This is a genomic window from Streptomyces sp. NPDC046308, assembly GCF_055588065.1.
The window spans coordinates 303,250-360,920 of record NZ_JBVJFB010000008.1; the positions used below are offsets into that span (position 1 = coordinate 303,250).

The window sequence follows — 57,671 nt, forward strand, 5'->3', positions numbered from 1 at the left end:
CGCGCCAGGCGTCGGAGTCCACGCCGTGGCGGTGGCCGGCCCCGTCGAGCTCGCTGTAGTACGTGTACACGAGTGAGCGGTCACCGGCCGCGAGGCGGTCGGCCGCCAGGTCCATCCGCTCCTCGCCGGTCATCCGGCCGAGGAAGGTGCCGCCGCTCAGCGCGACCTTCGTGAGCGGGGTGGTCTGGAAGGTGGGCGAGGACACCTGGGCGGTCGCCACACCGGCCTTGTCGGCCAGCTGGAAGACCGTCGGGTACGGCTGCCACGGCTTGGGCGAGGTCCACGGGTGCCAGCGGAGCTGGTTCATCAGCTCGCCGGTGGCGGGGTTGCGCACGGCGTAGCCGGGCAGACCGTGCCGGGCGGGCGGCAGGCCGGTGCCGACGGAGGCCAGCGAGGTGGCGGTGGTCGCCGGGAAGCCCGCGGTGATCGGGCGGCCGGTGCCGCCGCGCGAGCTGCCGAGGAGGGAGGTGAGGTACGGGGCCTCGTCCGGGTGGGCCTTGATCTGCTCCCAGCCCATCCCGTCGACCAGGAACACGCAGTTCCGGTCGGCCGGGGTGAGCTCGGCGATGGCGGCGGTGAAACCGGGGACGCCCTGCCCGGCCGCGAGCGTGGGCAGCAGGTCGGCGAGGGATCCGGTGCCGTACTCCGGGACGGGGGCACCGGCCAGGTCCAGCAGCTCCGGCTCCGGCCACTCCTGCGCCGCGGAGTACGCCATCAGCGGGCGGGGGTGGAGGACGTGGCCGCTGTGGCCTCGCTGAGCGCCTGTGCGAAGACCAGGGTCTGGCGCACCGCCTCGGGGCCGTCGCCGGCCTCGCTGACCCGCAGGCTGAGGTCGTCGGCGGTGGAGTTGCCGGTGTAGCCGTGGTCGGAGTCGCAGTTCGGGTCGCCGCAGGCGGCCGGCTCCAGGTCGATCCGCGAGACCGCGCCCCAGCCGATGGTCAGGACGACCTCGCGGGGCAGGGTGCCCGGGGTGTAGGACTCCGGGTTGGCGACGACACGGCTCAGCACCACGGAGGAGATGCTGGACAGCTTGACCGACTCGGTGGAGGTGGTCGCGTACGGGGACGGGGACCCCGCGTCGGCGGCCTGCTCGTCGGTGTGGCTCACGATGAAGCGGTTGCCGGTGAGGACCAGCACGGTGACGTGGCGGCGCACCTCGTTGGAGTCGAAGGTCGTCTCCTGGTGGACCAGGTACGACGAGATCGGCTCGCCGCCCACCGCGGCCTCCACGGCCTCGGCCACGAGGGCCGGGTAGTAGCCGCTGCGCTCGATCGCCGTGCGCAGCCCCTGGGTCGTCGTACCGGATTTCGCCATGAGGTCCATCCTAAGGCCCGTACGGGGCCCCCAGGCCGCGCCGTACGCGCTCAGTAACTGGGGAGGGTGCGCGGGCCGAGGTCGCCGCGGGCGGGCGGGTGCGCGACGCGGACGGTGGCGCTGAGCACCGAGAGGCCCTCGGCCGCGACCACGACGGGCTCCAGGGAGACCCCGATCACCTCGGGGTGGTCGTCCACCAGGCGCGACAGCCGCAGGAGCAGTTCCTCCAGGGCGGGGGTGTCCACGGGGTCGCTGCCGCGCCAGCCGAAGAGGAGGGGTGCGGCCCGGATGGAACGGATGAGTCCGGCGGCGTCCCGGTCGGTGACCGGAACCAGTCGGTGCGCGGTGTCGCCGAGCAGCTCGGAGGCGACGCCGGCGAGCCCGAAGGAGAGGACGGCGCCCGCGGCCGGGTCGATGACGGAGCGGACGACGGTGTCGACCCCGCGCGGCACCATGGCCTGGACCACCGGCTGGAGCTCGGCCGGCTTGCCGAGCAGGTCGGTGAGCTCCTCGTACGAGCGACGCAGACCGGCCTCGTTCGTGAGGTCGAGGCGTACGCCGCCCAGGTCGGCGCGGTGGCGCAGGTGCGGGGCGGTGGTCTTGAGGGCCACCGGGTAGCCCAGGATCCCGGCGGCCCGGACCGCCGCGTCGGCGCTGGGGGCGGGCAGGGCGGAGCGGACGGTGATCCCGTACCGGGCGAGCAGCTCGCGGGCGTCCCATTCCGCCAGGGTCAGCACCGCTGCGTCCTCGACGCCGGCCAGCAGCCCGGCCAGCTGGGCGGCCGCCCCGGCCTCGTCCACGTCCTCGAACTCGGGGACGTGCCCGCCCTCGGCGAGGCCTCGGCGCCACTGCCCGTACCGGACGGCTTCGGCGAGGGCCCGTACGGCCCGCTCGGCGGCGGGATAGCTGGGGATCCGGTCCTCGGACGCCGGGCCGGCGGCGATCGGCCCCGCCGGCTTGTGCGGCGCGGCGTCCGCGACGGGGGCGGGGTCGGGCAGGCCCCGCGCGGCGGACAGGGCTTCGACGAGCGCGCCGAGCTCCACGTGCACCACCGCCACGGGCTTGCCCGGCACCTCGGCCACGGCCTCCCGCAGTGCGTCGGCCAGGTCGTCGGCCAGTGCGTGCTCGCTCACCCAGGGAATGGCCGTGACCACGACCGCGTCGCAGTCGTCGGAGGCGAGGGCGGCGGCCAGCGCGGCCCGGAAGTCGGCCGGCGCGGCCGCCGTGGTCAGGTCCAGCGGCGGCAGCGGCCGCAGGCCTTGGGCGAGGCAGGCGTCGTAGGTGAGGACCCCGAGGGACTCGGAGTTTCCGAGGATGGCGACCCGCGGCCCGGCGGGCAGCGGCTGTGCGGCCAGCAGGAGGCCGACGTCGACCAGTTCCGTGACCGTGTCGACCCGGATGACGCCGGCCTGCCTCAGCAGGGCGGAGACGGTCGCCTCGGGCAGCCTGGTGTCGGGGACGACGTGTCCGGCCGGGGTGTGGCGGCCGCCCTTGGCGACGACGACCGGCTTGACCGCGGCCGTCCGGCGGGCGAGGCGGGTGAACTTCCGCGGGTTGCCCAGGGTTTCGAGGTACAGCAGGGCGACGTCGGTGGCCTCGTCGTCGTACCAGTACTGGAGGATGTCGTTGCCGGAGACGTCGGCGCGGTTGCCCGCGGAGACGAAGGAGGACAGTCCCTCGCCGCGCCGCAGCAGCGCGGAGAGCAGGGCGATGCCGATCGCCCCGGACTGCGTGAACAGGCCGATCCGGCCCCGCATCGGCATGGGCGCGGGCGTCAGCGAGGCGTTGAGCTCCACCTCCGGCGCCGTGTTGATCACCCCGTAGGCGTTCGGTCCGATCAGCCGCATCCCGTACGAGCGCACCTGCCGCACCAGTTCGCGCTGGCGGGCGAGTCCTTCCGAGCCGCTCTCCCCGTACCCGGCGGACAGGACGACGAGGCCCTGCACCCCGTGCTCGCCGCAGGCGGCCACGACGTCGGGAACCCGCTCGGCGGGTACGGCGATCACGGCGAGGTCGACGGGGGCGCCGATGGCCCCGATGCCGCGGTAGGCCCGTACGCCGTCGAGCAGATCGCGCGTCACGGCCTCGTTGACGGCGTAGAGGTGGCCGCGGAAACCGCTGTCGCGCAGGTTGCGGAGCGCGGCCGCACCCACGCCGGCGCCGGAGCGGCTGACCCCGATGACGGCGACCGAGCCGGGGGCCAGCAGCCGCTGCACCGAGCGGGCCTCGGCGCGCTGCTCGCGGGCGCGCTGCACGGCGAGGGACTCGGCGGTCGGTTCGAGGTCGAGGGTGAGGTGGACCGAGCCGTCCTCGAAGCTGCGCTTCTGCTGGTAGCCGACGTCCGTGAACACCTTGATCATCTTGGTGTTGGCGGGCAGCACCTCGGCGGCGAACCGGCGGATGCCGCGCTCCCTGGCCACCGCTCCGATGTGTTCGAGGAGGGCGGAGGCGACCCCGCGGCCCTGGTGGGCGTCCTGGACGAGGAAGGCGACCTCGGCCTCGTCGGCGGGCGCGGAGGCGGGCCGGCCGTCGGGGCCGATGCGGTCGTAGCGGACGGTGCCGATGAACTCCCCGCCGATGGTCGCGGCGAGGCCGACCCGGTCCACGTAGTCGTGGTGCGTGAAGCGGCGCACGTCACGGTCGGAGAGCCGGGGGTAGGGCGCGAAGAAGCGGTAGTACTTCGACTCGTCGGAGACCTGCTCGTAGAAGCTGACGAGCCGGCCCGCGTCCTCGGTGGTGATGGGCCTGATCCGGGCGGTGCCGCCGTCACGGAGGACGACGTCGGCTTCCCAGTGGGCCGGGTACGAGGGGTCCGACTCGATGGTCATGGGGCCACCTTAAGGCCGGGAGGGGCGGTGCAGCCCCCGCGCGGCGCATGCGGCAACCCGGGACGAATGAGTGCAAGCTGGGGAAGGTCGAACGGCGGCAGATCCGGGCCGAAGGCCGGTCGGAGCATTCGGGGCGTCGTGAGAGACTGGTCTAGACAACCGTAAGAACCTGAAGGGCATCACCATGGCAGAGCGCCGCGTCAACGTCGGCTGGGCCGAGGGCCTGCACGCTCGTCCCGCCTCGATCTTCGTCCGTGCGACGACCGCTTCCGGCGTCCCGGTGACCATCGCGAAGGCCGGCGGCGACCCCGTCAACGCCGCCTCCATGCTGGCGGTTCTGGGTCTGGGCGCCCAGGGCGGCGAGGAGATCGTCCTCGCCTCCGACGCCGAGGGCGCGGACGCCGCGCTGGACCGCCTCGCGAAGCTGGTCGCCGAGGGTCTCGAGGAGCTCCCCGAGACCGTCTGACCTTTCGGGTTCGATCCCGCACGCACCGCGCGCACGACGAAGCCGCGGCCCCCGCAGGACCGGGGGCCGCGGCTTCGTCGTGCGCGCGGGAATCCGAGCCCCGCGGGCGGGAAAACAGCCCGGCCCGCATCCCGGCGCCCCGGAATTCAGCTCCACCGAATTCACCGGGCAGCGGCAGGGTGAATTCACGCCACAATTCACCCCACCCCTGCAGGGCGAATTAGCGCGACGCCACCTTTGTATACGGCTCCTGTTAATGCCGGCCGCTCGACATGTTTACGGCAGGTTGCGAAGTGCTCACCGCCGGACGGAGCCGCAGCCGGTGCGCCCCGGCCGCCCGGTCGGCGTGGACCACGGTCAGCGCCCGCGCCCGCTCCGCGTCGCCGCGCGCCACCGCGTCCACGATCGCCCCGTGCTCCGCCCAGGACTCCACCGGCCGCGCCGGCGCCTCCACCACGTACATCCACGCCACCTTGTGCCGCATCTGCGTGAGCAGCGCGATCAGCCCGGGGCTGCCGGAGGCCTGGGCGAGCGTCTCGTGGAACCAGCCGCCCAGGGACCGCAGATCCTCCCCCTGACCCCGCCTGGCCCGTTCCTGGCCCAGCCTGACCAGTCCGCGCAGCACCTTGAGGTGGGCCTCGGTGCGCCGCCGGGCGGCCCGGGCGGCCGCCAGGGGCTCCAGGAGCATCCGCACCTCCAGGAGGTCCGCGGCCTCCTGCTCGGTCGGCTCGGCCACGCAGGCCCCCGCGTGGCGCCGGGTGGTCACGAAGCCCTCGGACTCCAGGGTCCGCAGCGCCTCGCGGACCGGGACGCGCGAGACTCCGTACCGGCGGGCCAGCACCTCCTCGGTCAGCCGGCTGCCCGGCTCGAACACCCCGGAGACGATGTCGTCGCGGATTGCCGTGCATACCGCGTGCGCAGGAATACGCAAGACCGAACCTCCGCCTATTTCCGACTGCCAGCCCCATCGCACGCACATGCGCGTGCTGCGACTCTATTGCAACACACGATAATTTCCGAGAGCGGCCGAAAATGCGAAACATTTGCACAGAGACGCAACACGAAGGCCCCGGCTCGGGGAGCCGGGGCCTTCGGAAAAGGTGCGGGACGGGGTCAGAGGCTGACGCCGTGCGAACGCAGGTACGCGATCGGGTCGATGTCCGAGCCGTACTGCGAGCCCGTGCGGGCCTCGAAGTGCAGGTGCGGGCCGCTGGAGTTGCCGGTGGAGCCCGACAGGCCGATCTGCTGACCCGGGGTGACCTGCTCGCCGACGGAGACGTTCAGCGAGGTCATGTGCCCGTACTGGGTGTAGGTGCCGTCGTTGTGCTTGATGACGACGTTATTGCCGTACGCGCCGCCCCAGCCGGCCTCGACGACGGTGCCGAAGCCCACCGCGTGGACCGAGGTGCCGGAGGCCGCGTGGAAGTCGATGCCGGTGTGGCTGCCGGAGGACCACATGCCGCCGCCCGCGTGGTACTGGGTGCTGACGTACGAGCCGTCGACCGGGGCGACGAAGGTGTTGAGGCGCTTGCGCTCCTCCTCGCGGGCCGCCCGCTCGGCGGCGTCGCGCTCGGCCTTCGCCTTGGCCTCGGCGAGGCGCTTGGCCTCGGCGGCCTTCTGCTTGGCCTCCGCCTCCGCCTGCGCCTTGGCGGCGGCGTGCTCGGCGGCGCGCTGCTGGGAATCGGCCTGGTCGGCGATGTCACCCGTGAGGTCCTCGGCGACGACCACGGCACCCAGCCCGTTCTCCGGGGCGGAGCTGCTGTGATTGTCCGCGGCGAAGGCCGGGGCGGCGAGGGAGCCGACGACACCCGTGGTGGCGATCGCGGCGATACCGGCGTAACCGGCGGTCTTCTTGCTCAGACGGCTGGAGCCACGGTGCTTACCGGTACCAGCGGGACGACTGCCAAACGCCATGAAGGGTTTGATCCTTTCCTTCCTTCTCGCCTACCGGGTTAGCTGACGGGTTCGGAGCAGGAAGGTCTCCTACGGGCCTCCTCTTGCGAGGGGGTCCGATTCACCCCAGGGACTCATGTGGGTCCCCGGCTCCCCAGGCTCGCGCCTGACGGGGACTCGGCGATCGCTGTCCGGTGCCGCGGGTGCGGCGGGCACAACTGACGGACAGCACGGCCGACGCTAGGCGGATCATCAGTCAATCGCCAAACAGACGCGCCTTTTTGTTGCGTACGCCACACCCCATACGAGCAACCTAGCCACCAAACGGACAAAAGGGGCTCCGACGGATATGCCCGCCAGAGCCCCTGCGCGTTCCGTCGGTCGACCGTCAGCCGGCCGTCACCGACAGGTCAGTTGGTGACGACGGAGACGTCCCCGATCCCGAGGGCGCGCACCGGCTCCTCGATCACTGCCGCGTCGCCCACCAGGATCGTGACCAGGCGGTCCGCCGGGAAGGCCTTCACGGCGGCCGAAGTCGCCTCCACGGTGCCCGTCTCGGCCAGCCGGGCGTACAACTGCGCCTGGTAGTCGTCCGGCAGCTCCTGCTCGACCTGGTCGGCAAGGGTGCCGGCGACCGAGGCCGCCGTCTCGAACTTCAGCGGGGCCACGCCCACCAAGTTCTGTACCGCCACGTCGCGTTCGGCGTCGGTCAGACCGTCCTCCGCGAGGGTGCGCAGCACCTTCCAGAGGTCCTCCAGCGCCGGACCGGTGTTCGGGGTGTCCACCGAGCCGCTGATGGCCAGCATCGAGGCGCCCTTGCCGTCCGCGGTGGAGCGCAGCACCTGGCCGAAGGCGCGCACGCCGTAGGTGTACCCCTTCTCCTCGCGCAGCACCTTGTCCAGGCGGGAGGTGAGGGTCCCGCCCAGGCAGTACGTGCCCAGCACCTGGGCCGCCCAGACCTGGTCGTGGCGGTCCGGCCCGATCCGGCCGATCAGCAGCTGCGTCTGGACCGCGCCGGGCCGGTCCACGATGACCACGCGGCCGGTGTCGTCGGCGGTCACCGGCGGCACCGGCAGGGCCGCGGCGGTGTTGCCCGTCCACGCCCCCAGGGTGTCCGCCAGCACGGCGTCCAGGTCGATGCCGGTCAGGTCGCCGACGACCACCGCGGTGGCGGTGGCGGGGCGTACGTGGGCCTCGTAGAAGGCGCGTACGGCGGCGGAGTCGATCCGGGCGACGGTCTCCTCGGTGCCCTGGCGCGGCCGGGACATCCGCAGGGACGCCGGGAACAGCTCCTTGGAGAGCTCCTTGGCGGCCCGGCGCTGGGGGTTGGCCAGCTCGTGCGGGATCTCGTCGAGCCGGTTGCGCACCAGGCGGTCCACCTCGGCGTCGGCGAAGGCGGGGGCGCGCAGCGCCTCGGCGAGCAGGCCCAGCGCCTTGGCCAGCCGGGAGGCCGGGACCTCCAGGGAGACCCGGATGCCCGGGTGGTCGGCGTGCGCGTCGAGGGTCGCGCCGCAGCGCTCCAGCTCGGCCGCGAACTCCTCGGCGGAGTGCTTGTCGGTGCCCTCGGAGAGCGCCCGCGCCATGATGGTCGCCACGCCGTCCAGGCCCTCGGGCTCGGCGTCCAGCGGGGCGGCGAGATTGACCTCGACGGCGATCACCTGCTGGCCCGGCCGGTGGCAGCGCAGCAGGGTCAGCCCGTTGGACAGCTGTCCGCGGTCGGGGGCCGGGAAGGCCCACGGCTGCGGCTCGCCGGCCTGCGGGCGCGGGTGGAAGGTCATCGTGACGGCTGCGGTGTCGCTCACTGCTCCGCCCCCTCGTTCTCGTCGGACTCGTCGTTCTCGTCGTCGTCTGCCGCGATCGGCTCGTAGACGAGCACCGCGCGGTTGTCCGGGCGCAGTCGGGCCGCGGCCACGGCCTGCACCTCCTCGGCGGTGACGTCGAGGACGCGCTGGACGGCGGTCAGCGCCAGCTGCGGGTCGCCGAAGAGCACCGCGAAGCGGCACAGCTCGTCGGCGCGGCCGGCCACCGTGCTCAGCCGGTCCAGCCACTCGCGCTCCAGCTGCGCCTGGGCCCGCTCCATTTCCTCGGCCGTCGGGCCCTCGGCGGCGAACCGCGCGAGCTCCTCGTCCACGGCCGCCTCGATGGCGGGGATCTCCACGCCGCTGGAGGTCTTGACGTCCAGCCAGCCCAGCGAGGGCGCGCCGGCCAGGCGCAGCATGCCGAAACCGGCCGCGACGGCGCTCTGGTCACGGCGTACCAGCCGGTTGTGCAGCAGCGAGGACTCCCCGCCGCCCAGGATCGTCAGCGCCACGTCGGCGGCGTCGCACTCGCGGGTGCCGTCGTGCGGCAGCCGGTAGGCGGCCATCAGCGCTCGCGCCGGAACCTCCTCGACGATCTCCTCGCGCAGCTGCTCCCCGATGATGTCGGGCAGCGAGCCGTCGCGGGGCGGCTGCTTGCCGTCGTGCGCCGGGATCGTGCCGAAGTACTTCTCGACCCAGGCGAGCGTCTGCTCGGGGTCGATGTCACCGACGACCGAGAGCACCGCGTTGTTGGGCGCGTAGTACGTACGGAAGAAGGTGCGCGCGTCCTCCAGGGAGGCGGCGTCCAGGTCGGCCATGGAGCCGATGGGGGTGTGGTGGTACGGGTGGCCCTCGGGGTACGCCAGCGCCGTCAGCTTCTCGAAGGCCGTGCCGTACGGGACGTTGTCGTACCGCTGGCGGCGCTCGTTCTTGACGACGTCGCGCTGGTTCTCCATGGACTCCTCGTCCAGGGCGGCCAGCAGGGACCCCATCCGGTCCGCCTCCAGCCACAGCGCGAGCTCCAGCTGGTGGGTCGGCATCGTCTCGAAGTAGTTGGTGCGCTCGAAGCTGGTCGTGCCGTTGAGGGAGCCGCCGGCTCCCTGGACCAGCTCGAAGTGGCCGTTGCCGGGGACGCTCGCCGAACCCTGGAACATCAGGTGCTCGAAGAGGTGAGCAAGGCCGGTACGCCCCTTGACTTCATGGCGCGAACCGACGTCGTACCAGAGGCAGACCGCGGCGACCGGGGTCAGGTGGTCCTCCGACAGCACCACGCGCAGGCCGTTGGCCAGCCGGTGCTCGGTCGCTGTCAGGCCGCCGGAGCCGGCCTGGGCTGTGGCCGTGTGACCCATGGGCATGTGGTCCCTTCGATCGCGATGCAGAGATTTCTGTCAGACCTGCCACTGTATGCAAGCGCGTCGGCCGCCGGATAAGTTCCCGGGTCACTCCCCCGGGGTCGGAGTCGGCGTTGTCGGTGCCTCGGGCCACAATGGTCCGCGTCGTACCCCGTCCGGACACCCGCCCACCCGGCAAGACCGGCCAAACCGAGCCAGACCCCAGCAGTCCCGCCAGACACCCAGCACACCCCATTCTTGGTTAAGGAGCCGCGCAGCGATGGCCCGCCGCAGCACGAAGACCCCGCCGCCGGAGGATTTCGAGGAGAAGATCCTCGACATCGACGTCGTCGACGAAATGCAGGGCTCCTTCCTCGAGTACGCGTACTCGGTGATCTACTCCCGCGCCCTGCCCGACGCCCGGGACGGCATGAAGCCGGTGCACCGCCGCATCGTCTACCAGATGAACGAGATGGGGCTGCGGCCCGACCGCGGCTACGTGAAGTGCGCCCGGGTCGTCGGCGAGGTCATGGGCAAGCTCCACCCCCACGGTGACGCCTCGATCTACGACGCGCTCGTCCGCATGGCCCAGCCCTTCTCCATGCGGCTGCCGCTGGTCGACGGCCACGGCAACTTCGGCTCGCTCGGCAACGACGACCCGCCGGCCGCGATGCGTTACACCGAGTGCAAGATGGCCGACGCCACGTCGCTGATGACGGAGTCGATCGACGAGGACACCGTCGACTTCGCCGCCAACTACGACGGCCAGGAGCGGGAGCCCGTCGCACTTCCCGCCGCGTACCCGAACCTGCTGGTCAACGGCGCGTCCGGGATCGCGGTCGGCATGGCCACCAACATGCCCCCGCACAACCTCGGCGAGGTCATCGCGGCCGCCCGGCACCTGATCCGCCACCCGCAGGCGGACCTGGAGGCGCTGATGCGCTTCGTGCCGGGTCCCGACCTGCCCACCGGCGGCCGGATCGTCGGCCTGTCCGGGATCAAGGACGCCTACGAGAACGGCCGCGGCACCTTCAAGATCCGCGCGACGGTGGCCGTGGAGAACGTGACGGCGCGCCGCAAGGGCCTGGTCGTCACGGAACTGCCGTTCACGGTCGGCCCCGAGAAGGTCATCGCGAAGATCAAGGACCTGGTCGGCTCGAAGAAGCTCCAGGGCATCGCCGACGTCAAGGACCTCACCGACCGCGCGCACGGTCTGCGCCTGGTCATCGAGATCAAGAACGGCTTCCACCCGGAGGCCGTGCTGGAGCAGCTCTACAAGCTGACGCCGATGGAGGAGTCCTTCGGCATCAACAACGTCGCGCTGGTCGACGGACAGCCGCTGACGCTGGGCCTCAAGGAGCTGCTGGAGGTCTACCTCGACCACCGCTTCGAGGTCGTCCGGCGGCGCAGCGAGTTCCGCCGCGGCAAGCGGCGCGACCGGCTGCACCTGGTCGAGGGCCTGCTGGTGGCCCTGGTCGACATCGACGAGGTCATCCGGATCATCCGGGACAGCGACAACTCGGCGCAGGCGAAGGAGCGGCTCATCGAGCGCTTCTCGCTGAGCGAGATCCAGACGCAGTACATCCTGGACACCCCGCTGCGCCGCCTGACCCGCTTCGACCGGATCGAGCTGGAGTCCGAGCGCGACCGGCTGACCGGCGAGATCGACGAGCTCACCGGGATCCTCGACTCCGACACGGAGCTGCGCAAGCTCGTCTCCACGGAACTGGCGTCGGTCGCGAAGAAGTTCGGCACCGAGCGCCGTACGGTGCTGCTGGAGTCGGCGGGCACCGCCGTGGCGGCCGTCCCGCTGGAGGTCGCCGACGACCCGTGCCGCGTGCTGCTGTCCTCGACGGGCCTGCTGGCGCGCACGGCGAACGGTGAGCCGCTGCCCGAGGAGGAGGGCGGCCCCCGCGCCAAGCACGACCTGATCGTCTCGCAGGTGGCGGCCACCGCCCGGGCCGACGTCGGCGCGGTCACCTCGTACGGACGCCTGCTGCGGCTGTCGGTGATCGACCTGCCGCAGCTGCCGGACACGCACGCCGCGCCGAACCTGGCGGGCGGCGCCCCCGTCTCGGAGTTCCTTTCCGGGCTGGAGGCGGACGAGAAGGTGATCTGCCTGACCTCGCTCGACGAGTCCTCGCAGGGCCTGGCGCTGGGCACCGAGCAGGGCGTGGTCAAGCGCGTCGTGCCGGACTACCCGGCCAACAAGGACGAGCTGGAGGTCATCACCCTCAAGGACGGTGACCGGATCGTCGGCGCGGTGGAACTGCGCACGGGCGAGGAGGACCTGGTCTTCATCACCGACGACGCCCAGCTGCTGCGCTACCCGGCGGGCCAGGTCCGCCCGCAGGGCCGCCCGGCGGGCGGCATGGCGGGCATCAAGCTCGCCGAGAACGCCAAGGTGATCCACTTCTCGGCCGTCGACCCCGGCAGGGACGCCGTGGTCTTCACGGTGGCGGGCTCGCACGGCACGCTGGACGACTCGGTGACGTCCGGGAAGCTGACCCCCTTCGACCAGTACCCGCGCAAGGGCCGTGCCACCGGTGGTGTGCGCTGCCAGCGGTTCCTGAAGGGCGAGGACGTGCTCGTGCTGGCCTGGGCGGGCGGCACCCCCGTCCGCGCGGCGACGGCGAACGGCACTCCGGCGGAGCTGCCGGCCGTGGACCCGCGCCGGGACGGCTCGGGAGCGGCGCTGCCCGCGGCGGTCGCGGCGCTGGCGGGTGCCGCGCTGTAGGAGGTACGCGGTCATTCGGGTGGTACGTCCGGGGGACGTACCACCCGAATGGCGACTAGTGTTTTCCCTCTTGGCACTGTCGGGTGGGGCGGGAGAACACAGAGCTGATGAGTCGTCGGTCGGGCGGAGTGATCGGGGACTGGGCCGAGGCCCAGCGCCGCATGCAGCAGACGCAGCAGATCCAGCAGCGCGAGGCGGAACGCCGGAGGCAGAGCCAGCGCACCGCCGACAGGCAGTACCGCGACGCCGAGGCCCGGCGGCGTACGGAGCGCATCGAGGCGGAAGTCGCCGCACTGCAGGGCCTGCTGGCCGCTGGGTGCGGGGCACCGGCGTTCCGTATGGCCGGGCTGGTCAGGCCCGAGCAGATCGAACCTTTCAACCCGGGCACGCTGGCTCACCCCGTGCCGATGCCGCAGCTGCACCAGTTTCAGCAGAGCACGGGCTGGACGCTCGGCTCGAACCGGCGGGCGCAGGCCGAGCGCGAGGCACACGCACGGTACACGCAGGCCTGGCAGGCGGCGCACGCCGCGGAGGCGCAGCGTCAGCAGCAGCTGGCCGCTTACCGACAGCAGTACGACCGGTGGGCGGCGGAACAGCTCGCCGGGATCCGGGCGCACAACAGCGGTCTGACCGAGCTGGCGGGGGCGCTGCGTGCGGGCGACGCCGCGGCCGTGGTGGAGTACTTCTCCGCCGCCCTCTACGCCTCGACCGCGTGGCCCGAGTCGCTGCCGAGGCAGCTCGCGGCCGCGTACGACCCAGGTGCGCGCCAGCTGGTGCTGGACTGGGAACTGCCGGGGTACGCAGTGATACCCGCGGCCAAGTCCGTGCGTTACGTGCAAAGTACGGACCAGGACAAGGAGACGGCCCGCCCGGTCACACAGCGGCGGGCGCTGTACCGGGACCTCCTGGCCCAGTGCGTGTTGCTGGTGGTGCGTGATCTGTACGCCGCGGACGAGTTCGGCGTACTGGAGTCGGTCGTGGTCAACGGCTTCGTGGACGACCACGATCCGGTGACGGGACAGGAGGCGCGGATCGTACTCGCCGCGGTGTCGGCGGCCCGGTCCGCCTTCGCCGGGCTGCGGCTGGAGCAGGTCAGCGCCGTGGACTGCCTGGTGGAGGGCCTGCGCGGGCAGCTTTCGGCCCGCCCGGACCAGTTGGCCGCCGTACGGCCCGGGCGTCGTCCCGGCGAGGTGGGCGGCGTCGTCAGTCACGGCGGGCACTCGGGCGGCGACGAGGACGAGCCGGACCTCTTCGAGATGGACCCGATCGCCTTCGAGAACCTCGTGGCGGAGCTCTTCCGGGCCATGGGCATGGAGGCGGTGACGACCCAGCGGTCCGGCGACGGCGGCGTCGATGTCGAGGCGAGGGACCCGGCACCGATCCGGGGCGGGCAGATCGTGGTGCAGGTCAAGCGCTACCGGAACACCGTGCCGCCCACGGCTGTGCGGGACCTCTACGGCACGGTCCAGGATGCAGGGGCGAACAAGGGGGTGCTCGTCACCACTTCGTCCTTCGGGCCGACGTCCTACACCTTTGCCAACGGCAAGCCGCTGGAGTTGGTTCCCGGGGCCGAACTCGTGGAGCTGCTGCACCAGTACGGGCTGCGCGGCCGCCTCGGGGGTGGTCGGGCCTCGCAGCGCACGGCCGAGCCCGCTCCCCCGGCGGATCACAACGTGCTCGGCATGTCCTGGTCGGGCCGGGTCGCGCTGGACGTGTGCGCGCTCGTCTGCACCGGCAACCGGGTGCTGAGCGAGGACCACTTCGTGTTCTTCAACAACCCGCGGACGCCGGACGGTTCGGTACGGGCCCGCGCGCACGCAGAGCCCGACAAGGCCGCCCTGGAGGTCTCCTTCGACTCCCTGCCGCCCGAGGCCGACCGGCTGGTCCTGGTGGCCGCCGTGGACCCGGAGGTCGACCCGCACGCCGACCTCGCCGGCTTCACCGACGCCCGGATCCGGCTCCTCGAGCCGTCCGGCGCGGAGGCCGGGCGGCTGGAGGTCTCCGACGGACGGGCCGGCGAGACCGCGCTGGTGCTCGGCTCGTTCCGGCGTCGGGCGAACGGCGACTGGGACTTCGTGATCGGCGGCAAGGGCTACCGGGGCGGCCTGGGGGACCTGCTGCGGGAGTACGGCGTCGAGGTCGCCTGAAGGGTGTTCAACACCCCTTAGGGTCGAGCGCATGACTCTTGCCCATGACGCAGCCGGAGATGGCCCTGCGGTGGTGCTGCTGCACTCCGCCGTTTGTGACCGAAGGATGTGGGACCCGCAGTGGCCGGCCCTGGTCGATGCCGGATACCGGGTGGTGCGGTGCGACTTCCGGGGCTTCGGCCAGAGCCTCTTGCCGGACCGGCGTCACAACGACGCGGAGGACGTACTGGACCTGCTGGACTCCCTCGGCGTGGAACAGGCGGCGCTGATCGCCTCCTCGTACGGCGGACGCGTTGCCTTGGAGATCGCCGCACGCCGTCCGGACCGGGTGTCCGCCATGGCCCTGTTGTGCTCCGGGCTGCCCGGGCACGAACCGAGCGATGAGCTCCGCGCGTTCGGCGAGCGGGAGGACGCGCTGATCGAGGCGGGTGACATCGCGGGCGCAGTGGAACTGAACGTGGACACCTTCCTGGGCCCGGAAGCCGAGGAAGCGGTCCGGGACGAGGTGCGTGCGATGCAGCGGCGTGCCTTCGAGGTGCAACTGGCCGCCCCCGAGGGGGCCGGGCGGAAGAACGTGGACATCGACCTCTCGGCGGTCAAGGCCCCCGGTCTGGCGCTTTCGGGCGGCCTCGACCTTGCGGACTTCCGGGAGATCGCGGCTGGGCTGCCGGGCCTGCTCGACGACACACGGCACGTCGAACTGCCCTGGGCCGGCCATCTCCCCAGCCTGGAGCGGCCCGCCGCGGTGACGGACCTCCTGATCGGCTTCCTGGGCGAGACGGTTCCCGCGGGCTGAACGGGACCTCCGGTGTACCCGGTCAGGTCACCAGGCGGCCCGGGCCTCGACGCCGAGTCCGGACTCCGGCTCCGCTTCGCTCTCGGCTTCGGCGTCGGCATCGGCGCCGGCTTCCGGGCCGGCCGCGGGCCGGGGCTCGGCGACGTACCGCAGCACGCCCCACATGCTCTCGGGTGACGCGTGCTGCGGTGCCTCCTCGCGACACGCCTCCAACTCCCGTACCAGTCCCGGGCCGTCGGTGCCGGCGCCGATCAGGACCAGCTGCGTCCGCCGGGCTTCGCCCCGCTCCCAGGGCTGCGGGGCGAAGCGGAGGAACCGGCCGACCGCGTGGACCTCGTACTTCTCCTCGTGGCCGGGGATCCCGAACCACACGAAGCCCTTGATCCGGTAGAGCCCGGCCGGCCGCCGGTCAAGGAAGTCGATGAACCGACGCGGGGAGAGTGCCTGGTCGGAGCGGAACTCCGTGCTCTCGTAGGCGGCGTGCGCGTGGGCGCAGTGGTCGTGGCCCTGGGCCTGCGCGAGGAGGTCCTCGAAGGAGAGCTGCCCCCGCGTCTCGGTCCAGGGGCGCTTGTCGAAGAGCAGTTCCGGGTCGATCCGGCCGTGGTCGGCGCCCACGACCGGGGTGCCGGGTGCGCAGAGCGCGTCGAGTTCCCTCTCGATCCGGGCCCGTTCGCCGATGTCGACGCGGTCGGTCTTGTTGAGCACCACCAGGTCCGCGACGGCGAGGTGGCGGTCGGTCTCCGGATGCCTGTCCCGCGTCGCGTCGAATTCGGCCGCGTCCACGACCTGCACCAGCCCGCCGTACCGGATGGCGGGGTTCTCGCTGGCCATGAGCATCCGGATCATCTCCTGGGGCTCGGCCAGCCCGCTCGCCTCGATGACGATCACGTCGATGCGGTGGGCGGGGGCGGAGAGCTTCTCCAGGTACGCGTCCAGCTCGCTGCCGTCGACGGCGCAGCACAGGCAGCCGCCGCCGAGCGAGACCATCGAGTCCCCGACCTGTCCGGCCACCGACATCGCGTCGATCTCGATCGATCCGAAGTCGTTGACGACGACCCCGATGCGGGTGCCCCCGCGGCCGGCGAGGAGGTGGTTCAGCACGGTGGTCTTGCCGGATCCGAGGAATCCGGCGAGGACGATGACGGGGATGGGCTGCCTGCTGTTCACCCTGTCGATCGTAGCCAGGCTCGGCCCGTCATCGGTCGGTCGGCCGGCCGATCAGTCGATCAGCGGCACCGGCTGCGGCGGGGTGGGGCCGCTGTACCGGGCGGCAGGGCGGATGATCTTCGAGTCCGCGGCTTGTTCGAGGATGTTCGCGCTCCAGCCGACCACGCGGGCCGCGCAGAAGGTCGGGGTGAACATCTCGCGCGGCAGCCCGCACAGCTCCATGACCACACCCGCGTAGAACTCCACGTTGGTGTGCAGCTCCCGGCCCGGCTTGAGCTCGGCGAGGATCTCCTCGACCTGCCGCTCGACCTCGACGGCGAAGTCCACGAGGGGCCCGCCGAACTGGAGAGCGATCTCGCGCAGCATGCGCGAGCGGGGGTCCTCGGTGCGGTAGACGGGGTGCCCGAAGCCCATGATCCGGTCACCCGCCAGGACCCGTTCGCGGATCCACGGCCCGATCCGGTCCACGGTGCCGATGGCGTCGAGCGTGTCGAGGGCGCGGCTGGGTGCGCCGCCGTGCAGCGGGCCGGAGAGGGCGCCGATCGCCCCGGTGAGGCAGGCGGCGACGTCGGCACCGGTGGAGGCGATGACGCGGGCGGTGAAGGTCGAGGCGTTGAAGCCGTGGTCGACGGTGGATATCAGGTACCGCTCGATGGCGCGGGTCTCGACCGGGCCGGGCTCCCGGCCGGTCAGCATGTAGAGGTAGTTGGCGGCGTAGGGGAGGTCCTCGCGCGGCTCGACGGGCTCCAGCCCCTGACCGAGCCGGTGCAGGGCGGTCAGCAGGGTCGGTACGGCGGCGCAGGCGGCCAGCGCGTCGGCGGCGCGGCGGGCGGGGTCGAGGTCGTACACCGGGCGGAAGCCGGCCGAGGCGCCGAGCAGCGAGAGGGCGGTGCGCAGTCCGGCGAGCGGGCCGGAGAGCCGGGTGGCCCGGGCCAGGCCGGGCAGGGCGTCCCGCACCTCCTCGGGCAGTCGGCGCAGTGCGGCGGTCTCGGCGGCGAAGGCGGCCCGCTCGGCGGTGTCGGCGGGCAGGGTGCCGCGGAACATCAGGTGCCAGACGTCCTCGAAGCCGCGGTGGGCGGCGAGCTCGACGGCGGAGTACTGGCGGTAGTGGTAGAAGCCCTCGCGACCTCGGACGTCGCCGAGCTCGGTTTCGGTGACCACGACCCCCGCGAGGCCGCGCGGTCCTTCGATGGTGCTGTCGGTGGTGTTCATGGATCGACCATCCATGATGGATTGAATCCTTGTCAATGTTGATTCAATCAATACTTTCGTCCATCTGTAGGGTGTCGGTCATGAGCGACGAGAGGGACGGCGGGCGCAGGCTCAGCACACAAGAGGCGGCGCGGGTGCTCGGCGTGAAACCGGCGACGGTGTACGCGTACGTCAGCCGGGGCCAGCTCAGCAGCCGCCGCGACCCGGCCGGGCGGGGCAGCAGCTTCGACGCGGCCGAAGTGGAGGCGCTGGCCCGGCGGAGCCGGCGCGAGGCGGCGGCTCCCGCCGGGGAGCTCTCCATCCGTACGGCACTCACCCTCATCGAGCCGGACCGGTACTACTTCCGGGGCGTGGACGCCGTGGCGCTGGCCTCGGAGTACCGCTACGAGGAGGTCGCCGAGTGGCTCTGGACCGGCGCCGTCGCGCGGGGGGCACGCTTCACGGCTCCCCCGGAGGCCCTGGCGGCGGCCCGGCGGGCCGTGGCCGCGCTGCCGGCCCACGGCGGCCCCATCGACCGGCTTCGGGTGGCGGTGGCCGCCGCCGCGGTGGCGGACCCGCTGCGCTTCGACCTGTCCGAGGAGGCGGTACTCGGCTCCGCGCGCTGCCTGATTCCCACGCTGGTCGGCGCGCTCCCCGCGGTGGGCGCGGCCCAGTGGGCCGGCGACGGCCGGATCGCCCGGCAGTTGTGGTCCCGGCTGACGGCCGAGGATCCGGACCCGGACGCCCTGGCCGTGCTCGACCTGGCGCTGGCCCTGCTGGTCGACCACGACCTGGCGGCCTCGACCCTGGCCGTACGGGTGGCCGCCTCGGCGCGGGCCCATCCGTACGCGGCGGTGTCCGCCGGCCTCGGCGCGCTCGAAGGGCCCCTGCACGGCGCGGCCGGGCGGCTCGCGCACCGGATGCTGGTGGAGGTGCTGGAACAGGGCGGGGCGGCGCCCGTGGTGGCGGAGTACCTGCGGGCCGGGCGCCGGGTCCCCGGGCTCGGACACCGCCTCTACCGGGGTGAGGACCCCCGCGCGCGGGCGCTGTTCGCCCGGCTGGAGGGGCTGGAGCAGGCCGCGCCCGCACTGGGCGCGGCGCGCGAGGTGGCCACGGTGATGGCCCGGCAGGGCGGGCTGCACGCCAATGTGGACCTGGCGCTGGCGGTGCTGACCGTGTCGTGCGGGATGCCCGCGGAGGCCGGGGAGACGGTCTTCGCCGTGGCCCGTACGGCGGGCTGGATGGCACACGCCCTGGAGGAGTACCAGGAGCGGCCGCTGCGGATGCGGCCGAGCGGGCAGTACCACGGGCCCCGCCCGCCCCAGCCGATGCCGTGACGCCACTTCACCCGCAGTGAGCCGCGCGCCACGGCCCGAACATGACAGAAGTGGCGAACCCGACAAGCTCGGCGCAGGCGTTCCCCTCCTGCCGGGCCGGACCTACCGTTGCTGCCCATGCGGTTCCCCCTCGTGAGCGCTTGGCGCCTCGGGCTGCCCAGACGGGCCGCCTCCCAGATCCTGCTGACCCAGCTGGCCATCGCCGCCGGGGTCGCCGTCCTGGCGACCGGACTCTTCCTGGCGCCGCTCAGCGCTCAGCTCGACGACCAGGCCATGCGGCGCGCCCTGGCGATCGCGCAGAGCGCCGCGGCCGACCCCTCGCTGGCCGCCGGCCTCCTGGACTCCGGGGCCTCGCCGGACAGCCCCGTCCAGTCCTCGGCCGAGCGGATCCGCCGGGCCACCGGGGCCGAGTACGTGGTCGTCCTCGACCTGGACGGCATCCGCCGCTCGCACCCGAGCGCCGACCGGATCGGGCTGCCCGTCTCCACCGACCCGAGCGACGCGCTGGCGGGCCGCGAGGTCATGGAGATCGACGACGGCACCCTGGGGCGCTCCGCGCGCGGCAAGGTCCCGTTGATCGCCGCCGACGGCGAGATCATCGGCGCCGTCTCGGTGGGCATCGCCTACGACAGCGTCCGGGACCGGCTGCTCGGCGCCATCCCGGGCCTGCTCGCCTACGCGGGCGGCGCCCTGGCCGCGGGCGCCCTGGCCGCCTTTCTGCTCTCCCGCCGGATCCAGCGCCAGACCCGGGACCTGGCCTTCTCCGACATCTCCGGCCTGCTCGCCGAACGCGAGGCGATGCTGCACTCCATCCGTGAGGGCGTCATCGCCCTCGACCGCGAGGGCCGCGTCCGGCTCGTGAACGACGAGGCCGCCCGGCTGCTGGGCCTCGCCCCGGACTCCGCCGGCACTGTGGCGGGTCGCCCACTGGACGACGTACTCGGCGGCGGCCGCACCGCCGACGTGCTCTCGGGCCGCGTCACCGGCCGGGACCTGCTCACCGTCCAGGGTCCCCGGGTGCTGGTCGCCAACCGCATGCCCACCGAGGACGGCGGGGCCGTCGCCACCCTGCGCGACCGCACCGAGCTGGAACGCCTGGGCCGCGAACTGGACTCCACCCGGGGCCTCATCGACGCCCTGCGCGCCCAGGACCACGAGCACGCCAACCGCCTCCACACCCTCCTCGGCCTGCTGGAACTGGGCCTGCACGAGGAGGCGGTGGAGTTCGTCACCGAGGTCGCCGACGTGCACCGCACGACCGCCGAACAGGTCACCGAGAAGGTCCACGACCCGCTGCTGGCCGCCCTCCTCGTGGGCAAGGCGACCGTCGCGGCCGAACGCGGCGTGCCCCTGCGGCTGGCCGAGACCACCCTCCTCCCCGACCGCCTGGTGGACCCGGGCGGCCTCGTCACGATCGTGGGCAACCTCGTGGACAACGCCCTGGACGCCGCCGTCGGTACGACGACGCCCCTGGTCGAGGTGGAACTGCGGGCGGAGGGCCGTACCGCCGTGCTCCGCGTGCGCGACAGCGGCCCCGGAGTACCCGCCGCGCACCGCGAGGAGATCTTCACCGAGGGCTGGTCGACCAAGCAGCCCAGCGCCCACCGCGAGCGGGGCCTGGGCCTCGCCCTCGTACGCCGCCTCGCGGAGCGGCAGGGCGGCAGCGCCCGGGCCGGTGGAGCGGACGGAGGGGCGGAATTCTCCGTCGTACTCCCGGAGGCCCTGCGATGAACGAGGCGGTGCACGAGATGGTGAACGAAGCGGGGAGCGGGTCCCCGATCCACGTATTGGTCGTCGACGACGACATGCGTGTTGCCCGTATCAACGCGGCGTACGTGGCGAAGGTTCCCGGTTTCCGGGTGACGGCGCAGGCCCATTCGGCGGCCGAGGCCCTGGAGTTCCTCACCTCGCGGGTGGTGGACCTGGTCCTCCTGGACCACTACCTCCCCGACGAGAACGGCCTGGACCTGGTCCGGCGCCTGCGCCAGCTCGGCCACCACACCGACGTGATCATGGTCACGGCCGCCCGCGACCTCGCCACCGTGCAGGCCGCGATGCGCCTCGGCGCGCTCCAGTACCTGGTCAAACCCTTCACCTTCGCCGGGCTGCGCACCCGGCTGGAGGCCTACGCGGCCCTGCACCGCACCCTGGAGACGGGCGGCGAGGCCGAACAGGCCGAGGTGGACCGGATCTTCGCCGCCCTCGCGGCCGCGGGGCCCGCGAACGAGCTCCCCAAGGGCCATTCCCCGACCACCGCGGAACTGGTCCGCCAGGTCCTGCGCTCCGCGGAGGGCCCGCTGTCCACCCAGCAGATCGCCGACCGCGCGGGCATCAGCCGCCAGACCGCCCAGCGCTACGTGAAACTGCTCGAACGCACCGCCCGGGTCACCCTGGCCCTGCGCTACGGCGAGACCGGCCGCCCGGAGCACCGCTACACCTGGCTCCCCTCGGAGGGGCCGGCCTGAGGGCCCTCAGACCGCTCCGGCGCCGGTCAGCGAGCGGACCTCCGTCTGCGCGTGCTTGGCCTCGTCCGGCTCCTCGCCCGAGGTGACCGTGCCCAGCCAGCCCGCCAGGAACCCGAGCGGGATCGAGACGATCCCCGGGTTCTGCAGCGGGAAGTACTGGAAGTCCACACCCGGGAAGAGGGATTCCGGGCTGCCCGAGACCACCGGCGAGACCAGGACCAGCAGCACCGCCGGGACCAGGCCCCCGTACACCGACCAGACGGCTCCCCGCGTGGTGAAGCCGCGCCAGAAGAGCGAGTACAGGAGCACCGGCAGGTTCGCCGAGGCCGCCACCGCGAAGGCCAGCCCGACCAGGAACGCCACGTTGAGGTCCTGGGCGAGCAGTCCGAGGGCGATCGCCACCGCCCCGATGCCGACGGCCGCGACCCGGGCCACCGAGACCTCACTGCGCTGCCTGGCACGGCGCCGCTTGAGGGAGGCGTACAGGTCGTGGGCGACGGAGGCCGACGAGGCCAGGGTGATGCCGGCCACCACGGCCAGGATGGTGGCGAAGGCGATGGCCGCCACCAACGCGAACAGCACCGCGCCGCCGGTGGATCCGGCGCCCCCGCCGAGGAAGGCCGCGAGCAGCGGAACGGCCGTGTTGCCGGAGGCGTTGGAGGCCCGCACTTCGTCCGGGCCCACCAGCGCCGCCGCCCCGAAACCGAGCACGATGGTCATCAGGTAGAAGCCGCCGATGAGCGCGATCGCCCACACGACCGAGCGGCGCGCCGCCCGCGCGGTGGGCACCGTGTAGAAGCGCGACAGGATGTGCGGCAGCCCGGCGGTCCCGAGGACCAGCGCGAGGCCGAGGCTCATGAAGTCGACGCGGGCGGTCCAGTCCCCGCCGTACTTGAGGCCGGGCCCGAGGAACCTGGACCCGTGCCCGCTGCGGTCGGCGGCGCTGGTGAGCAGCTGGTCGAAGTCCCCGTGGAAGCGCAGCAGGACGAGCACGGTCAGCGTGATCGCCCCGCCCATCAGGAGGACGGCCTTCACGATCTGGATCCAGGTGGTGGCCCGCATCCCGCCGAAGGACACGTAGACCACCATCAGCGCCCCCACCCCGATCACGGTCAGGGTCCGGGCCGTCGCGCTCGAACTGCCGAGCAGCAGGCCGACCAGGCTGCCCGCGCCGACCATCTGTGCGACCAGGTACAGCACGGAGACGACGACCGAGGAGGTGCCGGCCGCGATCCGCACCGGACGCTCGCTCATCCGGGCGGCGACCACGTCGGCGAGGGTGAACCGCCCGCAGTTGCGGACCAGTTCGGCGACCAGGAACAGCACCACCAGCCAGGCGACGAGGAATCCCACCGAGTAGAGCATGCCGTCGTAGCCGAACAGGGCGATCAGACCGGAGATGCCGAGGAAGGAGGCGGCGGACATGTAGTCGCCGGCGATGGCGAAACCGTTCTCCATCGGTGAGAACAACCGGCCGCCCGCGTAGAACTCCTCGGCCGACCCGTGCCGGTTCCGGCTGACCCAGGTGGTGATGCCCAGGGTCACCGCGATGAAGACGCTGAACAGGATCAGCGCGAGGGTCTGGTGTTCGGTGGTCACCGGCCGGCTCCCCTCGCCCGGGTCCGCTCCTGGTCGCGTTCCTGCTCGAAGACGGTCCAGCGCAGGTCGAGCGCGGCCCGGTCCCGGCGCAGTCGCGCGTGCCGGGCGTAGGCCCAGGTGAGCAGGAAGGTGGTGAGGAACTGGCCGAGGCCCGCCAGCATGGCCACGTTGACCGCGCCCACCACGGGCCGGGCCATCACCCCGGGCGCGGCGGTGGCGGCGACCACGTAGGCGACGTACCAGAGGAAGAAGCCGGCGGTCGCGGGGACGACGAACCCGCGGTAACGGCTGCGGACCTCCTGGAAGGCGGCGCTGCGCTGCACTTCGAGGTAGATGTCGGATGCCCCGTGCGCGGGGCTGTTGCCGGGGGCCGGGCGCGGCGGGAGCGTTTCCTCGCCTTCGCCCCAGCCGACGGCCAGCGCGTCGTACCAGGGGTCGTCCAGCCGGATCGTTCCGGCATCACGACCTTCGTGCTTGTCCACCGAACTCTCCTTGTCCGCTGCCGCATTGGCCGCGTGCCCACAAGGATGTGCTCAATAGTCGCTTTCCGGACTGGTGTACCGGCGCTCTTCACTCCAACAGGTGATGGAGGGAGGAGCGCCGGTGTGCCGTGGACATCTCGGAGCCGTTGGCGGCGGGCTCCGCCGGCCGTCGGCTCCGGCCGGGTCAGGCGTCGATGCGCGAGCGGTCGAGGGTCGCCGCCGAGCTCGTGATGAACTCCTTGCGCGGTGCCACCTCGTTGCCCATGAGCAGGTCGAAGACCTGCTCGGCCGAGTCCAGGTCGCCGATGTTGATCCGGCGCAGGGTGCGGTGGCGGGGGTCCATGGTGGTCTCCGCCAGCTGGTCCGCGTCCATCTCGCCCAGACCCTTGTAGCGCTGGATCGAGTCCTTGTACCGGATGTTCTTGCGCTGGTACTCCAGCAGGGTCTGGCGCAGCTCGTTGTCCGAGTACGTGTAGACGTACTTGTCCTGGCCCTTCTTCGGCTGGACCAGCTCGATCCGGTGCAGCGGCGGCACGGCCGCGAAGACCCGGCCCGCCTCGACCATCGGCCGCATGTACCGCTGGAAGAGCGTGAGCAGCAGGCAGCGGATGTGCGCGCCGTCCACGTCGGCGTCGACGAGCAGCACGATCTTGCCGTAACGGGCCGCGTCGATGTCGAAGGTCCGGCCCGAGCCGGCTCCTATGACCTGGATGATCGCCCCGCACTCGGCGTTCTTGAGCATGTCCGAGATCGAGGACTTCTGAACGTTGAGGATCTTGCCGCGGATGGGCAGGAGCGCCTGGAACTCCGAATTCCGGGCGAGCTTCGCCGTACCGAGGGCCGAGTCGCCCTCGACGATGAAGAGCTCGCTGCGCTCCACGTCGTCGCTGCGGCAGTCGGCCAGCTTGGCGGGGAGCGAGGAGGTCTCCAGCGCGGTCTTGCGGCGCTGCGCCTCCTTGTGCTGCCGGGCGGCGATCCGGGTCCGGGCGGCCGCGACGATCTTCTCCATCACCGCGCGGGCCTGCTGCTTCTCGTCGCGCTTGGTGGAGGTCAGGAAGGCCTTGAGCTCCTTGGCGACCACGGCGGCGACGATCCGGGTGGCCGCGGAGGTGCCGAGCACCTCCTTGGTCTGGCCCTCGAACTGCGGCTCGGCGAGGCGGACGGTGACGACGGCGGTCATGCCCTCCATCGCGTCGTCCTTGACCACGTCGTCCTCGGCGACGCGCAGCAGCTTCGCCGAGCGCAGCACCTCGTTCACGGTCTTGGCGACGGAGCGCTCGAAGCCGGTGATGTGGGTGCCGCCCTTGGGGGTGGCGATGATGTTCACGAAGGACTTGACGTTGGTCTCGTAGCCCGTGCCCCAGCGCAGGGCGATGTCCACCCCGAGCTCGCGCGTGACCTCGGTGGGCGTCATGTGGCCGCGGTCGTCGAGGACCGGGACGGTCTCCTTGAAGGTGCCCGTGCCGCTCAGGCGCAGCACGTCGCAGACGGCCTTGTCCTGGGCGAGGTACTCGCAGAACTCGCTGATGCCGCCGTCGAAGCGGAACGTCTCCTCGGTCTTGCCGGCGCCGTCGATGCCGCGCTCGTCACGCACGACGATGGTCAGGCCGGGGACGAGGAAGGCGGTCTGGCGGGCGCGCTGGTAAAGCGTCTCCAGGGTGAGCCGGGCGTCCTTGAGGAAGATCTGCCGGTCGGCCCAGTAGCGGATCCGGGTGCCGGTCTTGCCCTTGGCGATCCGCTTGATCTTGCGCAGGCCGTTGGCGGGGTCGAACGGGCTGTCGGGGCCCTGCTCGGTGAAGATGCCGGGGACGCCTCGCCGGAAGCTGACCCCGTGGGTGGAGCTGCCCCGGTCCACCTCGACGTCGAGCCGGGCCGAGAGGGCGTTGACCACGGAGGCGCCGACGCCGTGCAGGCCGCCGGAGGCCGCGTACGAGCCGCCGCCGAACTTGCCGCCGGCGTGCAGCTTGGTCATGACGACCTCGACGCCGGACAGGCCGGTCTTGGGCTCGACGTCGACGGGGATGCCGCGGCCGTTGTCCCGGACCTCGACGGATGCGTCCTCGTGGAGGATGACCTCGATGTGGTCGCAGTAGCCGCCCAGGGCCTCGTCGACGGAATTGTCGATGATCTCCCACAGGCAGTGCATCAGGCCACGACTGTCGGTCGAGCCGATGTACATGCCGGGGCGCTTGCGGACGGCCTCCAGCCCTTCGAGGACGAGCAGGTGCCGCGCGGTGTAGTTGGAACCGTCCCGGTCTGCTCCGGACAGCAGCGCGCTGGAAGGCACGGACGTGTCGGCGGTCACGCAGTTCGCTCCTCGCTGAATTTCTTTTCTGGCCCTGTCGGGCGCAGGGGTGGCTCGGCTGCCGCTCGAAGGGTACCGAGGCCAGGTAGAGCCGATGCAACGCCACCCTCGCGTGGTGCTCACCCTAGTCCAGATCCGCACGAACGTTCGATCCCCCGGGCGGGTGAAGGAAACATCACGTTCCCTTCCGCGCATGAACCATTTAGGGTTCGGGCACGTCCTCATGAACAACCTGGCACTCACGCCGGGGGAGGATGGAACTGCAACAAGCGCACGACTGACAACGCGAAACCGTAAAGCAACGCAATACGGCTCCTTCGCCGCCAACCGGCAACAGCCGGCCAGCTTCGGAAGGAAGTTTCGAGGAAAAGCCGCGAGCGGGAACGTTTTCGGCCTGGTTGGATGTTGACCCTGGTACGACAGCTCGTCGAGCTAGAGAAGAGGCGACGTGACTACTGTTCTGACACCCGCGACCCCGCTGACGGCCGCTGACCGATGCGACCGTTGCGGCGCCCAGGCATATCTGCGCGTCGTCCTGCTGAGCGGCGGTGAACTGCTCTTCTGCGCCCACCACGGTCGCAAGTTCGAGCCGGAACTCAAGAAGATCGCCGCGGAAATACAGGATGAGACCGAGCGGCTTACGTCCGCTCCGGCTGCCAATGCCGAACCCGAGGACCGCTGACACAAGGCCTACACCTCGCATCCGACGAGCCAGGACCGGCGATGCCGGTCGACGGGCGGCACCCCTGAGACCCAGGGGCGCCGCCCGTCCTCACATCCACGGCCGCCCGCGCTCGGGGCGGGCGGCCGTACGTATGGTCGCTAGCCCGTGCGGTGCCCCCGTACGGGCCCTGCACCCGGTACGGAGCGCCTGCGGGCCTCCCATGCGGTGTCCTGGACCCCGCCGGGCTGCGCGCCCGTCTCCGGGGCCGTCACGAAGCCGGCGAGGGGAGCGATGCGCGTGTACACCCCCGGGCTGTCCGCTCGCCCGCAGCCGCGGCCCCACGAGACCAGCCCGATGAGCCGCCCCTGCGCGACGAGCGGTCCGCCGCTGTCGCCCTGGCAGGCGTCCCGGCCGCCGCCGCTGTCCCCCGCGCACACCATGGACTCGGCGCGGTACTGCCCGTCCGCGTCCCCGGGGTAGGCCCGCCCGCACACCTCGTCCGCCAGCACCGTCACCCGGGCGGCCCGGAGCGCATACGCGTAGTCACCGAAGCCGCTGGTGTCGCCCCAGCCGTAGACGGCCGCCTCGGTCCCGGCCTCGTACGCGGAATGCCCCGCCTCCGCCATGGGAAGCACGTGGAGGGCCGGCACGGCCTCGCCCAGTTCCAGGACGGCGAGGTCCCCCGCGTTGCTCTGCGGATCGTAGGCCGGGTTCACCCGGGCCCCGCGCACGGCGATCTCCCGGCCGCCGGCCGCCGTCAGCTCCGTACGCCCGACGATCACCCGGAAGTCGGGCACGGATTCGACCGGGCCGCCCAGCACCTGGCGGCCCAGGCAGTGGGCCGCGGTCACCACCCGGGTCGGAGCCACGACGACTCCCCCGCAGAACTGCCCGCCCCGCGTACCCCCGAACCGGTCACGGCTGGCCAGCGCCACGACCCAGGGGCTGTCGGCCACGCTGACCGGCTTCCCGCCGATCACCACACTGTCCGCGGCCGCCTGCGGCATCTGGGCCAGCGGCGCCGCGGCCGCTCCCGCCGCCAGGGTCAGCGCTCCCGCCAGAGCACGGGCAAAGGGACGACGCATGAGGCCTCCTGACTCCGAGTGTGCATGACTCCACCCAGAGTGGGATGCCCGGTGGCCGAGCGCACCCTCGCGGCCACCCGCCGTCGTCCCCGTACCGGTCAGTCCAGGTAGTCGCGCAGCACCTGGGAACGGGACGGGTGCCGCAGCTTCGACATCGTCTTCGACTCGATCTGGCGGATCCGCTCACGGGTGACCCCGTAGACCTTGCCGATCTCGTCGAGGGTCTTGGGCTGACCGTCGGTGAGGCCGAAGCGCATCGAGACCACGCCGGCCTCGCGCTCGCTCAGCGTGTCGAGCACCGAGTGCAGCTGCTCCTGCAGGAGCGTGAAGCTCACGGCGTCGGCCGGGACGACCGCCTCGGAGTCCTCGATGAGGTCACCGAACTCGCTGTCGCCGTCCTCGCCGAGCGGGGTGTGCAGGGAGATCGGCTCGCGGCCGTACTTCTGGACCTCGATGACCTTCTCGGGGGTCATGTCGAGTTCCTTGGCCAGCTCCTCCGGGGTGGGCTCGCGGCCCAGGTCCTGGAGCATCTGGCGCTGCACGCGGGCGAGCTTGTTGATGACCTCGACCATGTGGACCGGGATGCGGATGGTGCGGGCCTGGTCGGCCATGGCGCGCGTGATCGCCTGCCGGATCCACCAGGTCGCGTACGTGGAGAACTTGTAACCCTTGGTGTAGTCGAACTTCTCGACCGCGCGGATGAGGCCCAGGTTGCCCTCCTGGATCAGGTCCAGGAAGAGCATGCCGCGGCCCGTGTAGCGCTTGGCGAGGGAGACCACGAGGCGGAGGTTGGCCTCCAGCAGGTGGTTCTTCGCCCGCCGGCCGTCCTCGGCGATGATCTCCAGCTCGCGCTTGAGCTTGGGCGCCAGCTTGTCGGAGTTCGCCAGCTTGTCCTCGGCGAACAGGCCGGCCTCGATGCGCTTGGCGAGCTCCACCTCCTGCTCGGCGTTGAGGAGGGGGACCTTGCCGATCTGCTTGAGGTAGTCCTTGACCGGGTCGGCGGTGGCGCCGGCGACCACGACCTGCTGGGCGGGGGCGTCGTCCTCGTCGTCGGAGATGACGAAGCCCTTGTTCTCGCCGCCCTCCTCCTCTTCCTCGGCCTCGGCCTTGGCGGCGTCGGGACCCTCGTCGGGGGCCTCGTCCTCGCCCTCGTCGGCGTCCTTCTTGGCCGCGGTCTTCTTCGCCGCCGTCTTCTTGGCCGCGGTCTTTTTGGCGGGCGCGGCCTTCTTCGCGGCTGTCTTCTTCGCCGCCGTCTTCTTGGCCGCGGGCTCGGTTCCCGGGTCCTCCGCGAGGACGTCCGCGATCTCCGGGTCCGCCGTCCCGGCTGCCGGGGCCGCGGCGGGCGCGGTCGCCGCGGGCTGCGCTGCCGTCGTCCTGGCCGCGGTCTTCCTGACGGGCTCGGTGGCCGTCCGCTTGGCCGGGCTCTTCGCTGCGACGCTCTTGCGGGGGGTGCGCTTGGGCGACTCCGCGGCACTGACCATCAGCGTCACACCCTCTTCCTCGAGGATCTGGTTGAGGCTGCGCAGAACATTCTTCCACTGGGTCGCAGGAATCTGGTCAGCCTCGAAGGCCCGACGCACGTCATCGCCGGCGATCTGCCCCTCGGCCTTGCCCCGCTCGATGAGCGCCATCACAGACTCGGAATCGGCGATCTCCGGCGGGAGCGTACGGGATGTGCTGGCCGACACGAACAACCTCTCGGAACGATGGGAACGGCTTCCGACGCCGGGCCTGGAGGTGCTGGACCGGAGCCGACGACCACTGACCGGGATGGGCCGGCGGCGCGGGCAGGGGCCGGGGAGCTGCACAGCACCCCCAAGGGCTGCTGTCTTCCCTCCGTCGGCCATCACCTCTTAGGTCATCGCGTGACCTCGCAGAGTGTTACGCCCAATCTTCGTGGCCCGAGTCACACCTCGTACGGACGGACGCCGATCAGGGGGTCGTCACGCGGTCCGGACGGGGTCGGACCGCCGTCGCGGAGCGCCCCACACGGGTGTCGCCGGACCCGACCGGGCCCGGCGACACGTCCTGCACACCCCCACGCCCCCGCGCGTCCGGCCGTCAGTGCTCGCGCGGGGCGGGGACCACGCGCTCTACCTCCGGATGCACCGTCAGGAGCTGGCGCATGGCGTTCTCGGCGCCGAGCGCGTCACCCGCTGCGAGGGCCTCGACCATCCGCGCGTGGTGGGCGACACAGGCCTCGCTGGGCCGGTCGCAGGCGGTGATCGGGCTGCCGGAGACCTGGAGGGCTGCGGAGACGATGCCGGAGAGGTGCTCCAGCATGCGGTTGCCAGCGACCTGGATGAGGAGCGCGTGGAACTCGTTGTCGGCGCGCGCGAAGGTGATCGAGTCGCCCTGGCCGAGCGCGTGGCCCATGATCTCGACCATGTCGGCGAGGCGCTGCTGGATGTCAGGCCGGCCGTGGCCGGCGGCGAGGCGGGCGGCGAGCGGTTCGATGGTCCAGCGCAGCTCGCCCAGCTCGCGACGCTGGTCGTCGCGCTGGGGCCCGAAGGCGCGCCACTCGATGATGTCGGGGTCGAGCAGGTTCCAGTCCGCGACGGGGCGGACCCGGGTGCCGACGTTGGGGCGGGCACTGACGAGGCCCTTGGCCTCCAGGACCCGCAGCGATTCGCGGACGACCGTACGGGAGACCTCGAAGCGCTGGCCGATCTCCTCGGGGACCAGGGGCCGGTCCGCTCCGAGGTCACCGGAGACGATCATCTGGCCGAGCTGCTGGACGAGTTGGCCGTGCAGTCCGCGGCCGCGGCTGCCTGCCGCGCGGCGGCCGACCCGGCTCAACTCGACGTCGGCGCCGTCCCAGTGGGGCGCTCCGACGCGGTCGGACCCGGGGGCCTCCGCGTAGGGGTAGCGGTCGAGTTCGCCCGGGCCGGCGAGGCCGGAGTCGGCGTGGCGGGCGGCGGTCATCATGGTGTGCGCAAGGGTACTCACGAATCCTTTGTCGGCCTTGCCTCCATGACCCTTGAGGTCTTTGGTGAAAAGCACACGAAAGGGTGATCGGTGCCACCTACGCAATTGACGACTTATCGTAAAGAACCGGGCCTTTTGCGGGGAGTTGCGGTCCGCTTGACGCGACACGGACGGCATCGGTCCCGTCCGTGACTTCTCCGGCATCGGAACGATCACCAACGGACCCTGTTGCGCAGTCCGGTGAACCCATAGGCGCACAACAGGACCATCAGCGACAACACCAGCGCGGTCCCGACGGGTTGGGCCATCACCCGCAGGGCCCCCACGAGCAGCCGGTCCGCCTCCGGCGGCCACTGCACCCAGGTCAGGCCCCGCAGCCGGGGCCCGAGCCCGGTGACCGGGTAGGCGGACGAACCCTCCAGGGCCTTGCGCACCAGCGGCACCACCATCACCGGTACGGCGAGCACCGCGGCCAGCCCGGCGGTCGCGGACCGGAAGACACCGGAGGCCAGTACGCCGGCCCAGGCGCAGCCGATGAGCAGCCCGGCCCAACTCACGGCCGGGGACAGCCACTCCACCGGGGTGCGCAGCGGGCCGCTGTCGAAGACGAGCGCGAGGGCGGCGACGTCGGCCGCCACGGCCAGGGCGCCGAGCAGAAGGGCGAGGACCCCGCAGACGCCGAGCTTGGCGGTGAGCAGCCCCAGCCTGCGGGGCACGGTGCCGCGGTCGGCGGCGAGCGCGGGGTAGCGGTACTCCTCGCCGAAGGCCAGCGCGCCGAGCAGCCCCGCGCCGATTGCGGCCGGAGGCAGCGGCAGCAGCTCGGGCCAGGCGGCGAGCAGCCTGTTCTGCGGGGGGGTCTGCCCGGCCCGGGCCAGCACCAGGCAGGTGAGCACGGAGACGGCGACGACGAGGGCGGCGGTCAGGACGGGCGTGGCGGTGCCGAAAACCCGCAGGAGCTCGTAGCGCAGCGGCCGCAGCGGCCCGCCCACGCGACGCACGGCCGAGGCGGGCCGCCGGGGACGGTCCTGCCGGGGGCGCCGGCCGGAGTCCCCGTCTCCGGCCTCTGCGAGCTCCGGCGAGCTCGAAGAGGCGGAGGCGGCAGCGGAGGCGGAGGCGGCTGCACGGGCGTGCGGGACCGGAGCCGTCGACGAGCCGGCGTCACCCGTCTCGTCGGCGAGCTGGTGGACCAGCACACCGTGCCGGAACGCTGCCTCGCCGACCTCGGCGCAATTGCTGCCGTACACCGAGAGCCGGCTGCCGCTCTCCTCGACGATCTCCACCGAGCGCTGGGCCGCCCGGGCCTCCCGGCCCAGCACGTCGGCCAACCGGGCGGCGTGCGGGGTGCGCACGGCGACCCGCGGCCGCAGTCTGGTCCGGGCGAACTCGGCGGCGTCCTGGTCCGCGACGAGCCGGCCCGCCTCGATGCTGACGACCCGGTCGGCGCTGCGGGCGGCCTCCTTCGCGTCGTCGGTGGTGAAGAGCACGGCTCCGCCTTGGGAGGCGTGGCCGCGCAGCAGCCCGTGCAGCCAGCCGCGCTCGCGGGGGGAGAGTCCGGCGCCGGGCTCGTCCAGGAGCAGAGTGCACGGATCGGCGAGCAGCGCCGAGGCCAGCGCGACCCGGCGCTCCATGCCGAGCGAGAGCGAACCGAGCCGCTGGTCCCGGAGGCCTGCGATGCCGACGACCTCCAGCATGGTGTCGGCCCGGGAGGCGGGCACCCCGGCGGCGGCGCAGAGCATCCGCAGCTGGTTGCGGACGGTCCGTGAGGGGTTGCCGGGCACGTCGCCCAGCAGCACGCCGACCTCACGGCCGGGGTACGGGAGCCGGTGCAGCGGGCGGCCGCGGAAGTAGGTGACGCCGCGGCCCGGTTCGAGTTCGAGCATGAGCCGCAGCGCGGTGGTCTTGCCCGATCCCGGCTCTCCGAGCAGGGCGGTCACGTGCCCCGGGCGGGCCTCGAAGGTGAGGTCGTCCACGAGGGGCGGGGCGTCGGGGCGGTGTTTGCTGGTGAGTCCGATGGCCTGGAGCATCGCTTCTCTCGCGGGGGGTGAGACCGCTCTGCGGCAGGGTGAGTACCGCAAGCAAGATAACGCGATATGTCCGATTTTCTATGCAACCGGTCCGATGGTGTGCCGATATTGCCGTCAGACTCGGTACGGCTGCCGGACCCGGTCCCCGCGCCGCCCGCCCCGCCCCTGCGGGCGCATGGGGTGCGGTGTCAGACTTCGGGGCGCAGCATCGGCGGGTTGAGCAGCGTGGCCCCGCCGGCACGGAACAGCTGGGCCGGACGCCCGCCCTGACGGGTCGTCGTCCCTCCGGCCGGTACCAGGAACCCGGGGGTGCCGGTGACCTTGCGGTGGAAGTTGCGCGGGTCCAGGGCCACGCCCCAGACGGCCTCGTAGACCCGGCGCAGCTCGCCGACGGTGAACTCGGGCGGGCAGAAGGCGGTGGCCAGCGAGGAATACTCGATCTTCGAGCGGGCCCGCTCCACGCCGTCGGCGAGGATCCGGGCGTGGTCGAACGCGAGCGCCGTGGCCGCCTCGTCGTGGGCGGCCAGCAGCTCGTCCACGGGGGCCCAGCGGGCGCTGTTGGCGTCGCCTCCGGCGCGCGGCGCCGGAAGGTCCGGAGCCAGTACCAGGTGCGCCACGCTGACGACACGCATCCGCGGATCCCGCTTCGGATCGCCGTACGTGGCCAGCTGTTCGAGGTGCGCCCCGTTGCCCGCGCCGGGCAGGGCGGGATCGTGGGCGCACAGGCCGGTCTCCTCGGAGAGCTCCCGCGCGGCGGCACCGGCCAGGTCCTCGTCCCCGCGGACGAATCCGCCGGGCAGCGCCCAGCGCCCCTGGAACGGCTGCTCACCCCGGCGGACGACCAGCGCGCAGAGCGCGTGGCGCCGTACGGTGAGCACGACCAGGTCGACGGTGACGGCGAAGGGCGGGAAGGCCGACGGGTCGTAGGGCGACATGCCGCGATCATAGTCGTCTGCCTGACGATAAACAGCTCTTTGGTGACCTTGAAGAGACGGTTCCGGAGGTGGGAGGGCGGCGGCCCGTCCTGCTGCCCGCCGCGACCGGCCAGGGCACTAGCCGCCCAGCTGGAGCGCATCGGCCGCCTCCTCCACCATGCCGAGGCCGAGCCGGCTGATCCGGACGGCGAAGGGCTCGCCCGACACCCGCAGGCCCGAGAGCCGCAGCGCGCCGAGGGGGGCGCCGGGCAGCGGAGCGAGGGCGACCGTGCCCGCGGGGGCGTCGGGGCGGATCCCGGCGAGGGCGGTCAGCACGTGGATCCCGGCCGCCGCGGCGACGGCTGCGGGGCGGCAGGCCGCCGGGTGCGGGACGGGGGCGCTGCCGGCGGTGCGCTGCTCGGCCGCGAACATCTCCGGCAGCCGGTACCCGAACACCTCCGCCGCGTCCAGCAGGCCTCGCACCAGGCCAGCGGCCTCCTTCTCGAAGCCCGCCTGAGCCAGTCCCGCCACGGCCACGGCGCTCTCGTACGCCCGCACCGCGCCCGAGCGGTGGCCGAACGGGTTGTGCCCCGGCTCCCGGGTGGCCATGCTCCGCAATCCCCATCCGGAATCCATGGCGGGGGCTCCGAGCAGCCGGGCCAGCTGCTCCGAACGCACCCGGTCGAGAAGTCCCGGCGCCGGCCGCCCGCCGCCGAGCAGTCCGGTGTCGAGCAGGTGGGCGGCGGCTCCCGTGAGCCGTGGCAGTGGCCGCCCGTCGGGATGCAGGGCCGAAGCGGGCCGCCCGCCGTCCGGGCCGTCGATCCAGAACCCCGCCCGGAACCGCTCCCGCAGCTCGGCGGCCCGCTCCAGCCACTCCTCGGCTCCGGGCCGCCCGCATCCGGCGAGGAGGTCCGCGCCGAGCACGGCGGCCCGGTGGGCGTGCGCCTGGGTCTCGCACCGCCGCGGACCGGGGTCGGGATCGGCCAGGAGGCCGTCCTCCCCCAAAGCCCCGCGCAGCCAGTCGAGGCAGCGCTCGGCGGCCGGCAGCAGCCGGACCACCTCGTCTTCCGGCATGCCCCAGAGCCGGGCTTCGGCCAGCACCGCGGGGAAGGCCAGCGTCGCCTCCGTGCCGGTGCACCCGGGCGGCAGCTGGGGGCCCGCTCCGCGCAGCGGCCCCGGGATCTTCCCGGCGTCGGGCCCGCGCCCTTCGGCCTGGGTCCGGGCCAGGACGCGCAGGGTGGCCGCGGCGAGGCCGGTCCCGAGGGGCAGCGCCATCCGCGCGGCCCACAGTGACTCGGCCGGGGCGAGGCCCAGCCGCCAGGGTGCTCCGGCCGCAGCGAAGGCGTCGCCCGGCGCCTCGGGGTCCCTCAGGAGGAGCGCGCCCAGGTCCTCGACGCTGCTGCGGAACCACGCCTCGACCCTCGGGTCGTCCCCCTCGGCCCGGGCGTCGGCGAGCGGATTCGCCACTTGCCCGGCCGGGGCCCGCGCGGTGCGGTCCTGAGTGGTGCGCAGTTCGATGGTGCGGGATTCGCCGGGACCCAGTTCGAGCTGCCAGCGCAGCAGCCCCGCGGAGGCCAGCGCGTCGTCCGGCGGCGGCTCGGCCGCGGTGACCGCCTGCGCCTCGCCGGTGCTCCAGCGCAGCCCGGCGGCGTGCACCCCGGCGGGCAGTTCCGGCCCCGCCCGGCCGGCGCCCACAGCGGCGAGCTCCGCCAGGTCGGTGCCCAGCAGGACCTCCACGGGCAGGCGTACCGGCCGGGCCGTGAAGCTGCGCAGGGTGATCCGCTCGGTGCCGTCCGCGTGCCTGATCCGTTCCACACCGATGTCCGGGTCGGGGCCGGGCTCGGCACCGGTGCGGACGGTCGCGGTGAAGGCGGCCCGGTCGGCGCCGAGGCTGCGCCCTTGGACGGCGACCGGGTCCCGGCCGCCGACCCGCAGCACGCAACGGGAGAGCAGCCTGCGCCCGGAGCGGTAGATCCCGTCGATCCCCCGCCCGGTCAGCTGGCCGTGCTCGGGCGAGATCACCAGACACGGTGCGGCGACGCAGATGACGGCGCCGTGCACGGGCGGCAGTTCGGGCCTGCGTGCGGCGGGCACGCCGGACGGGCGGGGAGGTGCGGGGTGAGACATGCGTCGCCTTGTCTGCGCTCCGGTCGGTTCAGCTGGGCGGCGGCGCGGCCGGTCCCCCACCACCCCACACCTGAACGCCCCCACCCCCGCCCGGGTCACGGTCTCCTGCCCCGCCCGGGGTACGGCCCCCGGACGCGGCGGGGTCACCGGTCCCGGCCGCGCACGCCGGGGACGGAGCCCGCGCCGCCCGGTCAGGCCCAGGGCGCTCCGGAGCAGCCGCACCGGACCGCTGCCCCAGGGCCGGCGCGCCTTCACTGTTCGCTCCCCGCGGTGCGGCGGGACCCGCGCCGGGGCGTGGTCCGTCCCCGTCGGCCGGGAGGGCGCGTACCGGCCGAGGAACGCGCCCGCCGGGGCTCGCGGCGGCGGCGCTCCTCCCGCAGGCACTCCCGCAGTCCCTCGGGGTCGAGCCCCTCGTTGCAGGCGTGGTGGAGCAGCTGGGCGAAGCGGTACTCGGCGTCCGCCCGCAGGGCCAGGCCGAAGGCGATCCGGGCCGTCGGCTCGTCCCCGGTGGACCAGGAGACCCAGCCGGCGAGGGTGAGCGGGGCCGCGGCGTGCTCGTTGTAGGCCCCGACGCAGCGCCGGGCCAGGGCCCGCCACAGCCGCAGGGCGGGGGCGGCCTCCTCGTCCTCCATCCACTCGGCCGCGATGTCCCGGATCTCGCGGTCCTGGAGGCCCAGGATGAGCGAGGCGGCCTCGTCGTGGCCGAGCAGGGCGTCGTCCCAGTCGTCGGCGTGGGTGCCGCCCTCGACCGGCGGGGCCAGCGTCATGCGCCGCATCAGGTCCCGCGCGAGGGAGATCGTCTCGGCGCCGACCTCCTCCCGGGTGGCCCCGTCCAGGATCCTCGGCATCAGGGCTGCGGCCGCCCGGTCCAGGGCCCTCTCCGCCTCCGCGGCCACGGGCCCGCGCAGCGGTGCGAGCCGGTCCTCGATCTCCTTGAGGGAGCCCCGGACCTGGAGCCCGGCGAAGGTGGCCGCCGCGGCCATCACCGAGGTGCCGACCGCCGCCAGCCGGGTGCCCTCGGCCGGGCAGCACCGCTCGTCCGGGCACACGTAGGACCAGAACCGGCCCTCGGAGAGGCACAGAACCTCCAGTACCGGCACGTCCAGGGCGCCGCAGGCCAGCCGGATCCGCTGGGCGAGCGGCCGCAGCCGGGTCATCACCCGCCGGCCGCCCTCCTCCCCCCGCGGTTCCTGGCAGAGGTAGACGACGATGCCGTCGGGCTTGCCGCCGCGCCGTTCGCTGCCCCGGATCAGGCAGTCGGCGACCTGCCGGGCGGTGTCCTCCCATTCCGCCGGCGTGGTGGGGATGCCGACCCGGAGCCGGCCGCCGAAGCGCCCGCCCTCCCCGTGCACGGCGACCAGGACGAGGGAGTCGCTCGGGTGGAACCCGAGCATGTAGGGCAGCGCGTCGGCCAGCTCGGCCGGGCTGCGCAGGGTGATCTGGGGGCCGGTGGCTGATCCGGCCGGAGTGAAGGAGGGCTTGTCGGACGGGCTGCGTGATTCCTGGTTGTTCGTCATGGCACGAAGGTCCCGCGCAAGATCCGATCCCGAAAGCCCTGTGGATAACTGTTGACGATTCAATTTCCACAGGCCCAGAGCGGCATTGGCGCGATGTCACAGGCATCGGGTTGCATGGGGGCATGAACGCAGACCTGAGGTCCTCGGCCGACTCCGTACTAGCCCGTCTCGTGGGCGACCCCACGGGAACCGCCCGGCTGCGTGAGGACCAGTGGCGGGCGATCGAGGCCCTCGTCGCGCACAAGCGACGAGCGCTGGTGGTCCAGCGCACGGGCTGGGGCAAGTCCGCGGTGTACTTCGTCGCCACCTCGCTGCTGCGGGCGAGCGGCGCGGGCCCGACCGTGATCGTCTCCCCGCTCCTCGCGCTGATGCGCAATCAGGTCGAAGCCGCGGCCCGGGCCGGGATCCGCGCCCGCACCATCAACTCCGCCAATCCCGAGGAGTGGGAGGGCATCCAGGCCGAGGTCGCCGCCGGCGAGGTCGACGTCCTGCTGGTGAGCCCGGAGCGGCTGAACAACCCCGACTTCCGCGACCAGGTCCTCCCCAAGCTCTCCGCCGCGACGGGTCTGCTCGTGGTGGACGAGGCCCACTGCATCTCCGACTGGGGGCACGACTTCCGCCCCGACTACCGCAGGCTGCGCACCATGCTGGCCGACCTTCCGCCCGGCGTCCCGGTCCTCGCCACCACCGCCACGGCCAACGCCCGCGTGACCGCCGACGTCGCCGAACAGCTGGGCACCGGGGCGGGCACAGACGCGCTGGTGCTGCGCGGTCCGCTGGACCGCGAGAGCCTGAGCCTGGCCGTGCTGACCCTGCCCGACGCGGCGCACCGGCTGGCCTGGCTCGCCGACCACCTCGGCGATCTGCCCGGCTCCGGGATCATCTACACGCTGACCGTGGCCGCGGCCGAGGAGGTCACCGCGTACCTGCGCCACCGCGGGCACACGGTGTCCTCGTACACCGGCAAGACGGAGAACGCGGACCGCCAGCAGGCCGAGGACGACCTCCAGGCGAACCGGGTCAAGGCGCTGGTGGCCACCTCCGCCCTCGGCATGGGCTTCGACAAGCCGGACCTGGGCTTCGTCGTGCACCTCGGCTCGCCCTCCTCCCCCATCGCCTACTACCAGCAGGTCGGCCGCGCCGGCCGTGGTGTGGAGCACGCCGAGGTGCTGCTTCTCCCCGGCCGCGAGGACGAGGCGATCTGGCAGTACTTCGCCTCGGTGGCCTTCCCGCCGGAGGAGCAGGTGCGCCGCACGCTCGACGTCCTGGCCCAGGCCGGCCGGCCGCTGTCGCTGGCCGCCCTGGAACCCCTGGTGGACCTGCGGCGCACCCGGCTGGAGACCATGCTCAAGGTCCTCGACGTCGACGGCGCCGTGCACCGCGTCAAGGGCGGCTGGACCTCGACCGGCGAGCCGTGGACCTACGACGCCGAGCGCTACGCCTGGGTGGCCCGGCAGCGGGCGGCCGAGCAGCAGGCCATGCGCGACTACGCGGCGGCCACGGAGTGCCGGATGGAGTTCCTGCGCCGCCAGCTCGACGACGAGGAGGCCGCGCCCTGCGGCCGTTGCGACAACTGCGCCGGTGCCCGGTTCACCGCCGAGGTCTCCACCACCGCGTTGGACACCGCCCGCGGCGAGCTCGGCCGCCCGGGCGTGGAGCTGGAGCCGCGCAAGATGTGGCCGACCGGGCTCGCGGCGGTCGGCGTCGACCTCAAGGGGCGCATCCCCGCCGGGGAGCAGGCCTCCACGGGCCGGGCGCTGGGCCGGCTCTCCGACATCGGCTGGGGCAACCGGCTGCGCCCGATGCTCGCCCCGCAGGCTCCGGACCAGCCGGTCCCGGACGACGTGGCCCAGGCCGTGGTCGCAGTGCTCGCCGACTGGGCCCGGGGCCCCGGCGGCTGGGCCTCCGGGACGGCGGACGCCCCGGCCCGGCCGGTGGGCGTGGTCGCCCTGCCCTCGCGCAGCCGGCCCCAGCTGGTCGGCTCGCTGGCGGCGCGGATCGCGGAGGTCGGCCGGATGCCCCTGCTCGGCACGGTCGCCTACACGGATCAGGCTCCGGAGTTCGGGGTGGCGGTCTCGAACAGCGCCCAGCGGGTCCGGGGGCTCCACCAGGCCCTGACCGTGCCCCCGGAACTGGCCGCGGCACTCGCGGAAGCCTCCGGTCCGGTGCTCCTCGTGGACGACCGCGCGGAGAGCGGCTGGACCCTCGCGGTGGCCGCCCGGCTGCTCCGGCGCGCAGGCGCGAAAGCGGTGTTCCCGCTGGTGCTGGCGCTCCAGGGGTAGCTGAATGCGTCATCTCCGGCGTGGCGGGGCAAGGATATGAACGGCATACCGGCGAATTCCGGTCTGCGGCGCCAATTGCTCGTTGCCGCACGCTCGGGAGCCACGCGAGAATTGGAGTGCTCCCGCACGGCGCCTCGGCACTCTCCAAGGCCGCGCCGCGGCGCGCCCTGACTCCAGCCGTGCCCGTCCGCGGGCGTGTACCCGAAGGGAGGACCGTGACCTTCGGATTCGCGCCGCCCTCGACCACGTCCCTGACATCGGCCACCGGCGCCGCCAGCCGGCACGGCCGGCTCCTGGAACCGTCCGAGTGGACGGCGGCGGGCATTCCCCTCCTCCGCAATCCCCGAGAGGTCGTCAGCGGCCTGCACTCCCGCCACGCTCCGGTGCCCTCGACCGCCGTGATCGCCGTCCTCGGCCCGGAGGAACGGCTCGTGGCGAGCGCCTCCTTCGTCCAGCGGTCGACCTCGGCGGACGGCTGGGAGTACCGCAACGCCCTGCTGTCCCGGCTGCGCCGGGTCCTCCCGCACGACCTGCGGCGACGGACTCCGGTGCGGACGGCGGTCCTGCTCTACTGCCGCGAGGGCGACGAGCGGTGGACCGAGGAGGACGGGGCGTGGATGTGGGGGCTGCGGGACGCCTGCACCCTGCACGGGCTGCGCTGCGGCGCGTACATCACGCTGACCCGGGGCGGCTGGCAGGTACTGGGCGAAGGCCGTGGCGGCCGTCAGCCCAGCTCGGACTCGCGGCCCCAGCACCTCGGCGACACCGTGGCCGAGTTCGCCCCGCTCGCCCTGCACACCGGCGGCGGCTCGGGCGAGGCCCTGCGCCGTACCGCCGCGCGCTGAACCACGTACGGGCAGCAGGCAGCAGGCAGCAGGCAGCAGGCGACGGTCCATCGGTGCACCGGCCTCCGCGAACGGATCGGAGGCACTCGGGCAGGCCTCACGGCCGTACACCCGGAACCGGGCGTACGGCGGATCAGGCCTCGGACCCCAGCCCGGACTTCGGCTCGGTCCCACAACGGACACCGCGCCGGCTTCGGCCCGGAAACGGACCTCGGCCCGGGCTTCAGCGGGGCCGGCCCGAGGCCCGCCCCGCCCCTCGCCCGTGCCGGGGTACAGGGCGTCAGACGCCCGCACCCAGCACGGAGTTGATCTGCTGCGCGTCACCGCACACGATCAGCAGCGCACCGGCCCGGGTGAGCGCGACCGGCAGGGCGCCGGCAACGCTCTCGACCGCTCCGCCGTTGACCGCGAAGACCACGACGGGACGGCCCGCGGCGCGCTGGACCTGCGCCGCGTCCGCGTAGAAGACGTCGTCCCCGGCGTCGTGCAGGGCCCAGTACGCGGCCTCACCGAAGGACAGTTCGTGAGCGGCCCACGGGTGCGGGTCGCCGGTGGTGAGCACCAGGATGTCACCGGGCGCGCGCCCGGTGTCGAGCAGCAGGTCGACGGCCTCTTCGGCCGCGTCCAGCGCACCCTCGACGGAAGCCGGGATCAGCTGGATCTGGGGGACCGCGGCGGAGACCGACGGTGCGGTGGGGGCAGCGGCAGGGGCTGCGGGAACAGGTCCGGGGCCGGCCTGCGGCGCGCGCTGGGCGGGCGGTGCGGGCCGGGCGGGACCGGGGCGGCCGGGCCGCGGTACGGCGGCGGGACGCGGACCAGGTACAGGGCGGGGGGTCTGCGCGGTGCGGCTCGCGGCCGGCGTGACGCGGGGACCCTGGGCACTCTCGTGAATCTGAGGCTCCTCGATGGCGGGGGTGAGAGGCATGAGTTGATGTCTATCAAACACCGGTACGAAACGTACCGGCCGGTGGCACATGGGTGCGATCAGAAATCGAAGCCGAGTTGGCCTCCGTTTTCGAGCTCCATCGATTCCTCGCTGCGGCGCACCTTCTTGAGGTGGCGCCACCGGGGCAGCCCGTCGAGGTACGACCACGAGAGCCGGTGATAGGGGGTGGGCCCCCGTTCCTCCAGCGCCGCCCGGTGCACGGGCGAGGGGTATCCGGCGTTGGCGGCGAAGGCGAAGTCCTCGATTCCGCCACCCTGTTCGCCCAGTTCGGCCATCATTCGGTCGCGCGTGACCTTCGCTATGACCGAGGCCGCGGCGACGGCGACGCAGGACTGGTCGCCCTTGATCACCGTACGGACCCGCCAGGGTTCGCCCAGGTAGTCGTGCTTGCCGTCGAGGATCACCGCGTCGGGCCGCACCGGCAGCGCCTCCAGGGCCCGCTCCGCGGCGAGCCTCAGGGCGGCCGTCATCCCGAGCTCGTCGATCTCCTCGGGCGAGGCGTGCCCGAGGGCGTAGGCGGTGACCCAGCGCTCCAGGACGTCGAGCAGGGCGTCGCGTCGCTTGGCGGTGAGGAGTTTGGAGTCGGTGAGCCCGGCAGGCGGCCGACGCAGGCCGGTGATCGCCGCGCACACGGTGACGGGACCGGCCCAGGCCCCTCGTCCGACTTCGTCGACCCCGGCGATGACCTTGGCGCCGATGGTTGCACGGAGGGAGCGTTCGACGGTGTGGGTGGGTGCTTCGTACGGCATGGCGCCAGCAAGGGTACGCCGCCCCGAGCCGACTGCACACCCCCGCCCGGCTCCGACGCCCGTCCGATCCGGCACGGAGACCCTCCTCGCGCCCCGCGCCGCGCCCGCCGCGTCTCACGCCCGGAGCAGCGGCACCATCACCTCGTCGATCAGCTCGGCGATCTCGGCGTCTCCCCATTCGCTACCGCACACCTTGGCGCGGTACATCAACATCGCCGGAATGACATCCACGACAAACGGACCCGTCGCGTCCGCCCGTACGTCGCCCCGCACGATTCCCCGCCGCACAAGCTCCCTGATCAGGAGCTGGGCCGGCTCGTGCAGCCCCGACCAGATCACCCCGTGGAACCGGTCCGCATGCCTGTGATCGCATTCGTGAAGCACGGACCTCAGGGCCTGACCGGCGCGGGAGTGCATGACGTCCCGCGTGCGCACGCACAGCAGGTGGAGGTCCTCGCGGATCGACCCGCCGTCGGGAATCTCTCCTATCTGCGGCAGACCGCTCCGCAGCGCGTCGGCCACCAGGTCCGCCTTCGACGGCCAGCGCCGGTAGAGCGAGGCCTTGCCGGTGTGCGCGCCGGCCGCGACGCCCTCCATGGTGAGCGCGTTCCAGCCGACCGTGCTCAGCTGCTCCAACGCGGCGTCGAGAATCGCCCGTTCGAGTTCGGGGCCGCGCCTGCGCCCCGACGACGCCGCCGACCAGCGCGAACCCACCATCTCTCCACCTTCCGACCGGCCCCCGCGCCCGACGCACGTATTTTCGGCCTTAGAGAACGCTTGCGTTCCCTAAGGATCGGCTCCTACCGTAGCCCCGTAGTGAACGAATACGTTCACTATTTCACTTTGGGGGGGATCCTCAGTGACAAGCTCTCAACTCGCCACACCCCGGATACCGGGGGCGGCGCGCCGCGAGGGGCGCCCCGGAGTGGCCCTCACCGTCATCGCCGCCTGCCAGCTCATGGTGGTCCTCGACGCGACGATCGTGAACATCGCGCTCCCGCACATCCAGGACGCCCTCAGCTTCAGCACCACCGACCTCTCGTGGGTGCTCAGCGCCTACACCCTCACCTTCGGCGGCCTGCTGCTGCTCGGCGGCCGAGCCGGAGACATCCTGGGCCGGCGCCGCGTGTTCCTGACCGGCATCCTGCTCTTCACCCTGGCCTCGCTCCTCGGCGGATTCGCCCAGGAGCCCTGGCAGCTGCTCGCGGCCCGCGCCCTGCAAGGGGTGGGCGGCGCGATCGCCTCTCCGACCTCGCTGGCCCTGATCACCACGACCTTTGCCGAAGGCCCCGAACGGAACCGGGCCTTCGGCGTGTTCGCGGCCGTCTCCGCCGGTGGCGGCGCCATCGGCCTGCTGGCCGGCGGCATGCTGACCGAGTGGCTCGACTGGCGCTGGGTGCTCTTCGTCAACGTCCCGATCGGCGTGCTGATCGCGGTCCTCACCCCGCTGTACATCACCGAGTCCGAGCGCCACCCCGGCCGCTTCGACGTCGCCGGAGCCCTCACCTCCACGGGTGGCATGGCCTCGCTCGTCTACGGGTTCATCCGCGCCTCGGAAGACGGCTGGCGCGACTCGCTCACCATCGGCTCCTTCACCGCGGCCCTCGTCCTGCTCGCGCTCTTCGTCGTCATCGAGTCACGGGCCCGCGAGCCGATCATCCCGCTGCGCATGTTCGCCGACCGCAACCGCACCGGCACCTACGTGATCATGCTCGGCCTCGCCGCCGCGATGTTCGGGATGTTCTTCTTCATCGTCCAGTTCGTACAGAACGTGCTGGGCTTCTCCCCGATCCAGTCCGGGCTCGGTTTCCTGCCCGTGACCGTCGCCATCGTCACCGCCGCCGGTCTCTCGCAGCGGTTCCTGCCGCGCTTCGGCCCCAAGCCCTTCATGGTCATCGGGTCCGCGCTCACCGGAACCGGGCTGACCTGGCTGACCTTCCTGCGGACCGACAGCTCGTACGTCTCCGGCGTGCTCGGCCCGATGCTGCTCTTCGGCTTCGGCATGGGCCTCAACTTCGTGACCCTCACCCTCACCGCCGTCTCCGGGGTGGCACCGAAGGAGGCGGGCGCGGCCTCCGGGCTGCTCAACGCCAGCCAGCAGGTGGGCGGCTCCCTGGGCCTGTCCATCCTGGTGACCGTCTTCGGTACGGCCAGCCGTGGCGAGGCGGAGAAGCAGGTCCCGGCCTTCATGGCGCAGGCGAACCCCGACCAGCTGGCCGCCTTCCAGGAGACCCGCCAGCTGCCCGACCCCTGGGGGGACCTGGTCCTCGCGCAGGGCATCTCCACCGCGTTCCTCGCCGCCGTGGCGATGGCGGGCCTCGCCCTGGCCACCGCCCTGCTGGTGATCCGGGTGCGCAAGAGCGACCTGGAGGCCCTGGCCGGCGCGGCCGCGAAGGGCGGCCCGGCCGCCTGAGCTCCTCCCGTACGAGGGCCCGGGTGCGGGGAGCGGTCCGCACACCCGGGCCCTCGTACGGGTTCTCCGGCGGCGCGCCCTAGTACTCGACGCGGCTGCCGAAGGTGCCCAGGCGGGAGCAGACCTCGTACGAGGCCGTCACCGGGCGCTCGCGCAGGATCTGCCGGGCCCGGTACTCGCCCAGGCTCATGGCGTACCACGGGACGTCCCCGGCCCTGGACGTCTCGTCGTTGATCCCGCGCAGGGCGCAGGACCGCTGGGGCTCGGGCAGCCGGTCCAGGGCGGGCGCGGCGTCCGCCGACAGGGACTGGAAGTAGGCCAGGTCGATCTTCTTGGTGGTCTCGAAGCGGGCGACGTTGCTCTCGGCGACCATCCCGTCCGGGGAAAGCAGGCCGAAGGCCAGGACGGCGGCCGCCGCACTGCCCACGACCGCGCGCGGCAGCCAGCGCGCGCCGAACACCCCGGCCGCCATGATCAGTACGATGACCAGCCCGAGCCACAGCTCCATGGCGGCGACCGACACGCGCAGCGTGGTCAGCCCGTACGCGTCTACGTAGAGGTCCATCCGGCGCAGCGCGGCGGCGACCACGACCAGGGTCAGCGTGCACAGCACGCCGAGGACGATGCGGACGAAGCGGCGGTCGCCCGCCCCGGAACGCGGGGCCCAGCGCAGGGCGAGCGCGATCACGGCGAGGGTGAACAGGGTGGCCCAGAGCAGCTGCCAGAAGCCCTGGCGGGCGTACTCGGCGTGGCTGAGACCGGTGCTCTCCAGGACCTTGTCGTAGCCGCCGAACAGGACGGCCAGCTGGACGGCGTTGAAGCCGGCGAAGAGCAGGTTGAGCACGACGAGCGGAAGGGCCCATTCGATCCGGGAGCGCGGCTTGCCCGGGGCCACCTTGATCCGGTCCCAGCGCAGCGGGGCCGCGGCGGTGCGGGCGGCGGCGAGCGCGAGGAGCGTGCCGAGGAGGAAGAGCAGGAACCGGATGGGCCCGTTCTCGGTCGACACGTCGGGGATCAGGCCGCCGAGGAGGCCGGCGAACGCGGCGTCGGCTGAGGCGAACAGCGCGCCGAAGACCACCAGCAGGGCCACGGCCACGCCGGTCGCCTTGACGACGGGCAGCCAGCGGTCCTTGCCGACCCCGCCTCGTGACCGCAGTCCGACCAGGGCCCAGGCGAGCCCGGACACGGCGGAGTCGAAGAAGCCGAGCGGGCTGAGCAGGACGCCGGGCCAGCTGCGGCTGCCGTGCAGGGCCAGCGCGCCCAGCAGGACGGCGGACAGGATCGCGAGCGTGGACGGCCAGGCGGAGTCACGCAGAGCGGGTACGGCGAGAAGGGCCAGGCAGCCGATCGCCCAGACCACCGTCCAGAGGCGGACAGTACGCCGTGCCGTCCGGGCGGCGACGTACGCGGCGGCGACGGCGGGCACCACCGCGAGCAGCAGGCCGGGGCCCATGCCGTCACCGAGGAGCAGCGCGGCGGCGATGCCGGTGGCGAGGGCGGCGAGGAGGGTCGCGGTCGCGATGGGGGCGGCCTCGGCGGGGCGCACGAGCGTGGCCCACGAGGGCGACGCGGACTTCGCCTGGGCGGCGGCCCATTGGCGCTGCTGGTACAGGTGCACCTGCCGGGCCTGCCACGCGGCGGCGTCGGCGGGCCCCGCCGGCGGTGGCCCGGCCGGGCCGGAGGACGTGCCCCCGGCCGGAGCGGCCGGAGCTGCCGCGGCGGCCGGAGGCGTCGTGTCCGCACTCGCTGCCGCCGGAGGCGCCGTGTCCGGAGTCGCTGCGGCCGGAGTAGGCCTCGCGGAGGTGTCCCCGGCCACGGCTCCTGCGTCGACCGTGCCCTTGGGAGCCTTCGAGGCTTCTGGTTCCTGCAGGTCCTCTGACGGGGCTGCGTCCGCCCCGCCGGTGTTCTCTGACATCGGGTTCCCTCCCCTGTCGGCCGCCCCGTCGTTCCGGGGGGCGGCGCAGCGGACAGAGTAGGCCGATGGCAGCAGGTTTTGAACAGGATCAAAAGAGCCTGTGCCAGGACCGTGACAATCGGAGGGGCCGTTTCACCTGCGCCGGAAGCCCGGTACGGCGATCCGTCAGCGCGCCGCAGTCTGCGGCAGCCAGGCCGGCAGGGCCTCGGTGCGCGCCATCCACGCGGCCGGCAGCACCGCGTCCCCGCGGGACGCCAGCACCCCGCCGACGATCGCGCAGGTCGTGTCGACGTCTCCGCCCACCTGTGCGGTGGTCCAGAAGGCCCGCTCGTAGTCGTCCAACGCACGCGCCGCCGACCACAGGGCGAACGGCACCGTGTCATGGGCGCTCGTGCGCCGACCGCAGCCCAGGACCGCCGCGACCGTGGTCGCGTCGCCGTAGTCCAGCATGTCCCGCGCCCGCCGCAGCCCGGCGCCCACGGCGCTGCGCGGCACCAGCGCGATCACTCCGTCCAGCAGGTCGGAGGCATTCGGCGGTCCGGCGGGCGCGGCGGCCAGCGCAGCCGCCGCGGCGACGGCCATCGCCCCGCACACGGCCTCGCGGTGCTGGTGGGTGGTGTAGGCGGAGATCTCCGCCTGGTGGGTGGCCTGCTCCGGGTCGTCGGCATACCACGCGCCAAGCGGCGCGATCCGCATGGCGGCGCCATTGCCCCACGAGCCCTGCCCGTTGAACAGTTCCGCGGCCAGCGTGCGCCAGTCCTCGCCCTCCCGCACCAGCCGCAGCATCCGGTTCACCGCGGGCCCGTAGCCCCGGTCGAAGTCGTGGTGGTGGGCGAAGGAGAGCGCGAGCGCGTCCTGGTCGATCCGTCCGTGCTCGGCCAGCACCGCCACGACCGAGCAGGCCATCTCGGTGTCGTCGGTCCACTGCCACGTCCCGGTACCGGCGGGCAGCTCGCGTCGTTTGAGCAGGGGGTAGTTCACGGGGACGAAGTACTGGGAGCCCAGGGCGTCACCCAGGGCCAGCCCGCGGAGGCTGGACATGGCGCGTGCGTAGCGCCGTTCGGGAGTGGAATCAGGCGTCATCGCGGGTCACTCTAGCCGTCCAGGTCATAAGGCTCGGGTGTGGTCCACCGCTCAAACGGGCGGTCCAACCGGTACCGGCCGTCAGGACCCCGCAGGAGCACCCGGAATTCGCCGTTGCCGGGGTTGGACAGGGCCTCGAACTCGGCCACCGACCAGTGGAACCAGCGCATGCAGAACAGTCGCATCGTCAGCCCGTGCGTCACCAGCAGGACGTTCTCGGGATGGTCCGGGGCCTCGAAGCTGCGGTAGAGGCTTTCCAGGAAGGACCCGACCCGGTCGTACACGTCCGCCCCGGACTCGCCCTGCGCGAACCGGTAGAAGAAGTGCCCGTACGCGTCCCGGTACGCCTTCTGCAGCCGTACGTCGGTCCGGTCCTGCCAGTTCCCCCAGTCCTGCTCGCGCAGCCTCGGCTCCTCGCGCATCCGGACCCGCGTCGGGTCCAGCCTCAGTTCGCGGAAGGTCTGCAGGGTCCGGCGGTAGGGGGAGACGTACGCGCTGATCGTCTCCTCGCCGAAGAGCTCGCGCAGCCGCAGCCCGGCCGCCGCCGCCTGCTCGCGCCCCTTCCGGGTCAGCCGCAGGGCATGGTCGGGCTCGCGTTCGTACACCGAGTCGTCGGCGTTCCCCTCCGATTCCCCGTGCCGTACAAGGACGATGCGCCGTGGTCGAGCCATCCCACGACCCTATTCGGCCATCGCCCGGTCGGCGCACCGGGCACGCCGACCAGCCCGGCGGGCAGTCGTACGGTCATACCGTCCAGGACGGCTCGAGGTCGACGACGTCACCGGTGAGCGCCTCGACATCGGCCTGGATCTGAGCGCGCAGGGAGAGCCGCTCGACCCTCTCCTGCCGGTACTTGCCGTGCTCGGCGGCGGCGTGCCACATCGACAGCACCAGGAACTCACGCCCCGGGGCCTCCCCGAAGAGGCCGCGGATCATCCCGGGCGAGCCCGCCATGGCCGGGTTCCACACCTTCTCCTGCATGAGGGCGAAGTGGTCGACCCGGCCCTCACGGACACGGGTGTGCGCGACCCGCACCACGTCGGCGTCGGTGAAGCGCGGCTCGAAGCCGGTCTTCACGTCGAAGCGGTGATCGAAGAGGGTGACCCGCAGATCGGTGTAGGTGCCGTTCTGCGCGGCGGCCAGTCTGTCGTGCGAGCGGGCCATGAAGGAGTCGTAGAAGGAGCGGCTCTCCCAGAACGCGAAGACATGCGCGACCCCCTGCCGGCCCCGGCTCCAGCCGCCGCCCTGCCCCCGGAATCCCGGCTCGCCCGGCAGCCCCGCCCATTTTCGCTGCCCGCGCTCGAACCCGCGTCGGTCCGTCACCGTGCAGCGAATCCACTTGACCAGCACTGCGCCATCGTACGGGCCCGGCGCGGCCCGGGTCAGTCCTCGGCGCGGTGGATCCGCACCAGTTCCGCCGCATCCCGCTCGGGCAGGCGAAGCCCGAACTCCCGGTCGAGGACGGCGAGCAGTTCGTCCGGGCCGACGTCCCGCCGTTCGGTCCGCCCGTCGGGGTACAGCAGGGTGAACTCCCGCCCGACGAGCGCCCTGCGGACGGCGTCCCCCGGGTGGTGGACGACGAGCCGCCCCACGAAGGAGGAGCGGGGGTGGCCGGAGCTGTAGTGGTTGAGCAGGATGTAGTCGACGGGGTGGTAACGCTGCGGGGAGAAGGCGTACAGGTCCCGCCAGGTCCCGCCGCGCAGGAGGCACAGCACGAGGATGCCGTCCTCCTCCTCGCGGACCCGGTACGTCCACTCCCCCTGCTCCAGCGCGACGCCGGGGCGGCCCAGGGGAACCGGCTCACGGGGGCCCTGGTGGCCGAACCCCACGTCGCACAGCCAGGGTTCGCCCCCGACGGTGACGACGAGGACGGCGTGCGTCACGGGCATCAGGGAGTCACCGCGGGTGCGGTTGCGGGCACCGCGCCCGGAGACCTCGAAGCCGAGCCGCTCCAGGGCAGCGGCCAGCAACGAGTTCTGCTCGTAGCAGTAGCCGCCGCGGCCGGCGTGCACGAGCTTGTCCTCGATCGACTTGACGTCCAGCGCGACGGGGCGGCCGAGCAGGACGTCCAGGCTCTCGAACGGGATGGCCGCGGTGTGGGCCCGGTGCACTGCGTACAACGTGGAGAGGTCCGGCCGGAGTTCCCGGCCGTCCCCCGCGTTCTCCCGAAGTCCGATCCTCGCCAGATACGCCTCCAGGTCCAGCTCTTCACCGCTCCACATGACTCCCCGCTTCCCCGTTCCCCCGTGCCGTCGGCATCGCACCGCCGTGCATCCCCGGCCGCCGGTTCGCCGAATCCCGCCCCATGATCCCCGTGACGACCCCTGCACACCAACCCGGCGATCGTCCCGCTCGACGACGGTATGGGGTGATGCGCGAGGCGGGCAGGTCTCCCGAGAGACCCACCCGCCTCGGCGGTTCACGATGTCAGCCTGATCCCCCGCTCGGTCGTCAGGCGCGGCAGCGCAGCATCTCCAGCGGCGGGTTCGCCCGGAAGTCCGCCCAGAAGTCCTGACCGAACTCGCGCACCCCGGCGTCGGACACCTCGAACGGGACCCAGGTCAGCTCGCTGAACCCGGCCGCGGGCAGGCACTTCTCGTAGATCTCGCGGCGCGGGAGGTTGGCGACGAACGAGACCGGCGGGTCGAGCAGCGCCGTGGTCCGGACCTGCGGTCCGGTCTCGCCCTGTCCGCCGGTGAGCACGCTGCGGAAGCCGTACCGTTCCGGGGTGGGCCCGTCGAAGCGGAAGTCGGGCGACTGGTTGAGCAGGAAGAACTCTCCGCCGGGCTTCAGACTCCGGTGCACGTTGCGGCACATCCGCTCCGTGGTGGCCACGTCCGGCGCGTAGTTGAGCAGCTGGACCCCCAGGGCGATGTCGAAGGCCTGCTCCAGGGGCCGCAGTTCGGCCACGTCGCCCACCTCGTAGCGCACCCCCAGCGGATCGCCCTCCTCCAGCTGCTGCGCCACGGCGATCATCTCACCGGAGATGTCGACTCCGAGCACGTCCGCGGCTCCGCGCCGCCTGAACTCCCTGCTGTAGAAACCGGTGCCGCAGGCCAGGTCCAGGATCGACTTGCCCCGTACGTCCCCGACCAGGGCCAGGAAGCCCGGCACCACCACGTACTGCTCCAGCGGCAGGGACTTGAAGCCCTCGTACGCTTCACCGATCTCGTCGTACTGCTGCGTGCTCACAGTTCTCTCATCCCCCATGCCTCATGCCTCATCGGCTCATCGGCCGCGGGAAAGCCCCTGTCACGGGGTGCGCCGCGGCCTCTGGCGGGCAGTCTCTCCCAAGCTGACGGACCGTTGTACTTGGCGGAAGCGACGAAAAACCGGCTCCCGTCCCGGCTCGCCGTACGGGCGGCTACGGGAAGGCCGGCGACGGGAAGGCGGCGGGCACGACGAAGGGGACCGGCCTGGGGCCGGTCCCCTTCGTGCGCGGTGAGCCGCTGGTCAGCTACCCCTGCGGGCTACGCCCGGTGTCAGCTGCAGCCGCTGGTGGAGCCGCAGCCCTCGCAGATGTAGCAGGAGCCGGCGCGCTGCATCTTCGTACCGCAGGAGAAGCAGAGCGGGGCGTCGGCGGAGACGCCGAGCTGCATCTCGACCAGTTCGGCGCTGCTGTGCGCCGTCTTCGGGGCCGGGACCGAGGCGGTGACGGCGGGCTTCGGCGCCGACGGCACCGCGGCCAGCGGGACCGACTGGGTCAGCGACTCGGTGTCCAGCTCGTCCTCGAGGGGCTCGTAGGAGCCGGTGTCGAGGTGGCGCTGGCGCTCGTCGGCGGTGTGGATGCCGAGGGCCGAGCGGGTCTCGAAGGGCAGGAAGTCGAGCGCCAGGCGGCGGAAGATGTAGTCGACGATCGACTGCGCCATCCGCACGTCCGGGTCGTCCGTCATGCCGGCCGGCTCGAAGCGCATGTTGGTGAACTTCGAGACGTAGGTCTCCAGCGGCACGCCGTACTGCAGACCGACCGAGACGGCGATGGAGAAGGCGTCCATCATGCCCGCGAGGGTCGAGCCCTGCTTGGACATCTTCAGGAAGACCTCGCCCAGACCGTCGTCCGGGTAGGAGTTCGCCGTCATGTAGCCCTCGGCGCCACCGACCGTGAAGGAGGTGGTGATGCCCGGGCGGCCCTTGGGGAGGCGCTTGCGGACGGGGCGGTACTCGATGACCTTCTCGACGGTCGCGCGGATGGTCTCCTCCGCCTTGGCGGTGACCTCCTCCTTCTCCTCTTCCTTCTTCTTCGCGGAGAGGGGCTGGCCGACCTTGCAGTTGTCGCGGTAGATCGCGAGCGCCTTGACGCCCATCTTCCACGCCTCGAAGTAGATCTCCTCGATCTCCTCGACGGTGGCCGTCTCCGGCATGTTGACCGTCTTCGAGATCGCGCCGGAGATCCAGGGCTGGATCGCGGCCATCATGCGGACGTGGCCCATCGCGGAGATGGAACGCTCGCCCATGGCGCAGTCGAACACCGGGTAGTGCTCGACCTTCAGGCCCGGGGCGTCGACGACCACGCCGTGCTCGGCGATGTGGGAGACGATCGCCTCGATCTGCTCCTCCTGGTAACCCAGGCGGCGCAGGGCCTGCGGGACGGTGCCGTTGACGATCTGCATCGAGCCGCCGCCGACGAGCTTCTTGAACTTGACCAGGGCCAGGTCCGGCTCGACACCGGTGGTGTCGCAGGACATCGCGAGACCGATGGTGCCGGTCGGCGCGAGGACGGAGGCCTGGGAGTTGCGGAAGCCGTTCTTCTCGCCGAGGCGCAGGACGTCCTGCCAGGCCTCGGTGGCCGCGGCCCAGATCGAGCTGTCCAGGTCCTCGGTGCGCGGCGCGACGGCGTTGGCGTCGGCGTGCTGCTTCATGACGCGCTTGTGGGCGTCGGCGTTGCGGGCGTAGCCGTCGTACGGGCCGACGATCGCGGCCAGCTCGGCGGAGCGCTTGTACGCCGTACCGGTCATGAGCGAGGTGATCGACGCGGCGAGGGTGCGGCCGCCGTCCGAGTCGTACGCGTGGCCGGTGGCCATCAGCAGGGCGCCGAGGTTGGCGTAGCCGATGCCCAGCTGGCGGAAGGCGCGGGTGTTCTCGCCGATCTTCTGCGTCGGGAAGTCCGCGAAGCAGATGGAGATGTCCATCGCGGTGATGACGAGCTCGACGACCTTGGCGAAGCGCTCGGCGTCGAACGACTGGTTGCCCTTGCCGTCGTCGTTGAGGAACTTCATCAGGTTGAGCGAGGCGAGGTTGCAGGACGTGTTGTCCAGGTGCATGTACTCGCTGCACGGGTTGGACGCGGTGATGCGGCCGGACTCGGGGCAGGTGTGCCAGTTGTTGATCACACCGTCGTACTGGATGCCCGGGTCGGCGCAGGCCCACGCGGCCTCGGCGAGCTTGCGGAAGAGCGCCTTGGCGTCGACCTTCTCGATGACCTCGCCGGTCATGCGGGCGCGCAGGCCGAACTCGGTGCCGTTCTCGACGGCCGTCATGAACTCGTCGTTCACACGGACGGAGTTGTTGGCGTTCTGGTACTGGACGGACGTGATGTCGTCGCCGCCCAGGTCCATGTCGAAGCCTGCGTCGCGCAGGGCGCGGATCTTCTCCTCTTCCTTCACCTTGGTCTCGATGAAGGCCTCGACGTCCGGGTGGTCGACGTCCAGGACGACCATCTTGGCCGCGCGGCGGGTGGCGCCGCCCGACTTGATCGTTCCTGCGGACGCGTCGGCGCCGCGCATGAAGGAGACCGGACCGGAGGCGTTGCCGCCGGAGGAGAGCAGCTCCTTGGAGGAGCGGATGCGGGAGAGGTTCAGGCCGGCGCCGGAGCCGCCCTTGAAGATCATGCCCTCTTCCTTGTACCAGTCGAGGATCGACTCCATGGAGTCGTCGACGGACAGGATGAAGCAGGCGGAGACCTGCTGCGGCTGAGGCGTGCCGACGTTGAACCACACCGGGGAGTTGAAGCTGAAGATCTGGTGCAGGAGGGCGTAGGTCAGCTCGTGCTCGAAGATCTCCGCGTCGGCGGGCGAGGCGAAGTAGTCGAAGTCCTCGCCGGCCTTCGTGTAGGTCTTCACGATGCGGTCGATCAGCTGCTTCAGACCGGTCTCGCGCTGCGAGGTGCCGACCGCGCCGCGGAAGTACTTACTGGTGACGATGTTGACCGCGTTCACCGACCAGAAGTCGGGGAACTCGACGCCACGCTGCTCGAAGTTGACCGAGCCGTCGCGCCAGTTGGTCATGACGACGTCACGGCGCTCCCAGCTCACCTCGTCGTACGGGTGCACGCCGGGGGTGGTGTGGATGCGCTCGATCCGCAGGCCGCCCTTGGCGGCCTTGGTCCCCTTGGCGCGGGAACCACGTGCCGAGCTGCTCGCCGTCTCTGTCATGCCAGGCCTCCCATATGCGGGCAAAAACGCCCTTAAGTGCCAGCGTTATTCCGCGGCACGGTGCTGTGTCTCTGTATCTACGTCTCTTCGCGCGACCCACCGGCCTCCCCGCGGCGCGCGCGCCGTGGCGAGGGCCGTCCGGTCAGTCGGCGGCGGAGGCGGGCACGGGGACCGGGGCGGCCCCTCCGTGCTCGCACTCTTCGGGGTGAGGCCGCGGCTCGCGCAGTTCCGCGATGGCGGTCTCGAAGTCCTCAAGGGTGTCGAACGCTTTGTAGACGGACGCGAAGCGCAGGTAGGCGACCAGGTCGAGCTCCTGCAACGGGCCGAGAATGGCCAGACCCACGTCATGGGTGGTCAGCTCGGCACTCCCGGTGGCGCGCACCGCCTCCTCGACCCGCTGGCCGAGCTTGGCGAGGGCGTCCTCGGTGACCGGTCGTCCCTGGCACGCCTTGCGCACGCCGGAGATGACCTTGGTACGGCTGAAGGGTTCCGTCACCCCGCTGCGCTTGATCACCATCAGCGAGGCCGTCTCCACCGTCGTAAAACGACGGGAGCAGTCGGGGCACTGACGGCGCCTGCGGATCGACGTGCCGTCGTCCGTGGTGCGGCTGTCGACGACACGACTGTCGGGGTGCCTGCAGAAGGGGCAGTGCACGCTTCCCTCACCCTCCCTCTTGGCACGACAGAATCACCCCACATGCCCCTCAACGGCGGAGACGAACTCTGCCGGGGGCTCGTGGAGCAGCCACCAGCATATGCGATCCCAGGAGCCTCAGCAGACTCCAGGACCACTACTTGTGGGTGGCAGCGCTCATCCAACCACTAGATCTTGGGTTGGATTGGATTTTGGTGGCTCTGCGTGTCGTCGTGTCGGCCAGCGGTCACGAGGCCCCTCGATGCCACACTGGACACAGGCCCCGACGGTGGCGATCCGAGCGGGAAGGGTACCGTAAGCAGCGGACGTCGGATCGAACCCGCGTTCGGTGGACCGATCGTCCATACACCCCTTGATATGCCCACGCCGGACGATCCGCGATTTTTCACTCGAACGTGTGTTTGGCGCAACCTTTCGAAAGCTACTACCGTTGTCCAGCTAGGGAGAACATTTCGAGAGGGGCCGACGTGACCACCACCGCAGACAGTGCCACCATCACTGCCCAGAACCGCTCCCAGAGCCGACTCGAGCCGGTGCATGCCATGAACGACGCAAGCCTGAACCCGGATGCGGAGCCCGTAGTACGCCCCGCACGCTCGCTGCCAGGTCGACCTCCAGGCATCCGCGCCGACAGCTCCGGGCTCACGGACCGGCAGCGGAGGGTCATCGAGGTCATTCGCGACTCCGTGCAGCGTCGGGGTTACCCGCCGTCCATGCGGGAGATCGGTCAGGCGGTGGGCCTGTCCAGCACGTCGTCGGTGGCCCACCAGCTGATGGCCCTGGAACGCAAGGGTTTCCTGCGCCGCGACCCCCACCGCCCCCGTGCCTACGAGGTGCGCGGATCCGACCAGCCCAGCTCGCAGCCCACCGACACCACCGGCAAGCCCGCCGCCTCCTACGTTCCCCTGGTCGGCCGGATCGCGGCCGGCGGCCCGATCCTCGCCGAGGAGTCGGTCGAGGACGTGTTCCCGCTCCCCCGCCAGCTCGTCGGCGACGGCGAGCTCTTCGTCCTCAAGGTCGTCGGTGACTCGATGATCGAGGCCGCGATCTGCGACGGCGACTGGGTCACGGTCCGTCGCCAGCCCGTCGCGGAGAACGGCGACATCGTCGCCGCGATGCTCGACGGCGAGGCCACCGTCAAGCGCTTCAAGCGCGAGGACGGCCACGTCTGGCTCCTCCCGCACAACGCCGCCTACCAGCCGATTCCCGGCGACGACGCGACCATCCTCGGCAAGGTCGTCGCGGTACTGCGTCGGGTCTGACCCCCGCCGCCTCCATCCGGCCCCCGGGATCCACTGCGCCGGTCCCGGGGGCTTTCCCCTGTCGCTTGTCCTGCGGCCTACTTGCCGTCGGCCTTGGCGGTCGCGTCGATCGCGGCCAGGGAGCGGCGGGCCTGGTTGCGGTCCGTGGTGTACCAGAAGTCCGGCAGCGTGGCCCGCAGGAAGCTCCCGTACCGGGCCGTGGCCAGCCTGGGGTCGAGCACCGCGACGACGCCGCGGTCTCCCGTGGCCCGTACGAGGCGGCCCGCGCCCTGCGCCATCAGCAGGGCGGCATGCGTGGCGGCGACCGCCATGAAGCCATTGCCGCCGTGCTCCTCCACCGACTTCTGGCGTGCGCTCATCAGCGGGTCGTCGGGACGCGGGAAGGGGATCCGGTCCATGACCACGAGCTGGCAGCTGGGGCCCGGCACGTCCACTCCCTGCCAGAGCGAGAGCGTCCCGAACAGGCAGGTCTTCGGGTCCGCGGCGAAGGCCTTGATCAGCTCGCCGAGCGTCTCCTCGCCCTGGAGCAGGATCGGGTTGTCGAGCCGGCCGCGCAGCTCCTCGGCGGCCGCCTTGGCGCCGCGCATGGAGGAGAACAGGCCGAGGGTGCGGCCGCCGGCCGCCTCGATCAGCTCGGCGAGCTCGTCCATCATGTCGCCGCGGGTTCCCTCACGGCCCGGCGTGGCCAGGTGCTTGGCGACGTAGAGGATGCCCTGCTTCGGGTAGTCGAAGGGCGAGCCGACGTCGAGGCCCCGCCAGGCGGGGACGTCGTCGCCCTCGACGCCCTCGGGAGACAGGCCCAGGGAGGCCGCGACACCGTTGAAGTCGCCGCCCAGCTTGAGGGTGGCCGAGGTCAGGACCACCGAGCGGTCCTCGAACAGCTTCTCCCGCAGCAGGCCGGACACCGACAGGGGGGCGACCCGGAGGGTGGCGCCGAAGCGGTCGTGTCGCTCGTACCAGACGACGTCGTACTCGGATCCGGTGGTGATCCGCTCCGCCACCCCGTGGATGCTCTCCACCGCGGCCAGGGCCTGCTTGCGGACCGCGTCCTCGTCGTGGACGGACTTGTCGCGGGTCGCGCCGATCGCGGAGATCACATTGCGCGCGGCGTCACGCAGGGACATCAGCGCGTAGCCGAGGTCCTCGGGGAGCACCTCCAGGCGGCCCGGGAGCGCCAGCTCCATGACCCTCTCGAAGGACTCGGACGCCGTCTGCAGGGAGTCGGCGGTCTTCTCGTCGACCAGCTTGGCCGCACGCTTCACGGCCCGGTTGACCTGCCCGGGAGTGAGCTCGCCGGTGGCGACGCCGGTGACCCGGGAGACCAGCTCGTGGGCCTCGTCCACGATCAGCACCTCGTGCTGCGGCAGCACCGGGGCGCCTTCGATGGCGTCGATGGCGAGCAGCGCGTGGTTGGTGACGACCACGTCCGCGAGCTTGGCCCGCTCGCGGGCGGCCTCCGCGAAGCACTCGGCCCCATACGCGCACTTCGTCGCGCCCAGGCATTCGCGCGAGGAGACGGAGATCTGCGACCAGGCCTTGTCCGAGACGCCCGGGGTCAGGTCGTCGCGGTCGCCGGTCTCCGTCTCGTCCGCCCAGTCGCGCAGGCGCAGCAGATCCTTGCCGAGCTTGCTGGTGGGGGTGGCCGCCTCGAACTGGTCGAAGAGGCCCTCCTCCTCGTCCTGCGGAGCGCCCTCGTGCAGGCGGTGCAGGCACAGATAGTTGGACCGGCCCTTGAGCATGGCGAACTGCGGACGGCGGCGCAGCTGCGGATGCAGCGCCTCCACCGTCCGGGGCAGGTCGCGCTCGACGAGCTGCCGCTGGAGGGCGAGGGTCGCGGTGGCCACGACCACGCGCTCGCCGTGGGCGAGGGCCGGCACCAGGTAGCCGAGGGACTTGCCGGTGCCGGTACCGGCCTGGATGAGCCGGTGGGAGTTGTCGTCGATCGCTTCGGCGACGGCTTCGGCCATGGCCACCTGGCCGGGGCGCTCCGTGCCGCCGACGGCGGAGACGGCGGCGTGCAGCAGGTCGGGGAGG

At 72.3% G+C, this 57,671-nt stretch carries 43 protein-coding genes and 1 riboswitch (2 of these 44 only partly in view); of the genes, 12 read left to right on the top strand and 31 right to left on the bottom strand.

All coding sequences use genetic code 11. The annotated features are described in order from the left end of the window. The 3 genes in view from ACZ6JT_RS29275 to ACZ6JT_RS29285 are tightly spaced (at most 50 nt apart) and all read right to left on the bottom strand, a layout consistent with a single transcriptional unit that may run on beyond the window. Positions 1-715, bottom strand: the 5' portion of a protein-coding gene (locus ACZ6JT_RS29275; RefSeq protein WP_469214267.1) for an alkaline phosphatase family protein. It extends 488 nt beyond the left edge of the window; only the first 715 of its 1,203 coding nucleotides appear in the window; it begins with the start codon at positions 713-715; its stop codon lies beyond the left edge, outside the window. Next, the gene (locus ACZ6JT_RS29280) at positions 715-1,314 is read right to left on the bottom strand and encodes a DUF5998 family protein (RefSeq protein ID WP_030009684.1); all 600 of its coding nucleotides are present in this window, start codon (positions 1,312-1,314) and stop codon (positions 715-717) included. Before ACZ6JT_RS29280 ends, ACZ6JT_RS29275 begins: the two co-directional genes overlap by 1 nt. 50 nt (positions 1,315-1,364) lie before the next feature. Beyond that, entirely contained in the window at positions 1,365-4,142 is a 2,778-nt protein-coding gene (locus ACZ6JT_RS29285; protein ID WP_469214269.1) for a bifunctional acetate--CoA ligase family protein/GNAT family N-acetyltransferase, read from the bottom strand. Positions 4,143-4,326: 184 nt separating this feature from the next. On the opposite strand from ACZ6JT_RS29285, the gene ACZ6JT_RS29290 reads away from it, so the two are divergent. Next, the gene (locus ACZ6JT_RS29290; RefSeq protein WP_007267025.1) at positions 4,327-4,608 is read left to right on the top strand and encodes an HPr family phosphocarrier protein; all 282 of its coding nucleotides are present in this window, start codon (positions 4,327-4,329) and stop codon (positions 4,606-4,608) included. A 253-nt stretch (positions 4,609-4,861) separates the two neighbouring features. Here ACZ6JT_RS29290 and ACZ6JT_RS29295 read toward each other — a convergent pair whose 3' ends face one another. The 4 genes from ACZ6JT_RS29295 to ACZ6JT_RS29310 all read right to left on the bottom strand — a co-directional run bounded on the left by ACZ6JT_RS29295 (position 4,862) and on the right by ACZ6JT_RS29310 (position 9,649). Beyond that, positions 4,862-5,539, bottom strand: coding sequence for a GntR family transcriptional regulator (locus ACZ6JT_RS29295; RefSeq protein WP_469214272.1), 678 nt, complete (start codon positions 5,537-5,539; stop codon positions 4,862-4,864). Positions 5,540-5,721: 182 nt separating this feature from the next. Beyond that, positions 5,722-6,522 (bottom strand): M23 family metallopeptidase, encoded by an 801-nt coding sequence (locus ACZ6JT_RS29300; RefSeq protein ID WP_469214273.1) that lies wholly within the window; start codon positions 6,520-6,522, stop codon positions 5,722-5,724. Between the two features lie 13 nt (positions 6,523-6,535). Further along, positions 6,536-6,694: riboswitch (cyclic di-AMP (ydaO/yuaA leader) on the bottom strand. 217 nt (positions 6,695-6,911) lie between these two features. Next, entirely contained in the window at positions 6,912-8,279 is a 1,368-nt protein-coding gene (locus ACZ6JT_RS29305; protein WP_469214449.1) for a M16 family metallopeptidase, read from the bottom strand. A 20-nt stretch (positions 8,280-8,299) separates the two neighbouring features. After that, positions 8,300-9,649 (bottom strand): M16 family metallopeptidase, encoded by a 1,350-nt coding sequence (locus ACZ6JT_RS29310; RefSeq protein WP_469214450.1) that lies wholly within the window; start codon positions 9,647-9,649, stop codon positions 8,300-8,302. 262 nt (positions 9,650-9,911) lie between these two features. Here ACZ6JT_RS29310 and ACZ6JT_RS29315 point away from each other — a divergent pair, with 262 nt between their 5' ends. From ACZ6JT_RS29315 to ACZ6JT_RS29325, 3 genes are all read left to right on the top strand, one after another. Further along, a complete protein-coding gene (locus ACZ6JT_RS29315) occupies positions 9,912-12,368 on the top strand; it encodes a DNA gyrase/topoisomerase IV subunit A (protein WP_469214275.1) in 2,457 nt (818 codons plus the stop codon). A 107-nt stretch (positions 12,369-12,475) separates the two neighbouring features. After that, on the top strand, positions 12,476-14,515 hold the full coding sequence (locus tag ACZ6JT_RS29320) for a restriction endonuclease (RefSeq protein ID WP_469214277.1): 2,040 nt from the start codon (positions 12,476-12,478) through the stop codon (positions 14,513-14,515). A 31-nt stretch (positions 14,516-14,546) separates the two neighbouring features. After that, on the top strand, positions 14,547-15,311 hold the full coding sequence (locus ACZ6JT_RS29325; protein WP_469214279.1) for an alpha/beta fold hydrolase: 765 nt from the start codon (positions 14,547-14,549) through the stop codon (positions 15,309-15,311). Between the two features lie 27 nt (positions 15,312-15,338). On the opposite strand, the gene ACZ6JT_RS29330 is transcribed toward ACZ6JT_RS29325, so the two are convergent. Both ACZ6JT_RS29330 and ACZ6JT_RS29335 read right to left on the bottom strand, forming a co-directional pair. Next, a complete protein-coding gene (locus ACZ6JT_RS29330) occupies positions 15,339-16,478 on the bottom strand; it encodes a CobW family GTP-binding protein (RefSeq protein WP_469214281.1) in 1,140 nt (379 codons plus the stop codon). 51 nt (positions 16,479-16,529) lie between these two features. Next, entirely contained in the window at positions 16,530-17,705 is a 1,176-nt protein-coding gene (locus tag ACZ6JT_RS29335) for a citrate synthase/methylcitrate synthase (protein WP_469214283.1), read from the bottom strand. Positions 17,706-17,770: 65 nt separating this feature from the next. Between ACZ6JT_RS29335 and ACZ6JT_RS29340 the strand changes: the two genes are divergently transcribed. The 3 genes from ACZ6JT_RS29340 to ACZ6JT_RS29350 all read left to right on the top strand — a co-directional run bounded on the left by ACZ6JT_RS29340 (position 17,771) and on the right by ACZ6JT_RS29350 (position 21,471). Continuing rightward, positions 17,771-19,006, top strand: coding sequence for a citrate synthase (locus ACZ6JT_RS29340; RefSeq protein WP_469214284.1), 1,236 nt, complete (start codon positions 17,771-17,773; stop codon positions 19,004-19,006). A gap of 117 nt (positions 19,007-19,123) precedes the next feature. Beyond that, a complete protein-coding gene (locus ACZ6JT_RS29345) occupies positions 19,124-20,737 on the top strand; it encodes a sensor histidine kinase (RefSeq protein WP_469214286.1) in 1,614 nt (537 codons plus the stop codon). Then, on the top strand, positions 20,734-21,471 hold the full coding sequence (locus tag ACZ6JT_RS29350; protein ID WP_469214288.1) for a response regulator: 738 nt from the start codon (positions 20,734-20,736) through the stop codon (positions 21,469-21,471). Before ACZ6JT_RS29345 ends, ACZ6JT_RS29350 begins: the two co-directional genes overlap by 4 nt. Positions 21,472-21,477: 6 nt before the next feature. Here ACZ6JT_RS29350 and ACZ6JT_RS29355 read toward each other — a convergent pair whose 3' ends face one another. The 3 genes from ACZ6JT_RS29355 to ACZ6JT_RS29365 all read right to left on the bottom strand — a co-directional run bounded on the left by ACZ6JT_RS29355 (position 21,478) and on the right by ACZ6JT_RS29365 (position 25,857). After that, complete coding sequence (locus ACZ6JT_RS29355) at positions 21,478-23,070, bottom strand: solute symporter family protein (RefSeq protein WP_469214289.1); 1,593 nt, start codon at positions 23,068-23,070, stop codon at positions 21,478-21,480. Then, positions 23,067-23,552, bottom strand: coding sequence for a DUF485 domain-containing protein (locus tag ACZ6JT_RS29360; protein WP_469214291.1), 486 nt, complete (start codon positions 23,550-23,552; stop codon positions 23,067-23,069). The genes ACZ6JT_RS29355 and ACZ6JT_RS29360 overlap by 4 nt, the downstream gene beginning before the upstream one ends. Positions 23,553-23,736: 184 nt before the next feature. Beyond that, positions 23,737-25,857, bottom strand: a complete 2,121-nt coding sequence (locus tag ACZ6JT_RS29365; protein ID WP_469214292.1) for a DNA gyrase/topoisomerase IV subunit B — start codon at positions 25,855-25,857, stop codon at positions 23,737-23,739. Between the two features lie 448 nt (positions 25,858-26,305). On the opposite strand from ACZ6JT_RS29365, the gene ACZ6JT_RS29370 reads away from it, so the two are divergent. After that, positions 26,306-26,539, top strand: coding sequence for a DUF7455 domain-containing protein (locus ACZ6JT_RS29370; RefSeq protein WP_030016583.1), 234 nt, complete (start codon positions 26,306-26,308; stop codon positions 26,537-26,539). Between the two features lie 140 nt (positions 26,540-26,679). Here the strand turns inward: ACZ6JT_RS29370 and ACZ6JT_RS29375 are convergent, their stop codons facing one another. The 7 genes from ACZ6JT_RS29375 to ACZ6JT_RS29405 all read right to left on the bottom strand — a co-directional run bounded on the left by ACZ6JT_RS29375 (position 26,680) and on the right by ACZ6JT_RS29405 (position 37,116). After that, on the bottom strand, positions 26,680-27,606 hold the full coding sequence (locus ACZ6JT_RS29375) for a serine protease (protein ID WP_469214295.1): 927 nt from the start codon (positions 27,604-27,606) through the stop codon (positions 26,680-26,682). Between the two features lie 98 nt (positions 27,607-27,704). Further along, the gene (locus ACZ6JT_RS29380; RefSeq protein WP_469214296.1) at positions 27,705-29,294 is read right to left on the bottom strand and encodes an RNA polymerase sigma factor; all 1,590 of its coding nucleotides are present in this window, start codon (positions 29,292-29,294) and stop codon (positions 27,705-27,707) included. 373 nt (positions 29,295-29,667) lie between these two features. Continuing rightward, entirely contained in the window at positions 29,668-30,609 is a 942-nt protein-coding gene (locus ACZ6JT_RS29385) for a FadR/GntR family transcriptional regulator (protein WP_469214298.1), read from the bottom strand. Between the two features lie 137 nt (positions 30,610-30,746). Further along, positions 30,747-32,558: an ATP-binding cassette domain-containing protein gene (locus tag ACZ6JT_RS29390; RefSeq protein ID WP_469214301.1), complete on the bottom strand. Its 1,812-nt coding sequence runs from the start codon at positions 32,556-32,558 to the stop codon at positions 30,747-30,749. A 188-nt stretch (positions 32,559-32,746) separates the two neighbouring features. Then, positions 32,747-33,493 (bottom strand): NUDIX hydrolase, encoded by a 747-nt coding sequence (locus ACZ6JT_RS29395; RefSeq protein WP_351597784.1) that lies wholly within the window; start codon positions 33,491-33,493, stop codon positions 32,747-32,749. 117 nt (positions 33,494-33,610) lie between these two features. After that, the gene (locus ACZ6JT_RS29400) at positions 33,611-35,599 is read right to left on the bottom strand and encodes a glycogen debranching N-terminal domain-containing protein (RefSeq protein WP_469214303.1); all 1,989 of its coding nucleotides are present in this window, start codon (positions 35,597-35,599) and stop codon (positions 33,611-33,613) included. Positions 35,600-35,850: 251 nt separating this feature from the next. Further along, positions 35,851-37,116: a DUF4192 domain-containing protein gene (locus ACZ6JT_RS29405; protein ID WP_469214304.1), complete on the bottom strand. Its 1,266-nt coding sequence runs from the start codon at positions 37,114-37,116 to the stop codon at positions 35,851-35,853. 122 nt (positions 37,117-37,238) lie between these two features. Here ACZ6JT_RS29405 and ACZ6JT_RS29410 point away from each other — a divergent pair, with 122 nt between their 5' ends. Beyond that, on the top strand, positions 37,239-39,398 hold the full coding sequence (locus ACZ6JT_RS29410; protein ID WP_469214307.1) for a RecQ family ATP-dependent DNA helicase: 2,160 nt from the start codon (positions 37,239-37,241) through the stop codon (positions 39,396-39,398). A gap of 215 nt (positions 39,399-39,613) precedes the next feature. Then, positions 39,614-40,243: a hypothetical protein gene (locus tag ACZ6JT_RS29415; RefSeq protein ID WP_469214309.1), complete on the top strand. Its 630-nt coding sequence runs from the start codon at positions 39,614-39,616 to the stop codon at positions 40,241-40,243. Positions 40,244-40,523: 280 nt separating this feature from the next. Here the strand turns inward: ACZ6JT_RS29415 and ACZ6JT_RS29420 are convergent, their stop codons facing one another. The 3 genes from ACZ6JT_RS29420 to ACZ6JT_RS29430 all read right to left on the bottom strand — a co-directional run bounded on the left by ACZ6JT_RS29420 (position 40,524) and on the right by ACZ6JT_RS29430 (position 42,655). Then, positions 40,524-41,168 (bottom strand): hypothetical protein, encoded by a 645-nt coding sequence (locus ACZ6JT_RS29420; protein ID WP_469214311.1) that lies wholly within the window; start codon positions 41,166-41,168, stop codon positions 40,524-40,526. 59 nt (positions 41,169-41,227) lie between these two features. Then, on the bottom strand, positions 41,228-41,938 hold the full coding sequence (locus ACZ6JT_RS29425; RefSeq protein ID WP_469214313.1) for a ribonuclease HII: 711 nt from the start codon (positions 41,936-41,938) through the stop codon (positions 41,228-41,230). Positions 41,939-42,052: 114 nt separating this feature from the next. Continuing rightward, entirely contained in the window at positions 42,053-42,655 is a 603-nt protein-coding gene (locus ACZ6JT_RS29430; protein ID WP_469214315.1) for a TetR/AcrR family transcriptional regulator, read from the bottom strand. A gap of 142 nt (positions 42,656-42,797) precedes the next feature. Between ACZ6JT_RS29430 and ACZ6JT_RS29435 the strand changes: the two genes are divergently transcribed. Further along, the gene (locus ACZ6JT_RS29435; RefSeq protein WP_469214316.1) at positions 42,798-44,351 is read left to right on the top strand and encodes an MFS transporter; all 1,554 of its coding nucleotides are present in this window, start codon (positions 42,798-42,800) and stop codon (positions 44,349-44,351) included. A gap of 79 nt (positions 44,352-44,430) precedes the next feature. On the opposite strand, the gene ACZ6JT_RS29440 is transcribed toward ACZ6JT_RS29435, so the two are convergent. The 8 genes from ACZ6JT_RS29440 to nrdR form a co-directional block, all read right to left on the bottom strand. Continuing rightward, positions 44,431-46,266 (bottom strand): DUF4153 domain-containing protein, encoded by a 1,836-nt coding sequence (locus ACZ6JT_RS29440; RefSeq protein WP_469214318.1) that lies wholly within the window; start codon positions 46,264-46,266, stop codon positions 44,431-44,433. 165 nt (positions 46,267-46,431) lie between these two features. After that, positions 46,432-47,349: an ADP-ribosylglycohydrolase family protein gene (locus ACZ6JT_RS29445; RefSeq protein WP_469214320.1), complete on the bottom strand. Its 918-nt coding sequence runs from the start codon at positions 47,347-47,349 to the stop codon at positions 46,432-46,434. An 11-nt stretch (positions 47,350-47,360) separates the two neighbouring features. Then, a complete protein-coding gene (locus ACZ6JT_RS29450) occupies positions 47,361-48,020 on the bottom strand; it encodes a histidine phosphatase family protein (RefSeq protein WP_469214321.1) in 660 nt (219 codons plus the stop codon). Between the two features lie 73 nt (positions 48,021-48,093). After that, a complete protein-coding gene (locus ACZ6JT_RS29455; protein WP_319728923.1) occupies positions 48,094-48,699 on the bottom strand; it encodes a YdbC family protein in 606 nt (201 codons plus the stop codon). A gap of 32 nt (positions 48,700-48,731) precedes the next feature. Further along, positions 48,732-49,571: an arylamine N-acetyltransferase family protein gene (locus ACZ6JT_RS29460; protein ID WP_469214322.1), complete on the bottom strand. Its 840-nt coding sequence runs from the start codon at positions 49,569-49,571 to the stop codon at positions 48,732-48,734. A 229-nt stretch (positions 49,572-49,800) separates the two neighbouring features. Then, on the bottom strand, positions 49,801-50,541 hold the full coding sequence (locus ACZ6JT_RS29465; RefSeq protein WP_469214324.1) for a class I SAM-dependent methyltransferase: 741 nt from the start codon (positions 50,539-50,541) through the stop codon (positions 49,801-49,803). 290 nt (positions 50,542-50,831) lie between these two features. After that, a complete protein-coding gene (locus tag ACZ6JT_RS29470) occupies positions 50,832-53,720 on the bottom strand; it encodes a vitamin B12-dependent ribonucleotide reductase (protein ID WP_469214325.1) in 2,889 nt (962 codons plus the stop codon). A 142-nt stretch (positions 53,721-53,862) separates the two neighbouring features. Then, entirely contained in the window at positions 53,863-54,375 is a 513-nt protein-coding gene (gene nrdR / locus ACZ6JT_RS29475) for a transcriptional regulator NrdR (protein WP_469214327.1), read from the bottom strand. Positions 54,376-54,842: 467 nt separating this feature from the next. On the opposite strand from nrdR, the gene lexA reads away from it, so the two are divergent. Further along, a complete protein-coding gene (gene lexA / locus ACZ6JT_RS29480; protein ID WP_469214329.1) occupies positions 54,843-55,637 on the top strand; it encodes a transcriptional repressor LexA in 795 nt (264 codons plus the stop codon). 77 nt (positions 55,638-55,714) lie between these two features. On the opposite strand, the gene ACZ6JT_RS29485 is transcribed toward lexA, so the two are convergent. Then, positions 55,715-57,671 carry the 3' portion of an ATP-dependent DNA helicase gene (locus tag ACZ6JT_RS29485; protein ID WP_376618413.1) on the bottom strand. Its footprint extends 14 nt past the window's final position, so only the last 1,957 of its 1,971 coding nucleotides appear in the window; the start codon falls outside the window, past its right edge — the gene reads right to left on this strand; the stop codon is at positions 55,715-55,717.

Excerpts from the sequence above, each read along its gene's own strand:
- ACZ6JT_RS29375 (WP_469214295.1), bottom strand. The coding sequence starts at position 27,606 with ATGCGTCGTCCCTTTGCCCGTGCTCTGGCGGGAGCGCTGACCCTGGCG.
- ACZ6JT_RS29445 (WP_469214320.1), bottom strand. The coding sequence starts at position 47,349 with ATGACGCCTGATTCCACTCCCGAACGGCGCTACGCACGCGCCATGTCC.
- ACZ6JT_RS29280 (WP_030009684.1), bottom strand. The coding sequence starts at position 1,314 with ATGGCGAAATCCGGTACGACGACCCAGGGGCTGCGCACGGCGATCGAG.
- ACZ6JT_RS29310 (WP_469214450.1), bottom strand. The coding sequence starts at position 9,649 with ATGGGTCACACGGCCACAGCCCAGGCCGGCTCCGGCGGCCTGACAGCG.
- ACZ6JT_RS29285 (WP_469214269.1), bottom strand. The coding sequence starts at position 4,142 with ATGACCATCGAGTCGGACCCCTCGTACCCGGCCCACTGGGAAGCCGAC.
- ACZ6JT_RS29400 (WP_469214303.1), bottom strand. The coding sequence starts at position 35,599 with ATGTCTCACCCCGCACCTCCCCGCCCGTCCGGCGTGCCCGCCGCACGC.
- ACZ6JT_RS29290 (WP_007267025.1), top strand. The coding sequence starts at position 4,327 with ATGGCAGAGCGCCGCGTCAACGTCGGCTGGGCCGAGGGCCTGCACGCT.
- ACZ6JT_RS29350 (WP_469214288.1), top strand. The coding sequence starts at position 20,734 with ATGAACGAGGCGGTGCACGAGATGGTGAACGAAGCGGGGAGCGGGTCC.
- ACZ6JT_RS29325 (WP_469214279.1), top strand. The coding sequence starts at position 14,547 with ATGACTCTTGCCCATGACGCAGCCGGAGATGGCCCTGCGGTGGTGCTG.
- ACZ6JT_RS29340 (WP_469214284.1), top strand. The coding sequence starts at position 17,771 with ATGAGCGACGAGAGGGACGGCGGGCGCAGGCTCAGCACACAAGAGGCG.
- ACZ6JT_RS29410 (WP_469214307.1), top strand. The coding sequence starts at position 37,239 with ATGAACGCAGACCTGAGGTCCTCGGCCGACTCCGTACTAGCCCGTCTC.
- ACZ6JT_RS29395 (WP_351597784.1), bottom strand. The coding sequence starts at position 33,493 with ATGTCGCCCTACGACCCGTCGGCCTTCCCGCCCTTCGCCGTCACCGTC.
- ACZ6JT_RS29320 (WP_469214277.1), top strand. The coding sequence starts at position 12,476 with ATGAGTCGTCGGTCGGGCGGAGTGATCGGGGACTGGGCCGAGGCCCAG.
- ACZ6JT_RS29425 (WP_469214313.1), bottom strand. The coding sequence starts at position 41,938 with ATGCCGTACGAAGCACCCACCCACACCGTCGAACGCTCCCTCCGTGCA.
- ACZ6JT_RS29460 (WP_469214322.1), bottom strand. The coding sequence starts at position 49,571 with ATGTGGAGCGGTGAAGAGCTGGACCTGGAGGCGTATCTGGCGAGGATC.
- ACZ6JT_RS29305 (WP_469214449.1), bottom strand. The coding sequence starts at position 8,279 with ATGACCTTCCACCCGCGCCCGCAGGCCGGCGAGCCGCAGCCGTGGGCC.
- ACZ6JT_RS29335 (WP_469214283.1), bottom strand. The coding sequence starts at position 17,705 with ATGGATGGTCGATCCATGAACACCACCGACAGCACCATCGAAGGACCG.
- ACZ6JT_RS29440 (WP_469214318.1), bottom strand. The coding sequence starts at position 46,266 with ATGTCAGAGAACACCGGCGGGGCGGACGCAGCCCCGTCAGAGGACCTG.
- ACZ6JT_RS29430 (WP_469214315.1), bottom strand. The coding sequence starts at position 42,655 with ATGGTGGGTTCGCGCTGGTCGGCGGCGTCGTCGGGGCGCAGGCGCGGC.
- ACZ6JT_RS29300 (WP_469214273.1), bottom strand. The coding sequence starts at position 6,522 with ATGGCGTTTGGCAGTCGTCCCGCTGGTACCGGTAAGCACCGTGGCTCC.
- ACZ6JT_RS29470 (WP_469214325.1), bottom strand. The coding sequence starts at position 53,720 with ATGACAGAGACGGCGAGCAGCTCGGCACGTGGTTCCCGCGCCAAGGGG.
- ACZ6JT_RS29450 (WP_469214321.1), bottom strand. The coding sequence starts at position 48,020 with ATGGCTCGACCACGGCGCATCGTCCTTGTACGGCACGGGGAATCGGAG.
- ACZ6JT_RS29405 (WP_469214304.1), bottom strand. The coding sequence starts at position 37,116 with ATGACGAACAACCAGGAATCACGCAGCCCGTCCGACAAGCCCTCCTTC.
- ACZ6JT_RS29420 (WP_469214311.1), bottom strand. The coding sequence starts at position 41,168 with ATGCCTCTCACCCCCGCCATCGAGGAGCCTCAGATTCACGAGAGTGCC.
- ACZ6JT_RS29345 (WP_469214286.1), top strand. The coding sequence starts at position 19,124 with ATGCGGTTCCCCCTCGTGAGCGCTTGGCGCCTCGGGCTGCCCAGACGG.
- ACZ6JT_RS29390 (WP_469214301.1), bottom strand. The coding sequence starts at position 32,558 with ATGCTCCAGGCCATCGGACTCACCAGCAAACACCGCCCCGACGCCCCG.
- ACZ6JT_RS29315 (WP_469214275.1), top strand. The coding sequence starts at position 9,912 with ATGGCCCGCCGCAGCACGAAGACCCCGCCGCCGGAGGATTTCGAGGAG.